The sequence below is a fragment of the Arenibacter sp. ARW7G5Y1 genome, from assembly GCF_003201775.1.
In the GTDB taxonomy this organism is placed as follows: Bacteria; Bacteroidota; Bacteroidia; order Flavobacteriales; family Flavobacteriaceae; genus Arenibacter.
The window spans coordinates 1-57,671 of sequence record NZ_QJJZ01000021.1 but is presented as its reverse complement, the minus strand read 5'-3'; the positions used below and the strand labels follow the sequence as shown (position 1 = coordinate 57,671).

General features: G+C 39.6%; 50 protein-coding genes and 1 other RNA gene (1 of these 51 running past the window's edge). 26 read left to right on the top strand and 25 right to left on the bottom strand.

The window, feature by feature from the left end; translation table 11 throughout:
* Nucleotides 1–781, bottom strand: partial view of a DUF6503 family protein gene (locus C7972_RS21415; protein WP_110358210.1) — the 5' portion only. It extends 23 nt beyond the left edge of the window; the window shows 781 of its 804 coding nt (coding positions 1–781); the start codon lies at nt 779–781; its stop codon lies off the left edge, out of view.
* Between the two features lie 72 nt (nt 782–853).
* On the opposite strand from C7972_RS21415, the gene C7972_RS21410 reads away from it, so the two are divergent.
* From C7972_RS21410 to C7972_RS21350, 13 genes are all read left to right on the top strand, one after another.
* Nucleotides 854–1,663 carry an RNA methyltransferase gene (locus C7972_RS21410; protein ID WP_110358209.1) on the top strand — a complete coding sequence of 270 codons (810 nt, stop codon included), beginning with the start codon at nt 854–856 and terminating at the stop codon, nt 1,661–1,663.
* A gap of 62 nt (nt 1,664–1,725) precedes the next feature.
* Entirely contained in the window at nt 1,726–2,958 is a 1,233-nt protein-coding gene (locus C7972_RS21405; RefSeq protein WP_110358208.1) for a M48 family metallopeptidase, read from the top strand.
* A gap of 44 nt (nt 2,959–3,002) precedes the next feature.
* Nucleotides 3,003–5,207, top strand: a complete 2,205-nt coding sequence (locus C7972_RS21400; protein ID WP_110358222.1) for a bifunctional (p)ppGpp synthetase/guanosine-3',5'-bis(diphosphate) 3'-pyrophosphohydrolase — start codon at nt 3,003–3,005, stop codon at nt 5,205–5,207.
* A gap of 41 nt (nt 5,208–5,248) precedes the next feature.
* A complete protein-coding gene (locus C7972_RS21395) occupies nt 5,249–5,704 on the top strand; it encodes a Fur family transcriptional regulator (RefSeq protein ID WP_110358207.1) in 456 nt (151 codons plus the stop codon).
* Nucleotides 5,705–5,720: 16 nt separating this feature from the next.
* The gene (locus C7972_RS21390; protein ID WP_110358206.1) at nt 5,721–6,992 is read left to right on the top strand and encodes an adenylosuccinate synthase; all 1,272 of its coding nucleotides are present in this window, start codon (nt 5,721–5,723) and stop codon (nt 6,990–6,992) included.
* 112 nt (nt 6,993–7,104) lie between these two features.
* A complete protein-coding gene (locus C7972_RS21385; protein WP_110358205.1) occupies nt 7,105–9,120 on the top strand; it encodes an OstA-like protein in 2,016 nt (671 codons plus the stop codon).
* Nucleotides 9,121–9,125: 5 nt separating this feature from the next.
* Complete coding sequence (locus tag C7972_RS21380) at nt 9,126–10,307, top strand: aspartate aminotransferase family protein (protein WP_110358204.1); 1,182 nt, start codon at nt 9,126–9,128, stop codon at nt 10,305–10,307.
* A 95-nt stretch (nt 10,308–10,402) separates the two neighbouring features.
* Entirely contained in the window at nt 10,403–11,803 is a 1,401-nt protein-coding gene (locus C7972_RS21375; protein WP_110358203.1) for a tetratricopeptide repeat protein, read from the top strand.
* A 28-nt stretch (nt 11,804–11,831) separates the two neighbouring features.
* A complete protein-coding gene (locus C7972_RS21370) occupies nt 11,832–12,749 on the top strand; it encodes a DUF368 domain-containing protein (RefSeq protein ID WP_110358202.1) in 918 nt (305 codons plus the stop codon).
* A gap of 14 nt (nt 12,750–12,763) precedes the next feature.
* On the top strand, nt 12,764–13,777 hold the full coding sequence (locus tag C7972_RS21365) for a DUF368 domain-containing protein (RefSeq protein ID WP_110358201.1): 1,014 nt from the start codon (nt 12,764–12,766) through the stop codon (nt 13,775–13,777).
* The gene (locus C7972_RS21360; RefSeq protein WP_110358200.1) at nt 13,755–14,507 is read left to right on the top strand and encodes a shikimate dehydrogenase; all 753 of its coding nucleotides are present in this window, start codon (nt 13,755–13,757) and stop codon (nt 14,505–14,507) included. Before C7972_RS21365 ends, C7972_RS21360 begins: the two co-directional genes overlap by 23 nt.
* A gap of 152 nt (nt 14,508–14,659) precedes the next feature.
* Complete coding sequence (locus tag C7972_RS21355) at nt 14,660–16,858, top strand: DUF349 domain-containing protein (RefSeq protein ID WP_110358199.1); 2,199 nt, start codon at nt 14,660–14,662, stop codon at nt 16,856–16,858.
* 57 nt (nt 16,859–16,915) lie between these two features.
* Nucleotides 16,916–17,767, top strand: coding sequence for a hypothetical protein (locus tag C7972_RS21350; protein WP_110358198.1), 852 nt, complete (start codon nt 16,916–16,918; stop codon nt 17,765–17,767).
* A 122-nt stretch (nt 17,768–17,889) separates the two neighbouring features.
* Here the strand turns inward: C7972_RS21350 and rny are convergent, their stop codons facing one another.
* The 4 genes from rny to C7972_RS21330 form a co-directional block, all read right to left on the bottom strand.
* Entirely contained in the window at nt 17,890–19,455 is a 1,566-nt protein-coding gene (gene rny / locus C7972_RS21345; RefSeq protein ID WP_110358197.1) for a ribonuclease Y, read from the bottom strand.
* A 54-nt stretch (nt 19,456–19,509) separates the two neighbouring features.
* A non-coding RNA gene (gene ssrS / locus C7972_RS21340) (6S RNA) lies at nt 19,510–19,619 on the bottom strand.
* 54 nt (nt 19,620–19,673) lie between these two features.
* Entirely contained in the window at nt 19,674–19,970 is a 297-nt protein-coding gene (locus C7972_RS21335) for a cell division protein ZapA (protein ID WP_031444722.1), read from the bottom strand.
* A 14-nt stretch (nt 19,971–19,984) separates the two neighbouring features.
* Nucleotides 19,985–20,275, bottom strand: coding sequence for a hypothetical protein (locus tag C7972_RS21330; protein ID WP_110358196.1), 291 nt, complete (start codon nt 20,273–20,275; stop codon nt 19,985–19,987).
* A gap of 195 nt (nt 20,276–20,470) precedes the next feature.
* On the opposite strand from C7972_RS21330, the gene C7972_RS21325 reads away from it, so the two are divergent.
* The 3 genes from C7972_RS21325 (at nt 20,471) to C7972_RS21315 (ending at nt 25,403) form a co-directional block, all read left to right on the top strand.
* Nucleotides 20,471–22,159: a M23 family metallopeptidase gene (locus C7972_RS21325; RefSeq protein WP_110358221.1), complete on the top strand. Its 1,689-nt coding sequence runs from the start codon at nt 20,471–20,473 to the stop codon at nt 22,157–22,159.
* On the top strand, nt 22,113–24,632 hold the full coding sequence (locus tag C7972_RS21320) for a carboxypeptidase-like regulatory domain-containing protein (RefSeq protein ID WP_110358195.1): 2,520 nt from the start codon (nt 22,113–22,115) through the stop codon (nt 24,630–24,632). The genes C7972_RS21325 and C7972_RS21320 overlap by 47 nt, the downstream gene beginning before the upstream one ends.
* 117 nt (nt 24,633–24,749) lie before the next feature.
* Complete coding sequence (locus tag C7972_RS21315; RefSeq protein WP_110358194.1) at nt 24,750–25,403, top strand: hypothetical protein; 654 nt, start codon at nt 24,750–24,752, stop codon at nt 25,401–25,403.
* On the opposite strand, the gene C7972_RS21310 is transcribed toward C7972_RS21315, so the two are convergent.
* Nucleotides 25,400–26,548 (bottom strand): cysteine desulfurase family protein, encoded by a 1,149-nt coding sequence (locus C7972_RS21310; protein WP_110358193.1) that lies wholly within the window; start codon nt 26,546–26,548, stop codon nt 25,400–25,402. The genes C7972_RS21315 and C7972_RS21310 overlap by 4 nt on opposite strands.
* A 134-nt stretch (nt 26,549–26,682) precedes the next feature.
* Between C7972_RS21310 and C7972_RS21305 the strand changes: the two genes are divergently transcribed.
* Entirely contained in the window at nt 26,683–27,192 is a 510-nt protein-coding gene (locus C7972_RS21305) for a hypothetical protein (RefSeq protein ID WP_110358192.1), read from the top strand.
* On the opposite strand, the gene C7972_RS21300 is transcribed toward C7972_RS21305, so the two are convergent.
* Nucleotides 27,193–27,741 carry a Smr/MutS family protein gene (locus C7972_RS21300; RefSeq protein WP_110358191.1) on the bottom strand — a complete coding sequence of 183 codons (549 nt, stop codon included), beginning with the start codon at nt 27,739–27,741 and terminating at the stop codon, nt 27,193–27,195. It abuts the gene before it with no gap.
* The gene (locus C7972_RS21295; protein ID WP_110358190.1) at nt 27,741–27,938 is read right to left on the bottom strand and encodes a hypothetical protein; all 198 of its coding nucleotides are present in this window, start codon (nt 27,936–27,938) and stop codon (nt 27,741–27,743) included. Before C7972_RS21295 ends, C7972_RS21300 begins: the two co-directional genes overlap by 1 nt.
* Before the next feature lie 59 nt (nt 27,939–27,997).
* On the opposite strand from C7972_RS21295, the gene C7972_RS21290 reads away from it, so the two are divergent.
* From C7972_RS21290 to C7972_RS21275, 4 genes are read left to right on the top strand one after another with little or no spacing between them, the layout of a single operon-like run.
* Nucleotides 27,998–28,300 (top strand): DUF2752 domain-containing protein, encoded by a 303-nt coding sequence (locus C7972_RS21290; RefSeq protein WP_258364920.1) that lies wholly within the window; start codon nt 27,998–28,000, stop codon nt 28,298–28,300.
* A 9-nt stretch (nt 28,301–28,309) separates the two neighbouring features.
* Nucleotides 28,310–28,648: a CCC motif membrane protein gene (locus C7972_RS21285; protein WP_110358189.1), complete on the top strand. Its 339-nt coding sequence runs from the start codon at nt 28,310–28,312 to the stop codon at nt 28,646–28,648.
* A gap of 37 nt (nt 28,649–28,685) precedes the next feature.
* On the top strand, nt 28,686–28,970 hold the full coding sequence (locus C7972_RS21280) for a CD225/dispanin family protein (protein ID WP_110358188.1): 285 nt from the start codon (nt 28,686–28,688) through the stop codon (nt 28,968–28,970).
* Nucleotides 28,960–29,373: a DUF2752 domain-containing protein gene (locus C7972_RS21275; RefSeq protein WP_110358187.1), complete on the top strand. Its 414-nt coding sequence runs from the start codon at nt 28,960–28,962 to the stop codon at nt 29,371–29,373. The genes C7972_RS21280 and C7972_RS21275 overlap by 11 nt, the downstream gene beginning before the upstream one ends.
* A 50-nt stretch (nt 29,374–29,423) precedes the next feature.
* Here C7972_RS21275 and rocD read toward each other — a convergent pair whose 3' ends face one another.
* From rocD to C7972_RS21215, 12 genes are all read right to left on the bottom strand, one after another.
* Nucleotides 29,424–30,704 (bottom strand): ornithine--oxo-acid transaminase, encoded by a 1,281-nt coding sequence (gene rocD, locus C7972_RS21270; protein WP_110358219.1) that lies wholly within the window; start codon nt 30,702–30,704, stop codon nt 29,424–29,426.
* A 144-nt stretch (nt 30,705–30,848) separates the two neighbouring features.
* On the bottom strand, nt 30,849–31,754 hold the full coding sequence (locus tag C7972_RS21265) for an endonuclease/exonuclease/phosphatase family protein (protein WP_110358186.1): 906 nt from the start codon (nt 31,752–31,754) through the stop codon (nt 30,849–30,851).
* The gene (locus C7972_RS21260) at nt 31,751–32,314 is read right to left on the bottom strand and encodes a hypothetical protein (RefSeq protein ID WP_110358185.1); all 564 of its coding nucleotides are present in this window, start codon (nt 32,312–32,314) and stop codon (nt 31,751–31,753) included. Before C7972_RS21260 ends, C7972_RS21265 begins: the two co-directional genes overlap by 4 nt.
* A gap of 30 nt (nt 32,315–32,344) precedes the next feature.
* Nucleotides 32,345–32,716, bottom strand: coding sequence for a hypothetical protein (locus C7972_RS21255; RefSeq protein ID WP_110358184.1), 372 nt, complete (start codon nt 32,714–32,716; stop codon nt 32,345–32,347).
* 122 nt (nt 32,717–32,838) lie between these two features.
* Nucleotides 32,839–34,077 carry an enolase C-terminal domain-like protein gene (locus tag C7972_RS21250; RefSeq protein ID WP_110358183.1) on the bottom strand — a complete coding sequence of 413 codons (1,239 nt, stop codon included), beginning with the start codon at nt 34,075–34,077 and terminating at the stop codon, nt 32,839–32,841.
* A gap of 102 nt (nt 34,078–34,179) precedes the next feature.
* Nucleotides 34,180–35,562: an alpha-L-fucosidase gene (locus C7972_RS21245; RefSeq protein ID WP_181422960.1), complete on the bottom strand. Its 1,383-nt coding sequence runs from the start codon at nt 35,560–35,562 to the stop codon at nt 34,180–34,182.
* 273 nt (nt 35,563–35,835) lie between these two features.
* Nucleotides 35,836–37,302 carry a sulfatase gene (locus C7972_RS21240; RefSeq protein ID WP_110358181.1) on the bottom strand — a complete coding sequence of 489 codons (1,467 nt, stop codon included), beginning with the start codon at nt 37,300–37,302 and terminating at the stop codon, nt 35,836–35,838.
* Nucleotides 37,303–37,308: 6 nt separating this feature from the next.
* Nucleotides 37,309–38,385 carry a Gfo/Idh/MocA family protein gene (locus C7972_RS21235; protein WP_110358180.1) on the bottom strand — a complete coding sequence of 359 codons (1,077 nt, stop codon included), beginning with the start codon at nt 38,383–38,385 and terminating at the stop codon, nt 37,309–37,311.
* A 124-nt stretch (nt 38,386–38,509) separates the two neighbouring features.
* Nucleotides 38,510–40,744: a right-handed parallel beta-helix repeat-containing protein gene (locus tag C7972_RS21230; RefSeq protein ID WP_110358179.1), complete on the bottom strand. Its 2,235-nt coding sequence runs from the start codon at nt 40,742–40,744 to the stop codon at nt 38,510–38,512.
* Complete coding sequence (locus tag C7972_RS21225; protein ID WP_110358178.1) at nt 40,741–43,647, bottom strand: DUF5703 domain-containing protein; 2,907 nt, start codon at nt 43,645–43,647, stop codon at nt 40,741–40,743. The genes C7972_RS21230 and C7972_RS21225 overlap by 4 nt, the downstream gene beginning before the upstream one ends.
* Nucleotides 43,648–43,663: 16 nt before the next feature.
* On the bottom strand, nt 43,664–45,262 hold the full coding sequence (locus tag C7972_RS21220; protein WP_110358177.1) for a sodium/solute symporter: 1,599 nt from the start codon (nt 45,260–45,262) through the stop codon (nt 43,664–43,666).
* A gap of 5 nt (nt 45,263–45,267) precedes the next feature.
* A complete protein-coding gene (locus C7972_RS21215) occupies nt 45,268–45,888 on the bottom strand; it encodes a TetR/AcrR family transcriptional regulator (RefSeq protein WP_181422959.1) in 621 nt (206 codons plus the stop codon).
* Nucleotides 45,889–46,033: 145 nt separating this feature from the next.
* Here C7972_RS21215 and rlmD point away from each other — a divergent pair, with 145 nt between their 5' ends.
* The 3 genes from rlmD to C7972_RS21200 are packed head-to-tail and all read left to right on the top strand — an operon-like array spanning nt 46,034 to nt 48,793.
* Nucleotides 46,034–47,449 (top strand): 23S rRNA (uracil(1939)-C(5))-methyltransferase RlmD, encoded by a 1,416-nt coding sequence (rlmD, locus tag C7972_RS21210; RefSeq protein ID WP_110358175.1) that lies wholly within the window; start codon nt 46,034–46,036, stop codon nt 47,447–47,449.
* A gap of 11 nt (nt 47,450–47,460) precedes the next feature.
* Nucleotides 47,461–47,991 carry a DUF6452 family protein gene (locus C7972_RS21205; protein ID WP_110358174.1) on the top strand — a complete coding sequence of 177 codons (531 nt, stop codon included), beginning with the start codon at nt 47,461–47,463 and terminating at the stop codon, nt 47,989–47,991.
* Nucleotides 47,972–48,793 carry a DUF6048 family protein gene (locus C7972_RS21200; protein WP_110358173.1) on the top strand — a complete coding sequence of 274 codons (822 nt, stop codon included), beginning with the start codon at nt 47,972–47,974 and terminating at the stop codon, nt 48,791–48,793. Before C7972_RS21205 ends, C7972_RS21200 begins: the two co-directional genes overlap by 20 nt.
* Here C7972_RS21200 and C7972_RS21195 read toward each other — a convergent pair.
* Nucleotides 48,771–49,001, bottom strand: a complete 231-nt coding sequence (locus C7972_RS21195; protein WP_110358172.1) for a hypothetical protein — start codon at nt 48,999–49,001, stop codon at nt 48,771–48,773. The two genes, C7972_RS21200 and C7972_RS21195, sit on opposite strands and share 23 nt — an antisense overlap.
* Nucleotides 49,002–49,033: 32 nt before the next feature.
* A complete protein-coding gene (locus tag C7972_RS21190) occupies nt 49,034–50,197 on the bottom strand; it encodes a class I SAM-dependent RNA methyltransferase (protein ID WP_110358171.1) in 1,164 nt (387 codons plus the stop codon).
* Nucleotides 50,198–50,287: 90 nt separating this feature from the next.
* Between C7972_RS21190 and C7972_RS21185 the strand changes: the two genes are divergently transcribed.
* Both C7972_RS21185 and C7972_RS21180 read left to right on the top strand, forming a co-directional pair.
* Entirely contained in the window at nt 50,288–50,959 is a 672-nt protein-coding gene (locus tag C7972_RS21185; protein WP_110358170.1) for a ZIP family metal transporter, read from the top strand.
* 101 nt (nt 50,960–51,060) lie between these two features.
* Nucleotides 51,061–51,489, top strand: coding sequence for a DUF4268 domain-containing protein (locus tag C7972_RS21180; protein WP_110358169.1), 429 nt, complete (start codon nt 51,061–51,063; stop codon nt 51,487–51,489).
* Here C7972_RS21180 and C7972_RS21175 read toward each other — a convergent pair.
* The 3 genes from C7972_RS21175 to C7972_RS21165 all read right to left on the bottom strand — a co-directional run bounded on the left by C7972_RS21175 (nt 51,486) and on the right by C7972_RS21165 (nt 56,098).
* Nucleotides 51,486–52,103, bottom strand: a complete 618-nt coding sequence (locus C7972_RS21175; protein WP_110358168.1) for a hemolysin III family protein — start codon at nt 52,101–52,103, stop codon at nt 51,486–51,488. The two genes, C7972_RS21180 and C7972_RS21175, sit on opposite strands and share 4 nt — an antisense overlap.
* Before the next feature lie 118 nt (nt 52,104–52,221).
* Nucleotides 52,222–54,180: a plastocyanin/azurin family copper-binding protein gene (locus C7972_RS21170; protein WP_110358167.1), complete on the bottom strand. Its 1,959-nt coding sequence runs from the start codon at nt 54,178–54,180 to the stop codon at nt 52,222–52,224.
* A 16-nt stretch (nt 54,181–54,196) separates the two neighbouring features.
* Nucleotides 54,197–56,098, bottom strand: coding sequence for a DUF1080 domain-containing protein (locus C7972_RS21165; RefSeq protein ID WP_110358166.1), 1,902 nt, complete (start codon nt 56,096–56,098; stop codon nt 54,197–54,199).
* Nucleotides 56,099–57,671: the final 1,573 nt, after the last annotated feature.

Sequence of the window (57,671 nt, the reverse complement as noted above, 5' to 3'; positions counted from 1 at the left end):
CAAATATTCCGTTTTCAGGTTTTGAGAAGAAACCTACCGGTTTGGCCTGTTCACTATATTCAATTTCTTCATATACCACCGGTTTTTTAGGCTCTTTGATCGTTCGTCCCTCAGAACTGTACCAAGTCAATGCTTTGGGAACCTTAAGGCCATTTACATCCGTCCAATCGTGATAACCAATCCAGCTTACATTATCGGAACGTTCTCCGCTCCTGTAACTGACCGTATAACCAAGCCAAGCCATTTTATACGTTTGGGGGTCATAGTGCAAAAAGTATTCATCTTTGTAGGAGGCCCCGATGCCCGATTTGAAGCTTACGGCAATACCGGGATAATTGACACCTTCATAGACCAAGTCCTCCGTTTCATCGTAAACAATTCCATTATCCCCCAATACAAAAGGCATATTGAAAAAATAAGACCTAAGATTGTGATAAAATACAGGATCCCCCTTAAACGCATTTTCTTCGTTCAACAGCCAAACCTTATCACCATCAAACCCAAGGGAATATTGTGGTGCGTCCACCCTATCCTTTCTGGTCTGAAGATCCATGGTATGCAGCTCCTCCCCTAATTTGAAGGCCAAAGTCCTCTGATTTCTCCAGGCTGCCAGCCCCCCATGGGCCTCAAAGACCTTTATGAGCGATTCTGGATATCTTTCCATGTTAACCTTAACAGCAGTCTTGGGTTCGGCCAATTCCACCTCAACTTCCTTTGTTTTGCTCTCCATCTTACAGGCTAGCGTACTGCCCAATAGCAATAATACAATTACATATCTCATCCTACTTATTTTAGTTGCCCCTTTGGTCGTAAAACCATAATTAAGTTAACATAATATATTATTTTTGCACCAATGAGCTATATAAAAGAGATTAGCAGTATTCACAACCCTTTGGTAAGGAGTACAATATCATTAAAGGAAAAATCCCGTGAACGAAAAAAAAATGGGCTTTTTATTATTGAAGGCATCAAGGAGTTACAGCTGGCAGTGAAGGGACGCTATACCCTAAAAACCATTCTTTTCTATCCAGAGCTCGTTAACCGAAACGCTATTATGGAATTGGTACATGGAATTTCACCTACCCCGGAAATAATTTCCATATCAAAAGATATATTTCAAAAATTGGCTTACAGGGATACTACCGAGGGCATATTGGCCGTAGCAGTAAGCCGGGAGCATACCCTGGAGTCTTTAAAATTTAAAAACGACAATCCCCTTATTTTAGTAGCCGAAGCCCCTGAAAAACCAGGTAATATTGGTGCCCTCTTACGGACAGCCGATGCTGCCGGCCTGGATGCCGTTATTATTGCCAATCCGAAAAGTGACCTGTACAACCCAAATATAATCAGGTCCAGTGTTGGATGTGTATTCACCACCGATATAGCAATGGGATCCACACCCGAAATTATCCAATTCTTAATTGGTCGCAATATTAATATCAACTGTGCAGCCTTAAGTGCCTCCAAGCCATACACGGAAATAGATTTTACCAAGGGCACGGCAATTGTGGTAGGTACAGAGGCTACAGGGCTATCCGAGCAATGGCTGAAGAACGCAACCCAAAATATTATAATTCCCATGCATGGAGAAATAGACTCCATGAACGTCTCCGTATCGGCAGCAATACTTATCTTTGAGGCAATTCGGCAAAGGGGATTTTAAGTAAGAACCTGTATCCGCAATACTGCAACATAAAACAATATAGAAATCCATTAATTTTTTAAATGAACAGTAGCATCCTATTTTATATCATAATAGCCATTTTGTTGATTCAGTTTATCATTGAAACCGTGCTGGAATATTTAAATGCCAAACGCTATACAGATGTTGTCCCTAGCGAATTAAGCGACGTTTTCGACAAGGAGGAATACAGAAAATCTCAAGAGTACAAAAAAACCAACTATCGTTTTGGGATGGTGAGCACTGTCTTCTCACTAAGCCTTACCTTACTATTTTTAATTTTGGGGGGATTTGAATGGATAGACACCATTGCCAGGAGTTACAGTGACAACCCTATTGTGATCGCCCTTATTTTTTTCGGAATAATTATGATAGGCAATGATATTGTTACAACCCCCTTTTCCTATTACCACACATTTGTAATAGAGGAAAAATTCGGTTTCAACAAGAGTACCAAAAAATTATTCTGGACGGATAAATTTAAAGGTTGGATTATGATGATGATTCTTGGAGGTGGAATACTGGCATTGATCATCTGGTTTTTTCAGTGGGCAGGTACCAACTTCTGGGTTTATGCCTGGGCTCTCATAAGCGTTTTTTCGCTTTTCATGAACCTTTTTTACAGTCGACTGATCGTACCCCTTTTCAACAAACAAACGCCTCTGGAAGAAGGCAATTTAAAAAGTAAAATCGAAGCTTACGCCAAAAACGTGGGATTTGAATTAAAAAACATATTTGTGATAGATGGCTCAAAAAGATCGACCAAGGCCAATGCTTATTTTTCTGGATTTGGCAAGGAAAAGAGAATAACCCTATACGATACCTTGATCAACGATCTTGAGGAGGACGAAATTGTAGCGGTGCTGGCACATGAGGTGGGACATTATAAAAGAAAACATATCATTTTTAATTTATCGGCCTCCATTTTGCTAACCGGTCTTACCCTCTTTATTCTATCCATCTTTATAAATAATCCAGAGGTATCTTTGGCTATTGGCGTTTCGCAACCTAGTTTTCACGCAGCGCTTATAGGTTTTGGAATACTATACAGCCCAATATCGGAATTTACAGGATTGATCATGAACGCCATGTCCAGGAAGTTTGAATTTCAGGCAGATGATTTTGCAAAAAAAACCTTCGCCCCCAAACCTCTTATTACCTCCTTGAAAAAATTATCCAAGAACAGCCTAAGTAATCTTACGCCTCATCCCGCTTATGTTTTTGTTCATTATTCACACCCGCCCTTGATGTCTAGAATTCAAAATTTAAAGGCATAATTTTTGTTGTCTACTACCATAGTTTATGCTATTTTTAATTTATGATGACCGAAGCTGCAATAGAGAAAGAAAACAAGGAAATTGCGAAGCAATATAAGGAACTGCTCCGTATAAGCTATCAAAGCCTTACCGATGAGGATAAGAAATTGATACGCTCGGCCTTTGATATTGCCGTAGATGCGCATAAAAATCAAAGAAGAAAATCGGGGGAAGCATACGTTTTCCACCCCATAGCGGTAGCAAAAATCGTGGCTTCCGAAATGGGTCTGGATGCAGTTTCCATTGCATCCGCACTACTTCATGATGTTGTTGAGGACACTGAATACACCCTAGCGGATATTGAACGCTTGTTTGGCGAGACCGTTGCACGGATCGTAGACGGACTCACTAAGATTGCCCACCTGAAAAAGGATATGAACATTTCCCAACAGGCGGAGAATTTTAGAAAAATGCTCCTTACCCTTAATGACGATGTACGGGTTATCATTATAAAGATAGCGGACAGATATCACAATATGCTCACCATGGATTCCATGCCCGAGCACAAACAAGTGAAGATAGCCTCCGAAACCTTGTACATATACGCACCTTTAGCGCATAGAATAGGGCTTTACAATATTAAAACGGAACTGGAAGATCTCAGTCTTAAATATACTGAACCCGATGTTTACGACGACATATTAGGTAAAATTGAAGAGTCCAAAGAGGAACAACAGGCCTATATAGACGCTTTTTCCGGCGTGATAAGCGACTCGTTGGACAAAGAAAATCTCAATTACTACATTAAGGGCCGGATGAAATCCATCTTCTCCATTCGCCGTAAAATGAAGGTACAGAATGTATCCTTCGATGAGATTTATGACAAATTTGCAATTCGGATCATATACAAATCGGACCGGCATAACGAAAAGTTTTTGGCCTGGAAAATTTACTCTATTGTTACAGATCACTTCACCCCCAACCCTGTTCGTTTAAGGGATTGGATTTCATCCCCTAAATCTACAGGTTATGAAGCCCTGCACATCACTGTAATGGGACCAAAGGGCAAATGGGTAGAAGTTCAGATCCGGAGTGAAAGAATGCACGAAATTGCCGAAAAAGGCTATGCCGCGCATTTCAAATACAAGCACGGCAATCAGAAAGAACAGGGCATTGAGGAATGGCTCAACAAACTACAGGAAGCCCTGGAAAATGCAAATACCAATGCGGTCGATTTTGTAGAAGAATTTAAACTAAACCTTTATTCCAAGGAAATTTTTGTATTTACACCCAAAGGAGAACTAAAATCCCTCCCCAAAGGGGCCACGCCTTTAGATTTTGCCTTCAATATACATACTGAAGTGGGTATGCATACCCGTGGGGCCAAAGTAAATGGCAAACTGGTTCCCTTGAATACTACCTTGCAAAGTGGTGACCAGGTAGACATTCTTACCTCCGACACTGCCAGACCCAGTCAAAGTTGGTTGGATTATGCCACAACGGCCAGGGCCAGGTCTAAAATAAAATCCTCCTTAAGGGAAGAAAAGAAATCTACGGCCATGGAGGGCAAGGAAATCCTTAGGCGTAAATTAAAATCCCAGAAAATTAGCCTTAACGAGGATACCATAAACAAGTTGGTGGTATTTTTTAAGCTCAAGACGAGTCTGGACTTGTTCTATAGGGTGGGCATTGGTGCCATTGACAACCAAATGCTAAAAGATTTTGCGGCCTCCTATAGCAATGCTTTTATAACCTTCTTTAAAAATAAGATAAAAAGAACCCCGGTTCCTGAAGATATCCATAAGGAGGAGATTACCTCAAAATATGACACCCTTGTCTTTGGCAAGGAAGAGGACAAGTTGGAGTATAAATTATCCCAATGTTGCAATCCCATACCGGGAGACGAGGTATTCGGATTTATCAGTGTTAACGATGGGATTAAGGTACACAAGAAAAATTGCCCCAATGCCATTTCCCTTCAGTCCAACTACGCCTATAGGATCATATCGGCCAAATGGATCGATTCTTCCCAAGAAGAGTTTACAGTGGAAATAATGCTTACCGGGATAGATAATATAGGGTTGATCAGTGAAATTACCGAGGTAATCTCCGGCAACTTACATGTGAATATGAGGAATATTAATTTCAGTACGGATGGCGGAACGTTCTCGGGAAGAATCACCCTTGTTGTAAAAAACAATGCTATCCTTAAAAAAGTTATAGATAATCTAAAGCGCATTAACGGCATCGATAAAGTATCCAGAATTTAAATTTTAACTGTACATTTGTACCCTAACGCTGGGTAAATGCTATGGGCGAAAACAAGAATCAAGAAATAGTCAAAAATGTCTTCACCACTTTTCTGGAGGAAAATGGTCACAGAAAAACACCTGAGCGCTACGCAATCTTACAGGAGATCTACGATAGTGAAGAACATTTTGATATAGAATCGCTCTATATCACCATGAAAAATAAAAACTATCGGGTAAGTAGGGCCACATTATACAACACAATTGAACTTTTATTGGAGTGTAAGTTGGTCCGTAAGCACCAATTTGGAAAAAATCAGGCCCAATACGAAAAATCTTATTTTGACAGGCAGCACGATCATGTTATCCTTACGGATACGGGTGAGGTTATGGAATTTTGCGATCCACGTATTCAAAGTATAAAAAAGACCATTGAGGAGGTTTTCAACATTAAGATCAATACACACTCGCTCTATTTTTACGGAACACGGAACAAAGAAGAAAACAAGAATAATTAATCCAATTACATATAGAATGGCAGTAGATTTACTACTAGGACTCCAATGGGGAGATGAAGGAAAAGGGAAAATAGTTGATGTTTTAACAAAGAACTATGATATAATTGCACGATTCCAAGGCGGCCCCAATGCAGGCCACACCTTGGAATTTGATGGTATAAAACATGTTTTACATACCATTCCTTCAGGAATATTCCACAAAACCGCGGTGAACATTGTTGGCAACGGGGTGGTTATAGACCCGGTTATCTTTAAAAAAGAATTGGATAATCTTAAAAAGTTCAATCTAGATATTAAATCAAAATTATTTATTTCTAGAAAGGCCCACTTAATTTTGCCCACCCACCGTTTATTGGATGCCGCTTCCGAAACTGCCAAGGGCAAGGCCAAAATTGGATCTACCTTAAAAGGTATTGGACCCACCTATATGGACAAGACCGGAAGGAACGGTATGAGGGTAGGCGATTTGGAATTCTCGGACTGGAAAGAAAAATACAGGATATTGGCCAACAAACATGAGGCCATGATCAGCTTTTACAATGTTGAGATCCAATATGACCTAAAGGAATTGGAGGCAGACTTCTTTCTGGCGGTGGAAGAACTAAAAAAATTAACCTTTATTGATAGTGAAGAGTATATTTTCAACGCTCAACGTGAAGGTAAAAAAATACTGGCGGAAGGAGCACAGGGATCCTTATTGGATATCGATTTCGGAACCTATCCTTTTGTAACCTCGTCCAACACTACAGCAGCGGGGGCATGTACAGGTTTGGGGGTAGCACCCAATAAAATTGGTGCGGTGCTGGGTATTTTCAAAGCGTATACCACCCGTGTGGGCAGTGGCCCGTTCCCTACAGAACTTTTTGATGAGGACGGCGCAACCATGGGTAAGGTTGGCAACGAATTTGGCGCAACCACGGGAAGACCAAGACGTTGCGGATGGTTGGATCTAGTAGCACTCAAATACGCCGTTGAAATCAATGGGGTTACGGAATTGATGATGATGAAAGCAGATGTACTAAGTGGATTTGAAAAACTAAAAGTATGTACTGCCTATAACTATAAAGGGGAACAAATAAAGCACTTACCTTATAGTATAGAACCGGAATACGTGACACCGGTCTACACGGAAATGAAGGGATGGGCAAAGGATTTGACCAAATTGAGCAAGTCCGATGAACTTCCGGACACCTTAATGGATTATATAAAGTTCTTGGAAAAAGAACTGGAAGTCCCCATAAAGATTGTTTCGGTAGGGCCGGATAGGACCCAGACCATATATCGATAAGCAAAAGCCATCTTTTTAAGATGGCTTTTTCGTTATAGGGGTTTTACTAAAACTATCCCAAACTGTATTATCCTCCCCCAAAATATACTATTTTTGACCAAAATTTTAAACATTGCTTAAGTCCGTATTTTTATTATCAACCATTTTAAGTTGTTGGATTGGCTGGGCACAAGAGCCCCAGGAAGAAGTTAAACAAATAAACATTGTTTATGGAGCCAACTTCACCAAAGATGAAGAACAATATCCAGGGGCGGCCATCTTTAGCAAGGATGATCGGCAAGTGCAATTTGAGCACGAAGGAGCAGATCTATGGTGCGATATCGCCATTTATTACCAAAAAGAAAATAGGCTCAAAGCCATTGGGAATATTAAACTGCAGCAAGGGGATTCCGTACAGTTGACCAGTGGCAAAATTGATTATGACGGTAATCTAAACCTTGCCAAGGCATGGGAAAATGTGGTTTTGAACCACACCAGCATGACCCTTACCACTGACACCTTGCGGTTTGATCGTGAAAAACAAGAGGCTTTCTATGAACATAACGGAACCGTGGTTGATTCCTCCAATACCCTTACCAGTAAAATAGGGCGTTATTTTACCCAGCTAAAGAAATCCCAGTTCCTGGAAAGTGTAAACCTTGTAAATCCAGAATTTAAACTGGTTTCCAAACAATTGGATTATTATACCGAGTCTAAAAATGCCTATTTATACGGTCCTTCCACCATCACCGGAGAATCCTATAAAATGTACTGCGAACGTGGATTTTACGATACTAAAATTGAAAACGGATACGGAATTAAAAATACACGTATAGACTACAATAACCGAATTATTACTGGAGACAGCCTATATTTTGACAAAAAGACCGAGTTTGCCTCTGCAACGAACAATATTACTATAAGGGATACCGTAAACGATGGACTGATCAGGGCCCACTATGCAGAAGTATATAAGGCCAAGGATTCCGTTTTTGCCACCAAAAGGGCCGTCTCGATCAATCTAGTAGAACAGGACTCCTTATATATGCACGGCGATACCTTAATGATCACGGGCAAACCGGAACAGCGCATCCTTAGGGCCTTCAGAAATGCAAAATTCTACAAAACCGATTTAAGCGGGAAGTGCGATTCCATCCATTTCAACCAAAAAACCGGTATTACCGAACTAATTACCAATCCTATTATTTGGAACGGGGAGAATCAAATGACCGGAGACAGTATCCACTTGCTATCCAACTTGGAAACCGAAAAATTGGACTCTTTAAAAGTTATAAACAACGCCTTTATAATTTCCTTGGATACAGTGGGCAAAGTAGGCTACAACCAGGCCAAGGGCAAGGACCTATTCGGGAAATTCATAGAAAATAAACTAAGCCTCATTGACCTTGTAAAAAACACCGAGGTTATCTATTATATGTACAATGATGACCAGGAACTTATTGGAATAAACAAGACCATTTGCAGTGCAATTAGAATGACCCTTGCCAATAACGAGATAGAGGATATTACCTTTATTACCAATCCTGATGGCGATATTTTTCCAGAAAAGGAGCTCCCGGAAAACAGTAGGTTGCTGAAAGGGTTTATTTGGCGTGGAAAGGAAAGGATTCTCAGCAAGGACGACATCTTTGACGAGGACGACAACAACATAAAACTGGTTACCATTAAAGGGGTGGACAATCCTATAGATTTGGATGTGGAACCAGAGGAGGCCATAGAGGATCAAAGAAAGCGTGATTCCATAAATTCTTCCAAGCCAATACCTCCCAATCCCTTGTTGAAAATGGAACCGAACAAAAAAATTCAACAGCAAAAAGAGCCCAAACCCAGCGTTCTGGAAGCTAAAACAGATGTGCATTATGAGGAGGGCGCTAAAGAGGACGGTTTGGATTCTGGCTACTATTTAATAGCCAACGTTTTCGAGGCAGCGGAAAATTATGAAACATTCATGAAAAGCCTTACCAAAAAAGGTTTGGAACCCAAACACTTCTTACGAGACTACAATAAATACCACTATGTCTATTTAGAACACTATGATTCCCGGGAAGAAGCTCTCCGATCGCACAATAACAATTTCAATGGGAATTATATAGATGACACCTGGATATTTAGGGTCCTTGACAACTAATACAAATGAAAAAGGATTATTTTAAATACCAGGCACAAACTTCGGCACATCCCTTGGCTTTGGAAATTTCACATGCCAAGGGCAGTTATATTTACGATACCAAAGGTAAGGCACATCTGGATTTTGTTGCTGGAGTTTCCGCTTGTAGTTTGGGACATTGCCATCCAAGAGTGGTGACTGCCATTCAGGAGCAAGCCCAAAAATACATGCACGTTATGGTGTATGGCGAGTACATCCAAGAACCGGCCGTTGCCTATACCAAACTGCTGGCAAACCTACTCCCTGCACCGCTGGAAACCACTTATTTGGTAAATTCCGGAACGGAGGCCATTGAAGGGGCATTAAAATTGGCCAGACGGTTTACAGGAAGAAGTGAAATTTTATCTGCCAAGAATGCTTACCACGGAAATACCATGGGAAGCTTAAGTATTATGGGCTATGAAGAGCGAAAAAGAGCCTTTAGGCCACTTATTCCCGACGTTGGATTCATTCGTTTTAATGTAGAACGTGATGTGTTGTCCATAACCGAAAAAACGGCCGCAGTTGTTTTGGAAACCATCCAGGGAGGAGCTGGTTTTATTCTACCGGAGAATGGGTATTTAAAAAAAGTACGGGAACGCTGCAATGAGGTGGGTGCAATGTTAATATTGGACGAAATCCAGCCTGGATTTGGACGTACCGGAAAATTGTTCGCTTTTGAGCACTATGATTGTGTTCCTGATATTTTGGTACTTGGAAAGGGAATGGCAGGCGGAATGCCGGTAGGTGCATTTGTGGCTTCGCACCATATGATGCAATCGCTCACAGAAAAACCCAAATTGGGCCATATAACGACCTTTGGGGGCAATCCTGTCATTGCTGCGGCCTGCCTAGCCACCTTACAGGAAATAACGGAAAGCAACCTCATTCAGGAAACCTTGGAAAAGGAAGCTCTTTTTAGAAATCTTTTGCAACATACATTGATAAAGGAAATTCGAGGCAAGGGATTAATGTTGGCCCTAATCATGGAAAAACCTGAAACGGCCAATGAGGTTATCCTCAAATGTGCCGAGAAAGGCCTAATATTGTTTTGGCTGCTTTTTGAACCAAATGCCATTCGCATATCACCGCCGTTGACCATTAGCAGTCAAGAAATTAAACTTGGTTGTGGCTTGATTTTAGAGGTGTTGAACGGCCTTAAACAATAAATTGTTAACTAATTTGTTAATATAATAGACCAAATCTGTCGGAAATAAGGGTTTCAAAAGACTACTTTAGTTCCAATGAATAATTAGAAGTTCCTATGGCGTTAGAACCAAACGAGAGACCAGGGCAACCCATTGCTAAGTTTGAATCCATGCTCAAGACAGATGATGTCTACTTCTTTGACGCGGAAGATTTTCAAGATATTATTCACCACTACCTCAATAACGGGAAAATTGCATTGGCCAAAAAAGCGATTAAAATTGGGCTGCAGCAGCATCCTGCCAGTATAGAACTTAAGCTGTTGTCCATAGAAGTCCTTGTTTTTGAAAATAATCTGGAGCTGGCAGAGAAAATGCTGGATGAGCTACAGGTAATAGACAGCAATAATGAGGAAATATACATTCAAAGAGCCAATATTTATTCCAAGAAGGACAATCACGAAGCAGCGGTATCCCTTCTGACCCAGGCCTTAAATTTAACCGATGACAGTTTTGACATCCATTCCTTACTAGGTATGGAATATTTGTTCATGGATAATTTTGAAGATGCCAAACAAAATTTCATGATGTGTGTGTCCTATGATGAGGAGGATTATTCATCACTTTACAATGTTATTTATTGTTTTGAGTTTCTTGAGGATTATGACGGAGCCATCGTATACCTAAATGATTATCTTGAACGAAACCCTTATAGCGAAGTAGCGTGGCACCAATTGGGAAAAATGTATTTTACAAAAAAAATGCACAAGGAGGCCCTGGCCGCTTTCGACTTTGCAATTATTGCCGATGACACTTTTATTGGTGCCTATTTTGAAAAGGGAAAAGTATTGGAAAAAATGGGCAAGTACAATGAGGCCATTGAGAATTATGAGACCACCATTGCCATTGAAGATCCTACCTCGCACGCCTATTTAAGGATAGGCAGATGTCATGAAAAACTCAAGAACTACGAATTGGCCAAATCCTATTATTACAGAACGGTCCATGAAGATCCATTGTTGGATAAAGGGTGGTTGGCAATTACGGAATACTACATTAGACAGGAGGATTATAAAAAAGCCCTATACTACATCAATAAAGCCATAAATATTGATGGGGAAAATTCAAAGTACTGGAAAAAGTGCGGAAAGATACACGCCTCCTTAAAAAATAATGACGAGGCCTATTATGCCTATCAACAGGCAGTAGACTTGGGGAATTATGAATTTGACACTTGGTTTCATTGGGCCGATGTAGCAGTTCAAAACCTAGACGTGCATGCCGCTATAGAAATATTGCTCCAAGGCCATGAATTTTATCCCCAGCGATGTGAAATGCAATATAAAATGGCCGGCTTCTATCTGCTAATAAGCGATTTCCCCAGAGCTCAGTACAGGTTGCTCAACGCCCTTAAAATAGACCTTGACCAGCTACATTTATTTGAAGATGAATTTCCCCAATTCTTCAATACGGATTGGGCCCAAAACTTAATTGAGGATGTGAAAAAAGCTTCCAGATAAATAAACTATTTTTGTTTTTTTATCTTATATGGAAAATCGCAATCTCTTATCTTACATCATTATCTTATTAAAAGGAATGGCCATGGGCGCAGCAGATGTTGTACCCGGTGTTTCTGGAGGCACCATAGCCTTTATTTCCGGAATATACGAAGAGCTCATCACCAGCATTAACAACGTTAATGTAGCCCTGTTGAATACGTTAAGGAAGGAAGGAATAAAAGCCTTTTGGATTAAACTTAACGGCAACTTTCTACTTGCCCTGTTGCTAGGCATCGGTATTAGTGTCCTCTCCTTGGCCAAACTCATTAGTTGGTTAATGGAGAACGAACCCATTCCCCTTTGGTCCTTTTTCTTTGGCTTGGTTGTGGCCAGTATTATGTTGGTAGGCAGGGAAATAAAAAAATGGAATGTGGCTGCAATACTATTATTGATCATGGGAGCCGCCATAGCTTTTTACATAACAAAGTTACCCCCTTCCGACAATTCGGGATCTCTCCCCTACTTGTTCTTGTCCGGGGCACTGGCCATATGTGCAATGATTCTACCAGGTATATCCGGAGCTTTTATCCTAGTACTATTGGGTTCATACAAAACAGTATTGGATGCAGTACATGAACGCGATCTTAAAATTATTGTTACTGTGGGCTTAGGGGCCATTTTTGGACTATTGAGCTTTGCCAAACTTCTAAAATGGATGTTTACCCACTACAAAAATCTTACACTTGCATTGCTTACCGGGTTTATATTGGGTTCCTTGAATAAAATTTGGCCGTGGAAAGAAGTCCTGGAAACCAAAATGTTCGGGGATAAGATAATTACGATTTCAGATAGAAACATTTTGCCCTTCTCCTTTGACGGGGACCCACAATTAATATCTGCGATTATTCTAGCTATCCTTGGTTTTTCCCTTATTTTTATACTGGAAAAATTGGCCGCAAAAAGATAAACCCCCTACCCCAAATGAGAAACCCCAGAACATTCACGGATAAATTTTTCCTTGTAATCAAAGGATTATTTATGGGTGCAGCCAACAAAGTTCCCGGTGTATCCGGGGGTATTGTGGCTTTTGTGGGCGGATTTTATGAAGAGTTTATCTATTCCCTACAAAAGGTGAACGGAAAAGCCATTAAACTCTTGGTCAGTGGAAGGTTAAAAAGCTTTTATCGCTACACCAACGGCCAGTTTTTGGTCCTTCTTATTTTTGGCATGTTGGTGAGTTATTTCAGTGTCTCCAAAATTTTGGATTATTTTTTGGAAAGAAATGAGCTCTATGTGTGGTCTGCATTTTTTGGAATGATATTGGGCTCTATTTACTACATAGGAAAGGACTTTGGGCATTGGGGGAAAAAGACCGTCCCGGCGGGAATAATCGGTTTATTCATAGGCATATCCATAAGCTTCCTCAATCCCGCTACACAAAACGACAATTTAGTCTTTATATTTTTTTGCGGTATCATAAGTGTCTCCGGCATGACCTTACCTGGACTGTCCGGTTCCTTTATTCTGATCCTTTTGGGCAATTATGTACTGCTCCTGGTAGATTCCGTAAATGCACTTTACGATACCTTTTCCGAAATATTAATGGGCGACTTCAGTTTTATTAAAAATCCAACACGGCTCAATACCTTAAAAATATTGGCGGTTTTCACTACGGGATCTGCTGCCGGATTGGTGACACTCTCCCATCTGCTAACGTACGTTCTAAAACATTATAGACATATAACCACTGCTGTTATAATAGGTTTCATTACAGGCTCTTTGGGAGTGGTATGGCCTTGGAAACGCACTTTATTTAAAACGGATACCAATGGCAATTTGCTCTTGGACACCAACAGTAACCCGATAATAAAGAATTATGAAAGATTCCTGCCAAATGTGGGATCTTCCGAGACCTGGTGGGCCATTTTTTTTATATTTTTTGGGATATTAATTTTATTAGGATTAGACTGGTATGGAAAAAACAGAAAGAAATAAAATTAGATTTGGATTAATTGGAAAAAATATCTCCTACTCATTCTCTAGGGGATATTTTACCAAGAAATTTACCAAACTGGGACTGGAAAATCATTCTTATGAAAATTTTGATTTGGAGCGTATTGACGAGTTCAGAAGGGTATTGGAACAAAACAGCAATATTAAAGGTTTTAACGTCACCATCCCCTACAAAGAACAGATTATACCCTTTTTATCCAAAATAGATCCAGAGGCCCAGGCCATTGGAGCGGTGAACACTATTAAGATCAATGGGGCACAAACAATTGGCTTCAATACAGACGCTTATGGCTTTCAAAAATCAATAGAACCGCATCTTGAGGAACATCATCAAAAAGCACTTATCCTAGGCACAGGTGGTGCTTCCAAAGCAGTGGCATTTGTACTTGATAAATTAGGAATATCCTTTAAATTTGTGTCTAGAAATCCCAAGGACCAACAACTCAATTACACAGACCTTAACAAGGAAGTGTTATATAACCATACGGTCATTGTTAATTGCACACCTTTAGGAACCTACCCCAACATAAACGACAAGCCAGACCTACCTTACAACTTCATCACCGATCAACATTTGCTCTTCGATCTAATTTACAACCCGGAAAAAACTGCATTTTTATTGGCAGGTGAGCTGCAAGGCGGTAAAATAAGCAATGGCTCCAACATGCTCCAATTTCAGGCAGAAAAATCCTGGCAGATATGGAATTCCTAGAATAAGAAACAATTGCCCCAATCAAAACCTCAAAATACAGGAGCAGCCTCTTAAAAAAAACCTTAAAAAGAAGTTTCATTACCTTTGATATATAGACAGATGTAATTATATTTCCGTACATTACATTTAGAAAGCTATAAACATTCATAAAAATGTTAGAAGATAAAGAAGACAACCTACAGAATAATGTAGGTACAGAGGAAACCTCAGAAAATACCGAAGCAATAAATAATTCGGAGGCCGAGACTGAAACAAAAAAAACTCCCGGTCCCGAGACCGGTGAAACAGATTCTGAAAACAACACCAAGGAAATGATGGAAGACCAAAGTGCTTCTATTGGCTCCGAAACCAAGGACGAAGAAATACTGGAAGAAACGTCAACCCAAAAAGCTCCGGAAAAGGTACCGTCCATTAAAGAGAACGAGACTTCTGAAATAATTGTTGATGATTCCACCAACAATGAAGAGTCTGGCCAAGAGGCTGTGGAGAAAGAGGAAGATGTTCTGGAAGAAATAGATGAATCCAATGCAGAGGATGCCGAAGACACCGACAACCATCAGCGGCACCATATTCCCATGCCAGATTACCACGCAATGTCCATGGAGAACTTGGTTGGTGAACTTCAACGATTGGTAAGGAATGAAAAAGTACAGGCCATAAAAAAGCATGTTGATGGCATAAAATATGAGTTCGATCAAAAATTTCAGGAGTTCATAGATGAAAAGAAGGAAGACTTTATAAATAGTGGGGGAAATGAAATAGATTTCCGTTACAATTCCGTCACCAAAAGACAGTTTAACGAGGTATATGCAGATTACCGTGAAAAAAGAAATAGCTATTACAAAAACCTGGAGCAGGGACTTAAATCCAATCTTTCCCAAAGGCTGGAGATCATCAATGAACTAAAAGCCCTTGTAAATGTTGAAGAGGATATAAACACAACCTATAAAAACTTTAAGGATCTGCAGGAGCGCTGGAAAAATGCAGGTCCAATTCCACGTGCCAATTACAATGATGTTTGGCGAACATACCATCACCATATTGAAATATTTTATGACTTCCTACACTTAAATAGGGAACTTAGGGACCTTGATTTTAAGCACAACTATGAGGAAAAACTAAAGATAGTGGTGCGGGCCGAAGAGTTGGTCCAAATGGAGGATTTAAACAAAGCCTTTCAAGAACTTCAGACCCTGCACAAAATCTGGAAGGAAGATATTGGCCCTGTTGGCAAAGAACACAGGGAAGAGATTTGGGAACGTTTTAGCAATGCCACCAAATTGCTTCACCAAAGACGACAGGATTATTTTAAGGACTTGGAAAAAGTCTATGAACAAAACTTGGAAAGGAAAAATGAAATTATCCAATCCATAAGCTCCATAGCCACCCATATTGCCTCTAGTCACAAAGAATTGCAACAACAAATAAAGGAGGTTGAAAAATTGCGGGATTCCTTCTTTAAAGCTGGGAAAGTACCCCAAAAAGTAAATGAGAAGACTTGGGCAAGTTTTAAGGATGCGGTCCGTGAGTTCAATAGAAACAAGAATAACTACTATAAGAATTTAAAGAAAGACCAACAGATCAATCTCGATAAAAAAAAGGCATTGTTGGAGCTTGCCGTTTCCTTAAAGGATAGTGAGGATTGGGACACTACTACCCAGGAAATGAAGAGAATTCAGAACGAATGGAAAAAAATCGGGCATGTTCCCAGAAAATATTCGGACAAAATATGGAAGGAGTTCAAAACTGCGTGCAACCATTATTTTGATCGTTTACATGCCTTGAAAAATGAAGCCCACAAGGAAGAGGCCGAGAATTTTGACAGGAAAAATGCCTGTCTGGAAAAATTAAAGAGCTTCCAACTTAGTGGTGATAAGAGCAAGGATTTGGCTACCATCAAAGGGTTTATTGCAGAATGGAAAGAAGCTGGCAGGGTCCCCTTCAACAAAAAGAGCATAAATGCCAAGTTTAACAAAATTCTTGATGCACTATTCAAAAAATTGGATATCAACAGACAGGAAGCGGAACTCATGAAATACGGTAATAAGATTCAGCAGCTGGCCAATAATGACAACGACTACGCCATCTCCAATGAACGTACCTTTATAAGAAGAAAAATAGACGAAAGCAAGAGTGAAATTAGACAGTTGGAAAACAATCTCCAATTCTTTTCCAATGCTTCCGAGGACAATCCTGTGGTAAAAGAAGTGATCAAAAATATAAACAACCACAAAGACTCCCTGGCCACATGGAAGGCTAAATTAAAAAAATTGAACATTCTGGAGAATAATTTGATCAAAGAGGCGGAAGAAGCGGAAAATGAAGAAGACCCCTCCGCAGACGAAGAATAGACCCCGATATAAAAATTTAAACAAGAGCATATTAGTAAGACAGAGGTCAGTGCATTGATGGTTTTATGGTTTGTTATTTTCCTAACAAGCTGTGGAACTTCTGGAATAATTGTAAAAGAATCGACCAAGCCCCTTGCCCACCGATTGCCGCAACCCAGTTCAATATTCATTTTTACCAAAGAAGAACCGAACCTCAGCGATTCCCTTTTAATCGGCACTATAGTAACCAGACACAAGGGCCTTAACGGGGATTGCGATTTTATACAAGTTAAACGCGCCGCGGAAAAACAGGCCAAAGAAATTGGCGGTAATTTAATTTACATAACAAAACATAGCCCCCCTAGCGCGCTCTTAAATCCTTGCCATAGAATTAGGGGGAGTATCTATTCCGTTCCCAATCCCGAAGCCTTTGAAAAAGAAATTCTTTGGAACCCCGATAGAAAACTTAAAGTGAGCGATTTTAAGGGATCAACCAATGACAAACCCTTTGTTGCCGCCACAAATGCCTATTTTGGTTATAACACCCGCATAAAACCAAAAGAAAACATAGTTATCGTTGAAGTGGACACCTATTTCAATTGCGAACTGTCCTATTTTAAAAATAATAAGAACCAATCCCTAGTATTGAATCACGAACAGTTACATTTTGATATTACCGAACTCTATGCCCGGAAATTTACGCAAAGATTACAGCTCGAGGTAAAGAGTTTTAAGGACCTTGTAAAGAACGTGGAAAGAATAGGGAATGAAGTCCATAAAGAACTCCAGTTAAAACAGGACGCTTATGATACGGACGTATATAGTGACCTATCACAACAATCCAGTTGGGACGAATGGACCAAAATGGGATTGAAGGAACTGGACATATACAAAAACAAGATTATCAGCAGACCTTATAGGCTGGATTAAGGAATTCCTACCAACAAAACAATGTAACGATACCGAATTAATTTCCAGGGTAGGATACAAAAAAGCCTATCCAAAAACGTATGGAACACTTTCTGGGTAGGCTTTTATAATATCAGTATATTTTACTTGGCCACATTTACGGCTCTAGTTTCCCTAATAACGGTAACTTTCACTTGACCGGGATAGGTCATATCTGTTTGGATTTTTTGGGATATCTCAAATGAAAGTTCGGCGGCTTTATCATCGCTTACCTTTTCACTTTCCACAATAACCCTCAATTCCCTTCCAGCCTGAATTGCGTATGCCTTTTGCACTCCACCAAATCCGAAAGCGATATCTTCCAAATCCTTTAATCGCTGAATGTACGAATCCAACACCTGTCTTCTTGCCCCGGGTCTTGCACCGCTAATGGCATCACACACTTGCACTATTGGCGCTATAAGTGTTTTCATTTCTATCTCGTCATGGTGGGCTCCAATGGCATTGCACACATCGGGTTTCTCTCCAAATTTTTCGGCCCATTGCATCCCAAGAATAGCATGTGGCGTTTCAACCTCGGCCTCGGTGTTTGGAACCTTTCCAATATCGTGCAATAGACCGGCACGTTTGGCCAGTTTTGGATTTATTCCCAACTCGGCCGCCATAACCCCACAAAGTTTGGCAACTTCCCTAGAGTGTTGCAAGAGGTTCTGGCCATATGAGGAACGATATTTCATTCTACCCACTGCCTTGATCAATTCTGGATGCAGGCCGTGTATCCCTAAGTCGATTACCGTACGTTTACCAATTTCAACGATTTCCTCCTCTATCTGTTTTTCTGTCTTTTTAACAATCTCCTCAATTCTTGCAGGATGTATCCTACCATCTGTCACCAATTTGTGCAATGACAAACGCGCAACCTCCCTACGTACGGAATCGAAGCAGGACAGGATAATGGCCTCTGGGGTATCGTCTACTATAATTTCAACCCCTGTGGCCGCTTCCAAAGCCCTAATATTTCGTCCTTCGCGACCTATAATCCTTCCTTTTACATCATCGGATTCCAAATTAAAGACGGAAACACAATTTTCCACTGCCTCCTCGGTACCAATACGCTGAATGGTATTGATAATAATTTTCTTGGCCTCCTGTTGGGCCGTAAGCTTAGCTTCTTCCACGGTAGTCTGAATATAGGCCATGGCATCGGATTTTGCCGTATCCTTAAGGGACTCCAACAGTTGTGATTTGGCCTCCTCGGCAGATAGCCCTGAAATTACCTCCAATTGTTGTACTTGGCTTTTATGTAGTCTATCAAGCTCGGATTGTTTCTTTTCCAGGAATTCACTCTTATAATCCACCTCTTTCAGCTTATGTTCCAGCTGCTCTCCCAATTTTTTACCTTTTGCAAGTTCACTACTCACCTGGGATTCCTTATCCCTTGTACGTTTTTCCGCCTCCGATATTTTCTTGTCCTTATTGATAATAACCTTCTCGTGCTCAGCTTTTAGTTCCAAGAACTTTTCCTTGGCTTGGAATATTTTATCCTTCTTAATATTTTCCCCTTCAATATTGGCTTCCTTAATTATATTGGCCGCCTCTTTTTTTGCGTTGGCAATGGTCTTGGAGGCCTTGCCCTTTTCCATAAACTTTGCAATGGCAAATCCAATTCCCAATCCAACCAATCCTATTATTATTGCTATACTATCCATATTTATTTTGAAAATTATTTATAAAAAAAGCCCACATTGATGGAAGTTTTGTACAAACCCCGATAAACAGGTTTAGGGCTACCAGACTGCTCAAGGATCCTTATACGGGTAAGGCCTGCTTTTACAATCTAAACTCACCCTTTTCAAACAAATTAGTGTTGAGTTTGTCAAAAATTAATTACCAATGTGGGCAGTAACTTTATTTATTTTAAAGAACGTTATTTCATCCCTAGCTTGGAACTGACCAACATATTCAGTGCTTTTAATCGCTCTGCAGCTTCTTTTACACCTTCTGAATGGTCTATTCCCTTTTGCTCAATCTTGGAGGCAAACTGAAGTGCGCACATGGCCAGCACATCTTGTTTATCCCTTACGGCATAGTTTTGCTCAAATTTCTTTGCCAGCTGTTCTATATTCTTAGCGGCCTTTCTTAAGCCCTCTTCCTGTAGAGGATCAATTGTTAAGGGATATACCCTATCTGCTATAGAAAGCTTAATTTTGAGCTTCTCTGCCATAATGTTTATTTACACTATTCTGAAAGTTGGGCAATACAATGGTCCAACTCCCTAATCAATGTGTTTATTTTAAGCTTCGCTTCGGTCTTATTCGTATCACTACCCAGCATAGAACTCGCCAATTTTAGTGAATTGTATTTTTCCTGCCATTCATTCACTGAAACCCTTGTAGCCTCATGATCATTTTTTACAGCAACCAATTCTTCTTCCAATTTTAAATTGGTATGGTGCAAGAGCTCCAGCTTATGCAACAACTTACTAATTTTATTTTCTAAAGAATCAACAATATCTACCAATTCACTCATTTGCAAATATCAATGCATTTTACACAAAGTTAACACACCTCTTTATACTTAGCAATTCTTTTTTCATTTATTCTTAAAGTAAAATTTCCAACCTCAATTTAATAAAAATAATTGACCCTTTTTATATATTATATAACACAGACTTTTTTTTGAATTAGAATGGTATTAATTACTTTCGTACCAATTATCACCAATATGAAAGGCTTTTTTTTAGGATTTTTTCTATTTACCTCAATGATTTATGGGCAAGCACCCTATCCAAAGGATTTTTTTCGATCCCCTTTGGATATTCCAATTGTTCTTTCTGGAACTTTCGGAGAACTGCGTTCCAATCATTTTCACGCAGGTATCGATATAAAAACCCAACAACGTCAGGGGTTACCGGTCTACGCCATAGGTGAGGGTACGGTTACCAGAATAAAAGTTTCGGAATGGGGATATGGAAAAGCACTTTATATTGCCCATCCCAATGGCTATACGTCTGTTTATGGACATCTTCAAAAATTTTCGCCCCAAATAGAAGCATACGTAAAGAAGGTCCAATACCAGAAAAAATCTTTTGAAGTGGAAATTTTTCCCGAATTTTCTGAGCTTAAGGTTCAGAAAGGTGATCTTATGGCCTTCACGGGAAATACTGGTGGATCTGCCGGACCCCACCTGCATTTTGAAATTAGAAATAGCGCCTCTGAAATGCCGACAAATCCACTTCTATATGGAATGCAGGTTAGGGACGCTACAGACCCCACTCTGTTAAATGTTTATGGCTACCCACTTTCTGAGAACGCTCAAGTAAATCAGAGTCAGGAAAAAATTAAAATAAAATACCATAGACAAAGTGATGGCACCTATCTAGCGGACAAGGTTACTGCCCTTGGCACCATTGGATTTGGAATTAATGCCTTTGATCGTCAAGACCTTGCCGCCAACAAAAACGGAGTTTATTCAGTGAAACAGATAGTGAATGGAAAATTATACACCGAATTCAGTTTTGAGGCATTCTCATTTACCGAAAGCAGATACATAAACACCTTAATAGACTACGACCATTACAGCACCTATAGGGAAAGGATACAAAAGTGTTTTAAGGACGAAAGCAACCTTTTGGGCATCTACAAGACCATTTACAACAATGGCAAAATAGAAGTAAGTGAAGGCTTATCGTATAATGTGGAAATTCACATTTATGATCTTGCCGGTAATCTTACCAAATTGATCATACCGGTGGAAGGAAAACTTGAAGAAATTAAAATTCCAAAAATTGAAGAGAAAACGGACAACTATATTATTGCCAAAAAACCTAACAATTTTGATTTGGGTGCCGCAAAGGTGTATTTCCCGGCCAATACGTTTTATGACAATTTTTATATCGATTTAAAAAGTGGACAGGATACTATTACAATTCACAATAGCAAGGTACCGGTACACAGAAACTTCACAATAACCTTTGATGCTTCAAAATATTCGGAAGAGGAAAGGAAACAACTGTTCATTGGTAGATTGGACAATAATAGGGATGCAAATTACACCTCCACCTATAAACGGGGCACTACCTTTACAACAAGAACCAGGAATCTGGGAACCTATACCTTGGCGAAAGATACTGTTGCTCCACAGATTGGACCGAAAAATTTTAAGGACAAACAATGGCTTACCAACTACAGTTATTTGAGCTTAAAAATTACGGACGACCTAAGTGGTATCAATAGTTACAATGCAACCCTTAATGGCGAATGGATTCTTTTGGAATATGAGCCAAAGACAAATACCATTACCTATAATTTTGATGATCTTATATTGGATAAAAAACAATGTGATTTGAGAGTAGTGGTTACCGATAATGTTGGTAATAGCAGTACTTTCACAAGTACTTTTTACAGAAAATGAAACATTGAGACTTCTAAAACTATTCTTTCTTGTCGTTCTAACCTCTTCGGCAACCACTCTAAAGGCACAAACGGCTACCATAACCGGTGTGGTTTTCGACGAAAACCAAACTCCTTTGCCCAATGTTAATATTGCGTCCAAAAACCAAGGAACCTTTTCCGATGTAAACGGGTTTTATATATTGGAAATTATAGCGGACCAGGAAACAACAATAACTTTTTCACATCTGGGCAACGAAAAACTAATTCTTAAAGATCTCATTCTGAATACCAATGAAAATTATGAATTTAACCCCGTTCTAAAAAATAAGGCGATACTTATTGCCGAGGTTGTGGTAACCCCTGTAGGCAGTAGGTACGCCAAGGGAATTACCACTATTTCATCAGATATGGTGCGAAATATTCCGGGACCTAATGCAGGCGCTGAGAATATCTTAAAGCTTTTGCCCGGGGTGTCCTCCAACAATGAGCTCAGTACCCAGTACATGGTTAGGGGGGGCAATTTTGATGAGAATTTGGTGTACGTCAATGACATCGAAATCTACAGGCCCTTTCTTATACGCTCGGGACAACAGGAAGGTCTAAGTTTTATAAATAGTGATATGATAGGAAACCTGCAATTTTCCGCAGGGGGCTTTCAAGCCAAATACGGCGATAAACTTTCTTCCGTCCTAGATATCAGCTATAAGACAGCTGTAGATTTCGGACTTAAAGTTACCGCGACCCGTCTAGGAACTTCCACTACATTGGAAAGCGTTTCCAAAAACAAGAAACTATCCTCCTTAACCAGCGTCAGATCCAGGGACAACAGCCTTTTTGTGAATAGTCAGAATTCCAATGGCAACTATGATCCATCTTTTTTCGATATCCAACAATATACAACCTATATATTTTCCAACAAATTACGACTTAGTTACCTAGGAAATATTTCGATCAACAATTACCGAAACCAACCATTTACCAGACAGACGAATTTTGGAACATTGAATGATATAAAGACTTTGACGGTCCATTATGCCGGAAGTGAAAAAAACCAGTATAGGACCCATCTAAATGCCCTTAAAGCGGAATACCAATTAAATGAAAGAACTACCCTAAAACTTATATCCTCCCTGTACTTTAATAGGGAGCAAGAATATTCCGATGTAATATCCCAATACCGGCTAAGCGAGGTAAATGATGGTCTTGAGGTGGAATCCCCCGGGGAACCTACCCCTATAAATGGATTGGCCACACAATACAATCGGGCCAGAAATGATCTGGATGCCAAAATCTTCAATTTAGAGCATAAGGGCAGCCATTCCAAGGGAGGGAAGGTCATTTCATGGGGCCTGAAACTGGAGCACACCGATATTAGAGATCAAATTAGGGAATCAGAATTCATAGACTCTCTGGGGTATATGGTACGACCTCCTAATTCCGGTTATAATCGAAATGAACCAGAGATACCTTTTGAAGCACCCTTAGTGCCTTATGAGGGTATTATTGCCAGGAATTCGGTAAACACCAATAAACTCTCCGGATTTGTGCAGTACAGCCAAAGAACAGAATGGCACGAACATAATATTTACTATAACCTTGGGGCCAGGGTCAGCCATTGGACAGTGAATGCTAAAAACCTTAGAAGCGACTCCCATACCATATTTAGTCCCAGGGCCCAGTTTTCCATTAAGCCAAACTGGACAAAGGATATGCTGTTCAGGCTCTCTGGCGGAGTCTACCAACAGCCGCCATTATACAGGGAATTAAGAGATTACAATGGCACTGTTCATCCTGAAGTGGAGGCCCAAAAATCCTATCATTTAGTATATGGAAACCAATACAGCTTTAAATTGTGGCAAAGACCATTTACGCTGAACGCTGAGGCCTATTGGAAAAAAATGACGCATGTAAACCCCTATACCTTAGAAGATGTCCGTATACGATATGCAGCACAAAACAATGCAAAGGCGTATGCATACGGGGCAGAATTAAGGCTAAATGGTGCCTTTGTTCCAGGTACGGAGTCATGGTTTAGCTTAGGCTACCTTAAAACAGAGGAAAACATTAATGAAAGGGGGTATATTTCGAGGCCCACAGATCAGCGGTTAAAAGTAGGCATACTCTTTCAGGACTATATGCCAGAGGTACCGGACCTTAAAATGTACTTAAACCTGGTTTATAATACAGGGCTGCCTGGAGGTTCACCAAGTTATACGGATCCATACCTTTATCAAAATAGATTAAAGGATTATAAACGTGCAGATTTAGGAATTTCCTATATTTTTGTAGGAGCTAATAAATCCAATGACAAAAATTCCTTTTTAAGGGTTTTCAAGGATCTAAGTGGTGGCTTTGAAATATTTAATTTGTTCAACAACCAAAATTCCATAACCAACACCTGGGTCCGGGATTTGATAAATGAACAACAATTTGCCGTACCCAATTTTATGACCGGACGTGTCTTGAATATTAAAATCGAGATGCGTTTTTAGTACAGAATATAAATTTTAATGACAACATCGACAAGCACATTGGGTGTTAAGCCTGTTAAGGCCCGCCCATAGATAAATCATAATTGTGTGCAGTCCAAAAAGAACAAATTGCTATAGATGAAAAATATTGCTATAATAATATTCACCCTACTTAGCCTAGGTGTGTCCGCCCAAAAGAACATTTATACAAGTGAAAAATTTGACGAATTGAGCCAAGATCATAATAATTTGGCCATTATCCCATTCCTGACCAACCTGGAATTGAAGGATGAAATATCAAGTAAGGAGTTAAAAGATTTGGAACAAAAGGAGGGCTACGCGGTACAGGATGCCTTGGAAACCTATTTTTCCAAAAGAAAAAAGAAAAAGAAATTTTCCGTAGAGTTCCAGAATATTAAAAACACCAATGCCATCTTAAAACAAAATGGTATTTCATATGACAATATCGATGTTTACAGCGTAAAGGAACTAGCACAAATTTTAGGGGTGAATGGTATCATAAGCGGCACATTGGACCTAAATGTACTTCTATCCAAAGGTGTCCCTACAGAATTTAGCCTTCTTGATTATATTAACGGTGATTCCAATTATGGGCGAATAGGCGTAAAAATAAGTGACGGTATAACCGGCAAATTGCTTTGGAAATACGAAAAGCAAATCAATAAGAAATCTGGAAAAAACACTACAGACCTCATCGATCTCATGATGAAATTGGCTTCCAGAAAATTCCCTTATGACAGGGAACGCCCTAGAGATCGCAAAAAGAGCTAATTGGAACCGTATTCCTTTAACACCTCAACAACGTAATCCAACTCCTCTTTGGTATTGTATTTTGAGAACGAAAAACGCAAGGAAGGTTTTTCCAAGTCCTCAGGAGAAAGAATTTCCGCAAGCACGTGCGAACCCAAGTCACTACCGGACTGGCATGCACTGCCCTTGGAACAGGCAATTCCCTTAAGATCCAAATGAAACAATAACAGCAATGCCTTTTCAGAATCAAAAGGTAGGCGCACGTTCACCAAGGTATAGGTACCGCCCTCCAGATCCCCGGAAAGTCCATTAAAGGCTACATCGGGAATGGCTTTGGTTAATTTTTCTATAAAATATCTTTTTAGCTCCAACACATAATCACTTTCCTCTTCCAAGTGGTCGTAAGCCGCTATAAAGGCTTCTTCCAAGCCTACTATATTATGATATGGTTCGGTTCCCGCCCTAAAACCGCGTTCTTGAGATCCTCCAAAAATCAAGGGTTGCAGACCAGTGTTTCTTTTAATATAAGCGAATCCGACCCCCTTGGGGCCATGAAATTTATGGGCTGCAGCAGTTAAAAAGTGGGCATTGGTTTTCTGCACATCCCATGGGAAATGTCCTATGGACTGCACCGTATCCGAATGAAATAAGGCATTGTGTTCCAGACATAGTTTTCCAACGGCCAATATATCCAATATGTTTCCTATTTCATTGTTCACGTGCATTAGGCTAACCATTTTCTTACTGTCATCCCTTTTCAGCAGCGACTCCAAATGGGCAAGATCTGGATTACCATTTCCATCCAAATCCACAAACAATAGTTCAATACCATATTCCCTAGCGAGCGCCTCGGCCGTATGCAATACCGCATGATGTTCTATCTTGGAAGTAATCAAGGTTTCTATTCCAAGATCCCGAACACTGCACCTAAGTATCATATTGTCCGCCTCGGTACCGCCCGAAGTAAAGATTATCTCCGATGGGTGTGCGTTTAAATACTTAGCGATGGTTTTTCTTGCTTTTTCAATAGCCGTTTTAGCTGTTCTCCCAAAACCATGGGAAGAAGATGGATTACCATAGCAACTTGCCAGGGCATCTTGCATTTTAGAGATGACTTCCGGTCTAACCTGAGTGGTAGCGGCACTATCCAAATAAACCTTTTTCATTAAAAAAATAAATCAAATTAAAAACTTTCCAACTCTGGAAAAGTTTGCCAAAATTACTTGAAATAAAGTTAATTTCCTGTAAAATGCTCATAAACCTATAGGATTATAACCTATATTTCGATTAAATTTGAGGCATGAAAAATTATTTGACTTTCCTCCTGTGTTTGGCCCTTTGTTCATGCGATGATGGGGATTTAACCATAGAGACCATAGACTTTGACGATATTGCCATTGACTACTGTGACACAACAGTATCGACCAATACCACATTATTCTTTAAAATTAACGGTAACGAAGCTTTAATACTCACTTTAGCAAGTGGAACACTTAAAAATGTAGCATCGGACGGCGAAGTTGAATATCCTATTTCTTCTAGTACCACCCTCACCTACCGTGATTTTTCCGACGATGTTACCAGTACCTATTTTTGCAATCTCATCCCTGCAACGGAACCTACGGTGGTAGAAGAAATTGAAGCCGAGAGCGGTTCGGTACTTATAACCACCACAGCTGTAGTTGATGGTGATACCACTACTTATGAACATACCATAAGACTAAGTGGGATTACTTTTATCAATGCTTCCAACAATCAGCGGATAACGGATTTAAGCATCAACGATTTTGGAACTGTAACAACCAATTGATTATGGGGTATTCTGGAAAAAATATACTTCCGTAGCCCCCATACCGTATTTCTGGTAATCCGCATCATAAAACTTTGCATTTTCGTACCGCTTAAAAAGGAAATATAGCTCTTCCTTTAAAATACCTTCCCCTACCCCGTGTATAAATACTACCTTTTGAATCTTTTTGCGAATAGCAAAATCCAATTGGCGTTTGGCCGTATCAAGTTGTATATTAAGCATTTCAAAATTGGTCATTCCCTTTGTGGAAGGTGTTAGCTTATCTATATGCAGATCCACCTCCATCTGCGGAGAAAATCGCTCCTTGGCCTTTAACTTCTTACTATGTCGGTTCTTTGGCACTTCCTTCTCTGCCTTTATTTTAGCCACCTCAAAATTTGACACTTTAATAGCATTGGAACTGGAAACTTTCAATAATTCAGCTGCTGTATATGTTAACAAGAACCCATCGTTACTTTCTACCGTAATTTGCCCACCATTTACTTTTACCACAACTCCTTGAACAATATCATCGATGGCCTCAACTTGATCTCCTACCTTAAAATCCATTAGTCCTTTTCTTTATCTTTATCCTCATCCTTATTTTGATCTATACTCCACAACTGCGTGGTCCTATACAGACCAAACATTAACAGGACAATTCCAATGCTCAACGCATATTCCCCTTCCATATACTGGTCTCCCAACCCGGAAATTACAGCTCCAACCAGTATCAGCACCAAATAAAAAGTCCGTTTTGTTTTCATTGCCCAAAAATAATAGTATTTTTCGGTAAAGAATTATATTAGCACTTTAAATAACCCTGATGGCAATTCTCTTGGAACTGGAAAATTATATGCTCCCTTGCATGAACAAGCAGATATTCGGCATTGAGTGTCCCGGTTGCGGAATTCAACGGTCTATTTCCTATCTTTTGGATGGTAACTTTATTGAGGCCTTAAAGATATATCCCGCTATATATACCCTCATATTTCTAGTGGGTTTTGTTGGTGCCTCTCTACTGTTCGACATAAAAAATTCCTTCAAGATCAAAATCTATCTTTTATACCTAAACGCTGGAATCGTCATTGTAAATTACATTTACAAAATGGTTCATCTAATACATTAAAAAAGAATTATGGAACAACAAAAACTACCCAACGCCACACTAATATTAGTTTTCGGGATTATCTCAATAGTTACCTGCTGCTGCTATGGTATTATTGGTTTGATCTTCGGTATCGTAGGCCTTATTCTAGCTAAAAAGGCCACTATCCTCTATGCGGTAAACCCTAGTATGTATGAAGGATACAACAATGTTAAGTTAGGAAAAACCTTATCGATCATAGGTATCGTTCTTAATATTCTAGTAATCTTCTTCTTCCTTTGGATCATCTCTGTTATTGGTTGGGATGCATTACAGAACGAAGAACTTATGAGGGAAAGAATGGAAGATTATTTTCAAAACCTTCAATAAATTTTATTATCAGCCAACAATTTAATTGATCATCTTTATGGAAAACAACCAAACCCATCCCAAACCGAGCAACTATTTGGTTTTAGCTATTATCAGTACGGTATTCTGTTGCCTGATACCAGGTATAGTGAGTATTGTGAATGCTGCCAAAGTAAATGAAGCCTATGCACTAGGCAATTATGAACAGGCCGAAAGAGCTTCCAAAAATGCTAAAACATGGGCCATTGTAGGTATTGCAATAGCGGGCCTATTTTGGCTTATATATATTGCATTTTTTGGCTTGGCAATCTTTGGTGCATTTATGGGCGCAGGTGATTTCTAGAAGAAATAAAATAGCAGTAGCCATTATAATGGGAGTGGTTTTCTTTGGAATACTACTCCTTTATTTTTTCAACAACCCAAGTAATTCCAACCACTTTCCCCAATGTCCATTTTTTACTGCCACAGGCTATTACTGTACAGGATGTGGGAGTCAGAGGGCGTTACACGATTTACTCCACTTGGATATCATTGGTGTAGCCAAACACAACCTACTTTTTATCCCTGCTTTTTTATTGATTGCCTACCATTGGGTGCGTAATTATGTCCCCATACACGGAAAAGAAAGCTTACCAGATTTAATCTATCACCCCAAAACGCCTATAGTGTTGATAATAATAATTGCCCTGTTTACCATTTTAAGGAATATCAATCTTTATCCTTTTACCCTTTTGGCACCAGAATAAAAAACCGCTATGAAATAAATAACGGGTCATCCCGTTCATCGAGAGGAAAATTATTTCTCAAACTGCATTAGTGTCTTCGTTATAATCCCAACACAGTCCAATAGCTGTTCCTTATTCATTACCAAAGGCGGGGCGAACCTGATAATATTTCCGTGAGTTGGTTTGGCCAGGAGACCATTATCCCTTAATGCCAAGCAAATATCCCAAGCCGTTGAGCTGTCTTCGGAGTCGTTTATCAATATGGCATTTAATAAGCCTTTCCCCCTTACGGCCTTTACAATATTACAAGTGGGTATAAACTTATTGAGTTCTTCCCTGAACAGCACTCCCAATTGATAAGCGTTTTCAGCAAGCCTTTCTTCTTGGACTACCTCTAAAGCGGCTATACCCACTGCTGCAGCCACTGGGTTACCGCCAAAAGTACTCCCATGGCTACCGGGCTTTATTACCTCCATGATTTCGTCATTGGCCAGCACTCCAGAGATTGGATAGGCCCCTCCTGACAGTGCCTTCCCCAAAATTAATATATCCGGTTTTACCTCAGGCGTCCCACTGCAGTGCCTATCAGGACAATTGCAATTGCCACAGCTAGCCAATAGTTTCCCCGTGCGGGCTATTCCCGTCTGCACCTCATCGGCAATAAAAAGGACATTGTGCTTTGTGCACAGCTCACGCGCCTTGACCAAATAGTCTTCAGAAGGCACATATACCCCAGCCTCTCCCTGTATGGGCTCCACTAGGAATCCCGCAATATTCCTATCGCTCTCCAAAACTTCCTTTAGAGCCCTTATATTATCGTATTCTATCTTAATAAAGCCTTCTGTATAGGGACCATAATTTTTGCGGGCAATAGGATCATTGGAAAATGAAATGATAGTAGTTGTTCGTCCGTGAAAATTATTCTCGCAAACAATTATTTGAGCCTGGTTTTCTGGAACTCCCTTTTTCTCGTAGGCCCATTTCCTACAAATTTTAAGAGCTGTCTCCACTGCCTCGGCCCCTGTGTTCATGGGCAGTAATTTATGGTAGCCAAATGTTTGGGCGGCCAACTTCTCAAATTTCCCGAGCATATCATTGTAAAAGGCCCTGGAAGTCAATGTCAGCGTTTTGGCCTGATTTATCATAGCATTGACAATTTTAGGGTGACAATGCCCCTGGTTTACTGCTGAATATGCTGATAAAAAGTCGTAATATCTTTTTCCTTCAACATCCCAAACAAAAACTCCCTCTCCCCTGGTTAAAACCACAGGTAGTGGATGATAGTTGTGCGCTCCGAATTTTTCCTCCAGTGCAATGGCATCTTTAGAAGATAATTTTTCCAAAACCGACATGATTAAATAACTTTTAAATAAAACTTTAGCAATTCCTTCTTGGGGAGAGAAATCATCCAACTTTTGTAGAGATTGCAAATTACGAATTGTAAATTGCATCCTAAAATTTTTAGGCATTGATTTTTGCTCAGAAAAACCTACCAATCAATCTTTTAGACGAAATTTGGCACTTACAGGATAATGATCGGACAAAAACCAGTTTTCCGGTCCATTGTGGACTTTAGCATCCAAAAGTTTCTGGGATATTTCGGGTGAAACCAAAATATAGTCTATACGTTGCAAACGTGAAGTCAATTCTTCCTTGGTTTCCCCATTTATATCTCCCAAAACCTGTCCGGGAAAACTGCCCCTCCCATTGATTCCTTTTGTAAATTTTTGTACCACGTCAAACAGAGGGATCGACAGGAACTTGGACATTACGGCATAATCAAAACTGCCATTTTCAATATTCCCCTTCAAGCCTTTTCCAGCATTGGATTCTCGTAATCCCTGTAATAAATTACCATTGGGATCGTACAGATCGGCATCAAAGGGAGAATGGGCGTTAAAATCACCCAAAACGATAAATTTAGAATTGGATTTATTAATTTCTTCCAATTTCCTTGATAGTATAGTGGCCTCCTCCCGTCTTCTCTCAATGCTGCCGGGATGGAGATGAATTACCAAAAAATCGATTCCATTTATATGGCAGTGCAATGCCCCATGGTGCATACCATCCATTATTTTTTCCTTAATAGCAATTGGATATTTGGAGGTTAAACCAACCGAATAACCGGTAGTTTTTAACAATATGGAATAGTCATGACCCCATGCCTTGGCATCATCCATTAACTTTTCCGGAGTGTAGGCACACAATTCCTGTAGGGCAACAACATCTGGAGATTGTACTCCTATCCACTGCTGCACCTTCTCCCTTCTATCCTGATCCTTGCCCCAATCATAGCCATTCCAAATATTATAGGTTATTATTTTAAAATCGCTCTTTTTATCTTGTGATACGAGTGATAATGGCAGTATTATAATTATCAATAAAATATTTCGAAAATTCATTGGTCTAAATTTATTTTAAGAACATGCCCTATAGTGCGTTGACCGCCATAAATATTCCAACCCGAAGGGGCGTACAAATATGCCGGTTTATTATTTATCATCAAAATTTTTGGGCGTTCCAGCTTCGGATCTGGGCTATATATCTTTACTACCTTTTGGGGATCGTATTCCCAATAATAGGTGGACAATAGATTATAACCTATAGTAGCATTCCCCAAATTGAATGTAAGTCCGTCCTTAGATTTCCAAAGTGTTCCACCACCAACTATACCCATATTTTGACCATGATTGTCCGTGGTCAATAAATAGATATTATCTTGATAGGTAAAAACGGTTCCCTCCTCCAATGTCCCCTTGTTAGAAGTAACGGGCTTGTCCTGAATAGTATATGGGCCCTTTAATTTATTGGCAATAGCCAGGCCATACTTTAGTATACCTTCTGTGGTTTTGGTTTTAAAATATAAGTAGTACTTCCCATTTACTTCCAAAAAGGTCGGATTTGCCACTCCCATATTGGATTTATAATTCCATTTATTAGGGTTGTCTGCATTTAATACCATTCCGTCCTTCCCAACTTTTTTCCATAGACCTTAAGGAGATTTTGCAATGGCCATTCCAATACGTTGATTTCCGCCATGAAGAGGTTGATGATAATCCGTATTGGCAATATATAACAGCACGTATTGCTTTCCCACTTTTTTTATTTCCGGGTTATGTGGCGCATATTTATCCCAGGTATCCTTTCGCGTACCTTTGAGGGCAATATCAGAAAAAACAAAGGGCCCTTCTGGTGAATCGGAAACATAGTGCGCTATTTCGGAAGATTTTCGCCAAGCAGGATTAACATTCATTTCTTGCCATCTTGCCACGAATAAATGAGTTCTTCCATCCTCACCATGGATGGGTGCACAGCCCCAAATAGTATAATTATCATCTTGAACGGCCACGCCCTTGTATTCCAAGTTCTGGGCGATAAAGGATTAGGGCACCTGAAGAAACTTTTCTTGGGCACTACCAGCTTCGACAAACTAGAGAATGGCAATAATAAACAGTTTTAAAACGTACCTCATTTTATTTACAATAATCAATATACTTTTAAATCAGCACTAATTCCAGGTTGATGCGGTGTCTTGTACCGTCCATCCACTATGGATACAGGAAATTTGAAATAGTCTTGCAAATGCGGGATATGTTCCAATAAAAGTGCCGGATGACCTATAGAAATATGATTAAATAGTACCAAATGCTGATGAATCTGCCCCATATCCCCAACATGTGGGACAACAGGAATATTGTATTTTCTGGACAAAAGGCTTATTAGTATAAATTCAGAAATTCCCCCTACCCTAACGGCATCTACCTGATTGAAGGCCATACTACCCGAACGGATAAAATTTTTAAAGGTAATTTTATTGGGTACATGCTCGCCTAACGCCAGTTTTACATCTACCGCCTTGGCCAAATCAACATGTGCCTGCACATCATCAGGGTGTGTTGGCTCTTCTATCCAATACGGATTTAATTCCTTTAGCTTTTTACAAATGGAAATGGCTTGAGGTAAATTCCATTGTTGATTGGCATCGAACATGATCGTAGCATTATCCCCTGCAATTTTTCGCACCAAAGAAGCTCTACGGACATCCCTTTCACATTCTTTAGAGCCTACTTTTAGCTTCATAGCCGAAAATCCATTATCCAAAGCTTTTTTAATATTGGTTTCTACTTGCTCATCCGAATAATTAAACCAACCTATAGAGGTATCATACCCAGGATATCCCAAATCCACAATCATTTTCCGGTTTTCCTTACCGTGCTCTTGCGCCACCAGAATGGATATTGCCTCTTCTTTTGTTAAAGCATCCTCATAATAAGAGAAATCCAAAGTATTAACCAGTTCCTCGGGAGAAAGATCGATCAATAATTTCCACAAGGGAATCTCTTTGGATTTTGCCCAAAGATCGTAACAGGCATTGACCACGGATGCCAAGGCCAAATGAACCACCCCCTTATGGGGACCCAACCATCTAAAATTAGGATCGTCTGCCATTGCTTTGTAAGTTTCCCCAAAATTGGCCATTAATGCATGGATTTCCTTACCTTCTATGTGTTTTACCAAATAGCTAATGGCATCGCAGACCAATTTATTACCTGTCCCCAAGGTAAAAGCAAGCCCCACTCCTTCCAACTCACAATCTGTTTGCAATTTGCAAACGGCATAGGCATAGATAGGCGTTGTATGGATCGCATCCGAACCTGCACCATTCTTAAGAGGGTATTGAATATCATTGGAATAGCCTTTTTTAATTACTATTGTTTTATTCATAAATTATTATAGTTATAGTTATTTCCAATGACACTTTAAAACCATATTGAAAACAACTTTAATCATGATTTTGTAATATTTTAGAAGATCATCATTGCTGGATCAATAGTTCATGCGTTCTATCGGCGGAATTGCCATTGCCGGTTTATTCAATTCCAGGACTATTACCGAGGCTACCTCATCGGGTAAATTGTCTGGCAGATTAATGGTAATCGCTGTTTTACTTTTATCAATTGTCACCTCTTGACTATCATGAAGAAAATAGGCCTTATTAATTTTCACATCTTTCGGAAATGGCAATTTTATTTTTGTTTTTTTTGTGTTTAGCAAGTGTAGGAATATTTTGCTGTCCTTTCGGGTACTAACCATGTAATCTGTAGGTAAATAAGGGCCACCTCGGGTACCATAGACGGAATCCCCATTCAGATTTAACCAGTCCCCTATTTCCTTCAAACGATCTATCTGTCTTTTTTCTATTCTACCGTCTGCCATTGGTCCCACATTAAAAAGTAAGTTACCATCCCCGCCAACAGTTTTTAGCAGTGTTTGAATACATTCCTCTTTAGACTTTATCTTATCGTTCGCCTTCCATGCCCATTGTGTTGCTATGGTCATACAGGTTTCCCAGGGTGTCTCCATATTAAATGCGCCCACTTGTTGTTCAGGGGTGGCATAATCTCCAGCGTATTGGATACTCTTCATAGTTTCTTCCATTCCAACACGTCCTTTATCTACCCTATTGTTGATTAATAAATCTTCTTTCAATCCTCTTAGGTAAGCATATAAGTCCATTCCCATCTGGTGGGACCATGCCCATTCCCATTCACCATCGAACCAAATAAATGCAGGGTCATAATCTTCGATCAATTCTTTCAACTGATTTTTCATAAATAGGACATAGCGTTCCATTCGAGCTTTCGTTTGGGCGTCTTCAAAATCCTTCTCTACATGAAATTGATAATCATCGGCAGGATATATCACGGGATTATCAGGATGATACCAGTCTGCAATGGAATAATAGGTTCCGAACACCATGCCTTGTTTTTTGCACTCCTCCACCAAATCTTTTAGAATGCCCTTGCCATAAGGCGTACTACCCATATCGTAATCTGTATATTTACTGTCCCAGAGGGAAAACCCATCATGATGTTTTGAGGTCAGTACAATATATTTCATCCCAGCCCCCTTAGCAGTTTTTACCCATTCAGCGGCATTGAACAAAACGGGATCAAACTCCTTATACAGCTGGTCGTAATCCTCTTTGGACACTTGTTTACCCCTGGACCAGCCTATCTCAGTCCCTCTTAAACTAACAGGTCCCCAATGAATAAACATCCCAAAACGCATGTCCTGAAATGATTTTAATGCCTCCTTGTTTGTTAATAGGTCTGGATTGGCTTCTCCGCCACCTAAAGACTGAGCACTTAAATTGTGGACAAAAATCAGGCCTAGGAGTGCAACCACATTTTTTAAATAAATTTTCATTTCGTATCTCATTTAATTATTAATTTTAATACTATTCAATAACAATTTCCAATGGAATCTGTACATTAAAAGAACTGCCATCGTTTTCAGTACTAATTTCCCCTGGGATAAGCTTTATACTTTGTGCATTACAAAAAATAGCAGTGTTATTACATAACACGACAGATTCCAATTTGCTATAAGTAAGGATCCTATTCATTTTAATAAAGCCCATATTTTGTAGAATTGAAACACTTTGTCCTTTGTCTTTTCCAGAATTGATTGATAACCCCCCTAATTCGATCCATATTGGATGCCCAAATCATTCGTTCTAATATCCATTAATTTCTCCCGCAATGTTTTTTGCATTTCAATCACTATTTCCGCATATTTGGGATTGTGCGCCAAATTATTATACTGTTTGGCATCGTGCTCCATATCAAAAAGTTCCATTCCGGCCCCGGCATCTTCGTCATACTGTATATATGCCCATTTATGGTTACGCAACAAAAAGGACTTACCCCCCTGACTCACCGAAAATGCATAATCCCTCACTTTGATCTTGGGATTATCCAGAGTTTTAACTAAGCTTTTTCCCTGTAAATGACCGGAAGTTTTTATGCCCGCCAATTCCGCGAGGGTAGGATATAAATCCAAAAGTTCCGAAAAGGAATTACAGACTGCAGGTGACTTTCCAGGCACTTTGATGATTAAGGGGACCCTAACCGATTCCTCGTGAAGACTCACCTTCATCCAGAAGCGGTGTTCCCCCAAGTGAAATCCATGATCTGAGGTAAAAACAACGATGGTATTATCTTCCAATCCTTCTTCCTTTAAAGACTTTAAAATCTTCCCCACTTGTGCATCCATATAGGCCACTGATGCGTAATACCCAGCAACTGCCTTTTTTTCTTGTTCTTCGGACATTTCACCATTAACACTGGTGACGTAATTGATTCCACGGGCGGGAATATCATCCCAATCGTTTTCCACCTTAGGAGGCAATACCATTTGCTCATGTGGATAAGGTTCAAAGTACTTTCTAGGTGCCACAAAGGGTACGTGTGGCCTAACTAGACCCACTGCTAAAAAGAAGGGGTTATTTTTGTGCTGTTTAATAAGTTCAATAGCTTTTTCAGCGGTTTTTCCATCAGAATGCACCAAATCATCCCCGTCTGCCTTTACAATGGTCATAACATTCCCCCCTTTTCTAGGTTTCAGTCCATAAGGGTTATTTTGCACCAGTTCTGCCTCTCCTTCCGCAGTCCATTCTGGTCCTTGACTGTTAAAGCGTTCGGTCCAGGATGCCTCATCATCCTGTCCGTTGGATCCTGTTTCAATATCTATTGGTACCCCCATATGATAGATTTTACTCACTCTGGCAGTATAATACCCATTATCCTTAAATAGTTGGGAAAGTGATTTTCTTGTTGGACCAACATTTTCCCTACCGCTAACATATCCATACGTGTTAGTGGCATTGGGATAGTAGCCGAACATAAGGGAGGCCCTAGATGGACCACAGACTGGGTATTGGGAATAGGCCTTTGTATATCTAGTACCTTCGGCTGCCAATTGATCAATATTAGGGGTGTTGGAAGCCATGTTTTCATAGGATGAAATCGCCGTAGCCGTTAGGTCATCCGCAATTATAAACAAGACATTCGGTTTTTTGGTGCCACTCTTTTTTTTGACTTTGTTGTGCTGGGCTTCACCTGAAAAAAAACATAAAATGGAGAGGCAAAAAAGTAATTTTCTCATTTTTAATTATTCTATTAAATTAAAATTCATTCCTCCTTCATTACTTGAAGTGTACATTAATTCTACCAATTGCATTGTTACATATGCATCTTCGGTTGAATTTAACAATGGTTGGCTAGGATTTATATAGTGATTTTGCAAACTGGCCATTGTTCCCATAAAGGCATGGGGAAACCATCCGCCCTTTAGTGGTAATTCCTTCCATTTAGTTGATTCTTGGCCTAAAATAAAGTATTCAAAGGTGGGGGGTACTCCTTTTGGGTAATCTATTGAAACTCCTATTTTTATTTTGATAGCCCCTTTTGTCCCTTCAAACTTTACATAAGACTGCTGTTTTTCCTTTCCATATTCATGTCCGTGATTGGTCATTATCCTCGCTTGGATATACTCGTTGTAATCCAATATCATAGAGGTACGGGTTGAAGCCAGTTCAGGCATTTTAGGATGCTTTACAGTACTTGCGTATACCTTTTTTGGATTTCCCAGAAAGCTGCGCACTAAATCCAAATAATGAATACTGTGATACAATATTTCTACTCGTGGCAGGTAATACAAAAAATCCCATAAATGCCATGGTGTAAAGACATTTACAAAAACCTCCATGTCATATACTTCCCCAATCAATCCCTGATCTATCATGTCCTTGGCCGCAATCATATAGGGGGCATACCGCAATTGAAAATTTACAGCCGAAACCAGGCCTTTTCTTCTACATAACTCCACAATTAGTTTGGACTCCTCCAAGGTTTCCCCCAGAGGCTTCTGAATAAGAACGGGAGATTTATTTGGCAACTGTTCCAAAATCCTTTTGTGTTCACTTGCCGGCAACGCCAGGTCATAAAGTGCGTCATTCTTCTTGGCATCAACGATTAAATCAACTAAAGAGCTATATACTTTCTCTACAATATTAAATCGCTTTTTTAAAGTTTTCGCTTTGGTTTCGTCCAGATCATATATACCTAACACCCTATATCCTGCAATTTCATAAGCTGGCAAATGGGCATCTTTAACAATGCTACCTGCACCGATAAGAACTATGGGGCGTGGTTTTTCTGGTTTTATAATCTCTTGTCTAAATTTCAAATTCCATCTATTAATATAGCCAATATTAGTTTAGCTGCCGAACCCTTGTTCCGCGAATTTATTTAATCGGCCTGGTGATTCTAGTCCCCAATTGCCAAAATATCCAATGCTTTCATATCATACCCTAATCAATACTTTTTCTGTATTCATCAATATAAAGTCCCATTTTATCGAATGGAAGGGCTTCAAATCCCGGGATTTTATTAAACACCTCAGAATCTGTACGAAGATTAAAGTTTTCGTTTTTGAAATCAACAAATCCTGGGTCATGATCTGTTCTGTAATTTTTTATGTCCTCGCATTGGGCGTGCACTCCACCAACTAAATGTAGCGGATTTTCAGGTCCACCTATAATAAGGTTTCCCGATAATTCATTTCGTCTTGCCCTCATTCCTTCCCATTCTTTTCCATCAACAATGGGATTTAGGTAATTAAGTAACTCGGGGTATTTTTCAGCATATGGAGCTTCAGTGATTTTTACATTATTCAAAAGACGTCTTCTTAAAAGTCCGTCTTCACCAAACATTGGAGGTCCCCCTCCACTATACCATGTATAATAATGTGCTGATATTTCTGCCGTATAAGAAATTGGCTCAATAACAATATTGTTCTTCATTTTTAAATCCCAGCCACTATTAGTGAATAATATGCCATGTTTGGTGTTCATCTTATAAAAAACATTGCCAAATACCAATACATCTGTACTTGAATCATCGCAATAAATCCCCATATTCATACGATTTGGATTACCACAATGATGAAAATAATTATAACGAATAATATTACCTCTATCACTGGGATCGCGACCAATATACCAAGGCGAAGTGTCATCCGAATTTAAGGTTACATGGTGAATGTCGTTATATTCAAAAAGGTGCTCATTGCCATGTACATATATTCCCTGCCACTCGGAATTGAAGATTTCACAATGTGAGATCCTATTCCCACAGCCATCAATATTAATTCCCGACCAAAGAAATTTGTTGCGTCTGTTATAATCATGTACTTTGCTATTTTCTACATAGTTATTTCCCGGAATCAATTTTCGTTTACTCCCACCGCTCAGGAAAATGCCACCGCTACCTGTATTGTATACGTCACAACTCAATATACCATGATTGGAACCAGCATTGCGATCCCAAGCAGTATATTTGTAGATATGGCCCTGCAAATTCCCTATCCTCCTAGAAACAGGCACTCCCTCATAATCATCATGGGTAACAAGCGGAAAGGTTTGTTCTGCTCCCTGTCCCATAAAAATACCGTTAGTACCAACATTCCTAACCGTACAACCCGCTATCAAATTATTGGTGCCCCGTTCCATATAGACACCAATACCCCTACCTACTTCTATTGTTAAATCACGAATAGTAACAAAGCTAGCTCCTTCCAAACTAATTATTGGATCTTCTAATATTGAAACTATCATAGAACTTTCTTCAATCGCAGTAGGAGGCCAGAAATAAAGCATTCCCGATTTTTTATCCACATACCACTCTCCAGGGCTATCCAGTTCGTCAAGTATATTATACGCCACGTAGTGCTGAAAATCGCGTCCATGGGCAACGCCGTACAAAGATGGCATGGCTAGTTTAATCTGTTTCTTTTGAGTATCGATTGTTTCAACCAAAATATTGTCATCTGCATAACCATAATTGAAAGACCCTTGAAACCACACATCTTTTTGTCCTGCCCATAATGCGTGTCTAGGATCGGTGTATTCAAATATTCCCCCGCGATTACTATAATCTCTATTTCTGGGAACCGATCCAGGATCAAGAACTTTTCCTATTTTAATATATCCTTCGTTTGGATATCGTGCCAGATCCATGGCCTCGTTATTAAAGAACACCTCCATTGGCGCAGGAACTACGGACATGGCATGTCCGTACTGTTTTATCTGCCCAAAATCATTAATACCTAGTTCCTTGAGATTGACTTGCAACACATTTTTGGCAGCATTTTTAGACAGTCTCTTAAGTATAGTGCTATTGGTGACCTTTTCAAACTTTTCAACTGGAATGCTTTTACCTCCTGTGACACTTACAGGCTCGTTTGGCAATGTCCGCCAAACAATTGGAGCATCTGGACTACCCGAATCATTCTCATTAAGAATGAATGGTTCAGTCTGATCATATTGTCCCTTTCCTATCCACACGGTAATTCCTCCCTTTGGCAAATCATTTATGGCCTTGTATTGTCGGACTAAATTACGCGCCGCTTCCAGTGTGGCAACGGGTTTGGTTTTCGTGCCCATATTATTATCGTTACCGCTAGGACCAACATAAACATCCTGGGGAAATACTTTTATAAATAGAAATAATGTGCACATGGCAGTTGCCATCAAATTTAGTTTCATTCAGCCTTTTTTAAGGTATTGATCAAATCGTTTTCCCTTATGTCGGGAGTCACTTCCAATCGTGTAATTTCCCCGTTTTTTATGGTTGCTTCGATGGTTGTATTTTTCGGGGCAAAAATTTTAAAATCCACATTCCAATTTTTGGGCCATGCAGGAAAAAGGTAAATTTTATTACCATCGTATTGAACCAACATCCTTTGCAGTGCAGTCATGGCAACAGTGCCATGACATTGGTCTGGCGTCCAATCATAATTTGGACCCCACATTGTGGGAAAACGATAATGGGTTGTACTTGCATTAAAATTTTGGGAAGTTAATTCTGCCGCTTCATCAATTAGTCCAAGATAGGCTGCTTTAATCGCATTTTGTTGCCATCCACCGGTTTGTTTTATTGCCCGCTGATGAAAAGTTCTCCTTGCCAATTCAATATTTTCTTTACCTATTCCAAATGCTCTATAAGGAAAGATGGCATATAACTCGGGATTTTCAATATTCTGCTTACCACTGTACCCATAAGCCGGAGCCAATAATTTTTCCCCTTCAACTACGCGGGTCGGAATTTCCGGTAATTCTGAAATCAATCTCTTAAATTGTTTTCTTTGGGATTTACTTATCAAATTATCCGGTAATCTTAATAATTCTTTACAAACCTTATTTATTCCAACAATTTCTGGCAATGGGTTTACCGCAGTTTTGTAGGTTTCCAACGCCATTGCCGGGTCGAATAGAATTTTTCCATTTTTATCGCGTCCCCAATGCTCATCGTAAAAGTTTACTATCTCGGTTACCACTGGAAGTATGGTTTCCTTAAATAATTTTTCATCTTGGGTAAAGGAAAAATAGTCAAGAGCCATTAATGAAATTTCCAGACCGCTTTGCCAGTAATGTCTGATAAACCTATTTTCAGTTGTACCCAATGGCAACTCACCCCTGTCTCTGCCGTAATTGACGTCGGTATATGTTCCCCAGAAATACATGGTTTCCGGAAAGAATGCCCCTTTGTGACCATAATATACTTTGGTGGCCTCTTTGCGTACTGCCAATGCATCCCTGTACATTTTAAAAAGGGGCAGCATCAAATCGAAATCACCGGCTTCCAACATCGACCAATAGGGCAAACGAGTATTTTGCCACCAGTAAGGACCACCCCACTGTCGGTAATCGGCATCAAAACCTCCAAATCTATCATCAAGGTTTTTAGTGTCAACGGTAAATATTGATCCGTTAAACTTAATGGGCGAGTTTCCTCGACCTGAGCAGGCGTTCATATAACGTTGCAGGGCATAGCCCCTGGATACATTGTACACTTTCTCCTTTTCATTTGCATCATCTGTGGATACGTGAATATAACTGCGACTCCAAAAAGAATGCCACCAATTTTTATGGTCTATGAATCTCTCAGAGCGGGATAACAGTTCAATAATTTTTGCACTGTGCATGATTTGTTGTGTCCAGTCGTTTTGGGTTTCGGTCTGGGAACTTAAAGCATGAACAGAAATTGAGAACTGTTTCAAAGTATTGTCCATTTTTAACTTCCCATGGCCCGCCTTTACCATTTCCTTTGAACGGATCAATCCACCAAAGGTTCGATGAAGTAAAGGATCATTATTTTGTTTCGAATACTTCTCTAGCCCCTGTAATTTCAAATTATCCTTCCAAATGGATCTGTTGTTCCTGTGCGTCCAGATTATACCATCGTTGTTTGCCAGCACAGAATCTTTCTCCACAAAAACCTCAGGTCCCCCGTTTACTCCATAAGCAGAGTGTATTTCGTTTTTATCGGTAATTTGCCTGCGTTCTATACGCCATGGTTCTATTGAAGCTATTGCAGAAATTGGAATTTCACTTTTAACATCCAACTCTACCACAGGATGATTGGCATCGATCCAAACATCAATGGAGACCAATTCTTCTTTTGACCCCGCTTCTATATGCACTAAACCATCCTTAAGTATCAATTCCTGCATAAACGGCAAACCAGTTCTAAAAGGATTTGGCGACAATGAAAGTCTTACTTTTCCTAATTTCAACAATCTGGCATTTTCACTCCAGGCATCGGTTTTGGAAATATAGAACAGTAAGTCCCCGCTTTCCTCCACCCATAGGCTAATTCCTATATCCCCATTTCCTAGTGGCATTGATCCCAAAGAATTAACAGAAGGACTGTGCCAAACAACATTGTAATCAGAAAGCGTTGGTAATGCAGATGATTCATTTAATCCTCTTTTGATAAACCCAGTACTTTGATTTGCCATCAACCCATAACCGTCTTCAAGCCAATGAAATCGATCGAGCTTTGCCAAAAACAACTTGTTTGAAACCAAACCATACAAATCGTTTATGACGATATTATGTTTTTTTATTACATCGATTGCCCATTCATTACGTTGGGTTATGGTAGGATTTATTTCCATATTCAGTTCCGCCCTGTCCTGTTCGGTAACGGGCGTAGTACTTGCCCATATCAGCTTTGCTCCCTTCGCGTTTTCTATTAAGGTTTGTACATATTTTTCAAGTAGTGGGATATATTCATCATCTTTAATACGTCCTTTTGGCCAACCATGTAGTCCAATATTAAATTGGATTACATCATATTGGTTGGAAGTAAGAACTATTTTAAGGTCAGAAAAAAGATACTCGCTATTTAAATGTTTTGGAGTGAGCCAGTAATCTACATTAGCGTTTTCCCTTAGACTATCGATAACAATTTGATGAAAACCATTCATGACCGAATCACCAATGAGCAAAACATTTTTTAGACTGTCGTTTTTTTCCTTGGAAGGATAAAATTTCCATGGGCCACCTTCTGAATGTAATCCAAGCTGTGCATCCGTTTGTGCATTAACCACACCACAGAGTATAACCGATATGGAAAGTAGAATAATAAACTGAAATTTTTTCATGCCTTGTTTTTACACCTTAATAGAAAATTAAATATAATATCAGCATGAGCAACACCAACAAAAGACTTAAATAATTAATAAGTTTTGTTGACTTGCTTACCTTAATATAAAATTCCTCTGGAATACATTGTTTACTTTTATCAAAGTAGGATATAAGGAAGTATATAGCAGTGGATATTAAAAAAAATAAATAGGTTTGTCGGAGCCAATTAATGCCCAAACCCTGTGGACTGGAAATATAGTTTTCCAAACCCTTTACAACCACGTACTTTTCTATATAAAAGATGGTAGCCGCAAATAAACTCCCCCCCAACAGGGTGTAAAATGAGGCATTGGAGGTTCCTTTTTTGGTTAGAATTCCCCAAACAAAAACCGTTACTATTGAAGGTGCAAATATGGAGAACATCTGATTGATCAACTCGAAAATCCCTCCCAAATCACCTAGAAAAGGCGACCAGGCAACCGCCAAAAACAAAACTATAACACCCGTAATTCTGCCAATCCTAATTTTGGAACCATCGGATAGATCTGTCTTTAATTTATCAAAAACATCATAAACAATTAAGGTGGAGCAACTGTTCAGGGCCGCCGCCACACTGCTCATTACTGCCGCTAACAAAGCCGCTACCATAAGTCCTTTTAATCCAATGGGCATTAGGTTAACAATCATGACCGGAAGTACACTTTTGGTATCGCTTCCAATTTGATCCTGAAAAAGGGCGACCGCCAAAATACCTGGGACCACCATTATAAAAACTGGTAAAATCTTAAGGAAACCTGCGAATAGAGCGCCCAGTTTAGCCTGCTTCTCGGACCTAGCCCCTAAAACCCTTTGTACAATAGTTTGGTCTGTACACCAATACCAAATGCCCAGCACCAAATGACCGAAAAGCATATCCAAAAAAGTAAATCCCTTTTTTCCCGAATCGAAATTAACGGCCCTTAATCTATCTGGATCTACCGCCTCCCTTAGAGCACCATAGGAATCAACTCCGACCTCCGGCAATTGCCAAATTGCCAACACGGTTATGGTAAGGGACCCCAATATCAACACCACTGTTTGTACCGCTTCCGTCACTACCACAGATGTCAACCCCCCTATAATGGTATAAACACCTGTTGCTATAGCTATTACCACTATAGATGTCCAGATATTTAGCCCAAAAATACTTTCAAAAACTACGGCACCCGCATAAAAACTAACGCCAATATGCATAAATAGAGCGGCCATGATACTAAAAATAGCCAAAATTACCCTTGATCGGGAATCGTAGCGTTTTTCCAAGAATTCCGGCAAGGTGGTTATTTTGGTACGCAGATAAAAAGGTATAAAAACAAAGGCTAAAATAATAAGTTCAAAAGCAGAAAACCACTCAAAATTTCCCCATACAATGCCATCCTTAAAACCTGACTCCGCCAGGCCCACTAAATGGACAGTGGAAATATTGGAGGCAAAAAGCGAAGCACCGATAACTGACCAAGTCAGGGATTTTCCGGCCAAAAAATAACCATCGCTGGTATCTTTCTTTTTCCTTCCATACCACAAACCTACAGCGACTATAGCTATAATGTATAATACTACAACCAATGAATCAATAGTAGAGATTGTTTTCATTATTTTTAGTTTGAAAGGGGATTAAGTTTCCTATAGGCAGATAAACCCTTGGAAGTCATATGTGGCAATAACAGGTCCCATATATAAGTTGTCAAGGTACTATTTGCAGTAAAAGCGGAATAAGGCAGAACCACTTTCTGTGACTTCCAGAAGGTTATAATAATTCTAATGGTATGCTGCAATCGCATATAAATTCCTTCCTTTATTTCCGACTTAAAATATCCATAATCCATAAATCGTCTAAAAAACAGGGCCATCTGCTCCCTCCTGATTTGGAAAGTCTTCTTCAACAAATTATCTACCTTCTTGAAATTTCTAGAGATTTCCAGAACATCAAGGTTAAAAAACGAGTATTTATCATGAAAGGATTCCAAATTCATCAATAGATCGTTGAAGTGCATAAACGGATCTCCGTCCAAGACCTTTTCCTCATAAACCTCTGAAATATCCTTCCTCATTTGCTTATAAATTGCCATTAGCAACTCTTCTTTGTTCTTAAAATGGTATTCCAGATTTCCGTGGCTAATACCCAAGGAATCGGCCAGGTCCCTACTTGTCACATTGGTAACTCCATGGGCGTTATATGCCGCTATTGCCCGAAGAATAATTTTCTGTTTAGTTTTCAAAGCCAGAAGATTTATTTCCAAATATAATTAAACTAGGGCATTTGCCCTAATTATTTTTTTGATAAAAATATAGAATTGTAAAATAGACTACAAGACTCTGTTAAAAAGCTACATAAATCCTAAAAAATTCTCCTATTTTTGCGCCATGCGCAGAAAGAATACAAGACAAGTTTTTGAAAACGTGGAAGTAGTAGATGCCGGTGCCAAAGGCAAGACCACAGGAAAGGCACCCGATGGCCGGGTAATCTTCTTGACCAACACTGTCCCTGGAGATGTTGTGGACGTTATGACCACAAAAAAAAGGAAGGCCTATTTTGAGGGCGTTGCCACCAAGTTCCATACTTTTTCGAGTAAAAGAACTACCCCTGTCTGTGAACATTTTGGAGTATGTGGGGGCTGTAAATGGCAAGATATGGGCTATGAACACCAGCTATTTTACAAACAAAAAGAAGTTGAGAACAACCTACGAAGAATTGGTCATTTGGAATTGCCAGAAACGAGTCGCATTTTAGGATCCAAAAAGCAATACTTCTACAGGAACAAGATGGAATTTTCTTTTTCTGATAGTAGATGGTTGACCTTGGAGGAAATAAACTCAGGCAAGGAAATTGATGATAAAAACGCATTGGGATTTCATATTCCTGGAATGTGGGACAAAATCTTGGACATTAAAAAATGTCATTTGCAAGAAGATCCTTCCAATGCGATTAGGTTGGAAATAAAGGATTTCGCCATTAAGAACAATTTGTCTTTCTTTAACCCCAGGAATCAATGGGGCATGTTGCGCACAGTAATGATTCGCACCTCCTCTACTGGTGAAATCATGGTTATGGTCCAATTCTATGAGGACGATTTGGAGAAGAGGGAATTATTGATGAACCACTTGGCAGTAACCTTTCCTGCAATAACTTCCTTGTTATATGTCATCAATCAAAAACAAAATGATACCATATATGATCAGGAAATCATATGCTATTCTGGACGGGATCATATATTTGAGGAAATGGAAGGTCTTCAATTTAAAATAAATGCCAAATCATTTTATCAAACCAATTCGGACCAGGCATATGAACTATACAAGATAACCCGGGATTTTGCCGAACTTACTGGAAATGAATTGGTTTACGACCTTTACACCGGTACGGGCACCATTGCCCAATTTGTGGCCAAAAAGGCCAAAAAAGTAATAGGAATAGAAGCCGTTCCCGAAGCTATCACCGATGCCAAGGCCAATGCAAAAAGAAACAAAATAGACAATGTAGATTTTTATGTAGGGGATATGAAGAATGTCTTTAATCCTAGTTTTATTGAGGAACACGGCAGTCCCGACCTTATTATTACCGATCCTCCCAGGGATGGTATGCATGCGGCCGTTGTACAACAAATATTATCCATTGCACCGGAAAGGGTTGTTTATGTTAGCTGTAATAGCGCCACACAGGCCAGGGATTTGGAGATGATGAAGGAAGATTATGAAATTATGAAGGTGCAACCAGTGGACATGTTTCCACAGACCCATCATGTTGAAAATGTTGTACTTTTGAAAAAACGGACCAAATAGTCCAACCGAGCATGAAAAAATTCTACATTCCAATATTAGTTTTAATTATATTAATCTGCTTTGGAGCCTGTGAAAAGGATGATATCTGTATAGATGGGGACACCCCTTTATTAGTGATAAGATTTTATAATGTGGACAACCCCACTGTATTAAAAAAGGTCACCAAACTTAGAATTGTGGGAGTTGGCCAGAATACCACGGTCACAACAGTATCCGATAGAACGGATTTGGATTCAATTGCCATTCCTTTGAAGGTCACAGAGAACAGCACAGGTTTTTATTTTATTAGGAACTCTGCAGATGTTGAAACTACAGATTCGGGAGGAGAGACTATTACGGTTGAAGGGGGAGACTTGGATACCTTGTACCTAAATTACACCAAAATAGATAAGTTTGTTTCCAGGGCCTGTGGATATATTGCCAATTATGAAGAATTGAATAGCGATCTAAAAATGGAAACCGATAATTGGATAAAGGATATAGAAATTGTAACCCCCTTGGTAGAAAATTCAACAGCAGCGCATGTTAAGATATTTCATTAGTAGCTTTTTATTTCTAGCCTTTCTTTTGGGGAGTTCCCAAAGCAAGCCTATCGATTTGCAACCAAAAGACACTGTGGTACACACCGACCCCTATGGTATTAGGGTGGGGATAGACCTAAGTCGCCCTTTAATTTCATTCTTAAATGATGATTATCAAGGATTTGAAATAGTTGGGGACTATAGGATAACAAATAAACTATATGTGGCTGCAGAACTTGGTAATGAAAAAAATACCAAACAAGAGGACTTATACAATTTCACCACCTCGGGAAGCTACTTAAAACTGGGTGTGGATTACAACACCTATGGAAATTGGTATGGCATGAACAATTCCATACACGTAGGGGGGCGTTATGCCTACAGTACTTTTAGCCAAACTTTGAATAATTATCAAATTTTTGACACCAACCGTTATTGGACCGATCCCGAATATCAAATTAATCCGGACCCCAATGCTGTTAATGATTTTCCCTTGGGTTCAGATGTCGCCCAAGAATTTAGCGGATTAAATGCCAGCTGGTTGGAAGCCGTGCTGGGTATAAAAGCCGAACTCTTTGCCAATATCTTTTTGGGGGCCAGTGTTCGCATTGGTTTCTTGGTCAGTAACAAGGAACCCGACAACTTTAGGAATTTATGGGTTCCTGGATTCAATAAGGTTACCGATGGCAGTAAATTTGGCGTTGGTTACAATTATTCCATCACCTATTTTATTCCACTCTACAAAAAAGCCAAAAAAATTAAGGAAAAGGAAGAAAAGAAGGCTCCAATCCAAGAACAACCTAAAGCTCCCGAAAACCCTTAATAAAAATCCATTTCATCATCAGTTTCTCTCCGGACTTTGTTTTTACAGCACTAAACTTAGGTGCCAATATACTGGCGGCCACAGCTGCTATAAATGCAAGGGCAAGTGTATTTAAGGACAATAACATGCCAATTAACAATCTGCCCCCAACAAATAGAATTGAGAAGCCTAGAAAGTTAAAGATAAGGGCTTTGTATTTTGTTTTCAAAATTCCTATACTTTTAAATCATTAAAAACGGATTATTCCGCTTTGTTATATTTGGCTTTCTTGCTCCCCTCGTACATAACGTATTTTACCAAGCGCGACTCCAAATGGCTATTAAACACCTTGATCTTTCTGGAAGGGCGCAGTCCCACATACTTTAAGGCTTCCAAATTAGAGGTAATGAACCAGGCATCGGTCCCTGGATAATTTCGTTTTAAAGTGTTACCTATATCGGTATAAAAATCCTCCATTTCTATATCCAAACGCTCACCGTAAGGAGGATTGAACACCATATGCAAATGTTTGTCCGTAAATTTCTCCGTATCAAAAAAATTCTTCCTTTCCACGGTTATATAATCGGATAAATTGGCATTGACAATATTATCCTGGGCCTTTCTTACTGCCGAAGGCGCCTTGTCATACCCAATAATCCTATGATTGAACTCCCTTGCTCTCTTAAGGCTGCTATCCACAATTTTTTCAAAAAGATCGGCATCAAAATCGTGCCATTTCTCAAAGGCAAATTCCTTTCTATTAATGTTGGCAGGAATATTACAGGCAATCATAGCTGCTTCTGTCAATAGAGTACCACTGCCACACATAGGATCCAAAAAATCACATTGTCCGTCCCAACCACTTAACAACAAAAGACCGGCCGCCAATACCTCATTTATGGGCGCAATATTGGTCGCTGTCCTATACCCTCGCTGGTGTAAAGACCTCCCGGACGAATCCAGGGCTACATTGCAATGATCATTCTGTATGTGGATGTTGATCCTAACATCAGGAAATTTTATATCCACATCCGGCCTACTACCATCCGTATCCCTAAACTTATCCACAATAGCATCCTTGGTCTTTTGGGATACATATAGGGAATGGGTGAAATTTTCGCTATTTACTGTAGCATCAATGGCAAAAGTGGTAGAGGTGGACAGATAATCGAACCAGTCCATGGCATAGATTTTTTTGTAAAGATCGTTCTCATCCCTTACACGAAAAGAATGGATAGGTTTGACAATTTTGATTGCCGTTCGCAAACAAAGATTTGCCTTGTACATAAAACCGGTATCTCCTTCAAAAAAAACACTCCTAACTCCCTCTTCAACATTTCCGGCACCAAGATTACGCAGTTCCTTGGCCAAAATTTCCTCAAAACCAAACATGGTCTTGGCCACCATTTTAAAATTTTTGTTCATATCTACCTTTAAGATTACCGCAAAAATACGTTAATTTTAGCCCTTATTAGCCAATATGGTAATTTTGTACAATATCAGAATTAATCCTTAATGAAATATTTATTACCTATTCTTGGCGTATTGCTGAGTTTTATATTTGTATACTTCACAAAACCAAAAAACAAGGAAGTCTTTAAACTTCTCCTAGCTTTCAGTGGAGCTTTTTTGCTGGCGCTTACTGTTTTTGAATTATTCCCTGAAGTTTATGGTAGCGCAGAACCAAAAACGGTAGGGGTATTTGTTATGTTGGGGATCCTACTCCAGATTTTTCTGGAATTTTTTTCCAAAGGGGCCGAACACGGACATGTTCATTTAGATCCCGAAAAATCCGATTTTCCTTGGATGCTTTTTATAAGCCTATGCATCCATTCCCTGTTAGAAGGATTGCCTATAGAAAATCACGGTACTATCCTTTACGGAATTTTAATCCACAAAATACCCATTGCGATTATCTTAAGCATATTCTTATTAAGCTCCAAGATAAAGTTGCGGTCTGCCATATTCTTTATTGTACTTTTTTCCTTGATGACTCCCATAGGCACCTACATTGCAGCCAATTATGATTTTACCCATAGGTATGCCGTTTTTCTTAACGCCTTGGTAATTGGTGTCTTCCTTCATATTTCGACTGTTATTCTATTCGAAAGTTCGGAAGCGCATAAATTTAACTTGCGTAAATTGGTCGTCATAATATTGGGAATTGCAATTGCTTATATGCTATAAAGCCAAACCAAGTCCCCAATTACAAGAAAAATTGGTACAACGGGGCAATTACTCTAGATTAGTAACCACTATAAGAATTAACAGCACACCCAGGTCTATAAATGTTCAGCAAGGAAGAAGCAAAAAAGTTACGTCAGGATTTTTGGATTTCCTTTGGTAAATCCTTTCCCAGAAAATGGATTCTGTATAACACTGGCATTAAGGATTGCTCTTTTAAATTTCATTTTGATTTAAAGAGTGCTATGATATCTATGGACATAGAAAGTCAAGATTTGGAAAAGCGGTTGGGGGTATGGGAAAAAATGATTTCACTTAGGCCTATTTTATTGGAAGAATACCTGCCAAAAGCCCTATTTGAGGATACGGTTATCCTTAAAAATGGAAAGGAGATTTCAAGGGTGTCCGTTAGTTTAGAAAATGTTTCCATTCACAACAAAAACACTTGGCAGGAAACCATGGTATTTTTGAAGGAAAACATGGCCGTATTTGAAGATTTCTTCAAAGAATATGAAGATATTATTCGTCCCTAAACCACATCGATCAAAATAAAAAACCAATGACTGATGGCACCTCCCAGCACAAACAAATGCCAGATAAAGTGGTTATAACGGATCCTCTCCAAAGCGTAAAAAAGAATTCCCAAGGTATAAAAGGCTCCCCCCAGAAAAAGGGTCCCCAACCCAATGGTGGTAGTATTACTTAGTAAGTTGTCCAGATCCAAAACAATCAACCAGCCCATTATTAAATATAGCGATACTGAAATAAACTCATATTTCCCCGTATAAAACAACTTCATAATAGTACCCGCAGCAGCTATTCCCCATACGGTATAAAATAGTAACCAGCCATTTCCTTGTTCCAACATGATTAAGGCTACTGGCGTATAGGTGCCAGCAATTAAAAAATAAATGCTGATGTGATCCAATATCCTCAATTTGTTTTTCAAATTTGACGGCTTAACACAATGATATAAAGTTGATGCCGTAAACAAGAAGACAAAAGTAAAACTGTAAACAATAATTGAGAACGTGGCATAGGAAGTTAACTGTCGGCTATTTTGCAATAACACTACAAAACCTATTAGCCCAAATAATATTCCAAGGGCATGGGACAGGGTATTTAGTTTTTCCTCTTTAATAGGCATACCTCAAAAGTATACAAATGTTTCAAATTGAAATCCCATTCGTTAAAGCCCTTTAAAAATAGTATTCAACCAGTAATACTGATTAAGACCCAAGGCACAATGTCAATTAATTCGCATCTTATTGAACAATAAGCTTCGCCCTCATCACCGATGAATGCCCTGGAAAAGTACATACTATCCAATATTCACCTGGTTCCTCCGGCATTTTTACATAGATTGTTTCTGCCGTTTCAGGCTGCATAATAGCAGTATGGTACAACACTAAATCGGTATCCGGCACATAGTTATAGTCCGGTCCGTCCAATCCTAACATCAAGGCCATTTGCCCTACCTTATCAACCGATTCCTTGCCTTTCTGGGTAATTACCAGGTTGTGCATCATATCGTCGTTGTTATTAAAGGTAAGCTCTACCTTAGCCCCTCTCTGAACCTTAACTTGTTCTACATCGTACTTCAATCCCGGCTTGGTAGCTATCATCAACTTCTGATCGGATTTATTGTTCCAATCAGCTGGCATTTTTGTTATTCTTTTAGGCTGAACGATACTTTTACCGGATTTGACAATACCTGTCATCTGTGGGGATTTCAAAACTCCACCCGGAACTTCATTTAAGGTATAATAACCCGTGTTATGTAGTAGTTTCTTACCATTCCCAGAGGTGAGGTCCGGGATTTTTATTTCGTGGATAAAGCCCAATCGCATCCCGTGTAAAGTTAATTTAACGGAAAGTCCATCTGGTGAAACCTCTGCTTTATGTACCATTACTGGTTGTTCTTCCACTATGGGACTACCGTAGGTATTGTGATATTGGTAAGTAAAACTTTTCATTTGATAGCTGGCAACATCCCCGGCCAATTTTTTATTGACAGGTTGTGTGAATTCCAATTGAAATCCATCATCCAAGGCTTTCATTGTTTTTATTTCGAAAGGTACTTTCCCTGTCCACTCCAATCTTTGCAGACCATACGGAGCTTTTCCGGTAGAAGCCCACCCTCTACTTGTCATGCCAACAAACATACTGGAATCACTACCCCAGATCATACGCAATATTCCTGAGGAAAAACCCTCTCTAAATAAAAAGGAAGCACCTTGGTACACCCCATTGACCTTCTCCATATAAACTCGCATTATCTTACTATGCCCCTGATCGCCGATAAACATCTGGCCTTCAAAAGGTCCAAATTTTCCATGGGTAGTATCATAAAGGATATCCGAAGTTGAAATCCCCTGAATGGTATGCGGGAACCAGATGGCTGGAGCCTTAAGGGCAGGTATTTTTTTTGCATATTCATACAGACTTAAGCCCGATTGCTTTTCTATTTCATCCTGTTTCAATTTTAGAGGCGATTGCGGGTCATCTGTCCAACGTAGGCCTTCCGGATTACCTGCAAAATCGCCTACTTCCAAATGGGTCATCCTTCCAGAACCTACCCAATCCCCTTGATTTTCGGTATAAAAGTAATCACCCTCAGAATTCACATTAAATCCCGCAGGAGACCTTAAACCGGTTGCAATTGGGGTCATTTCCCCTTCAGGTGTTATTTTCAGCATCCATCCCCTCCATTTTACCAAACTGGCCCCGTGGCCGATCCAAGATAAATTTAAGGTGACCAACATATCCCCATTGGGCAAAATTAACGGACCATAGGAATAATCGTGGTAATTACCGGACAAAGGCCATGTATAAATAGTCTTATAGCTATCTGCCTTTCCATCCCCGTTCCTGTCATCCAATCTAGTAAGTTCGCCTCGTTGGGAAAGATAGAAGCCATTGTCCTTATAGGCCAAGCCCAAGGTCTCGTGCATCCCGTGTGCATATCTCTTATAAACAGGGTTTGGACCATACGGCTTATCTATTAACCAAACCTCACCCCTTCTCGTAGAAACCCCCAATTTATCGTCATCCGTAAACGCCAACCCTCCAACTTCCAATACAATATCATTTGGAATTGGAACATCCACTATTTTATAATATTCCGCTTCCTTTTTGGCCATTTCCGAACTTTCCTGTCCAAATGTACCATATACTGTTCCTAATAGGAATACAAAGAAAACTGCCTGTCTTAAAATCTGCATAATTGGTTGTTTTGGGTTACCAAATAATATTGTATGTAATGTTCCCACTGTTCGTGGGTATTTTTAGTATTAATTCATCCTTTCCGTTGGAATGACGGATTACAGGATCTAAGCCACTATTACCAGAGAAATCGATTAAATAACTTTCATTGTTGACAATGAATGTACCATCCTCCAACTGTTCAATGGATTCCCCTTCGGCAATTTTATGCCAGATATCACCATTGCCCTTAATGCTGATGGTACGTTCAAGTCCCCGTCCGTCCTTGGAAGATTTAAATGAATTGCTAATAGTAGTCCCTTCTTCTTGATGTAAAAAAACCGGTAATCCATTATCCTGCATTTCATAACCTAATGGCTTAAACCTTATGTTGGATGGAATGCTGTCTGGCCAAACCATATCTTTATTCTCCAAAGTCATAAAATCTGGATCGCCGTGAAAGGATACTGAAAATCCCTTTGGTTCCGCCAACTGGTTAGTACCTCTTAGATGCCACATCTGGGTAACATCAAGAAAATCGCCTTGCCATACCTGTAATATAGCCCCTCTACTTAAATCATATGAATAATTTATACGATCAGGACTCCCAACCGCAATACAGTGTGTCCTTTTTTCATCTCCATGCATCATATACCCACGTTGGGTTACAGTCTCTTCTCCAACCGTAATGAGTATATCATTATCCGAATTCTTTTTAGCTGAACTTAAAGAGTTCTTTGCATGTAGGGCCATTTTCTGCATTTCAGGGCCCTCTGCCGTAATACTGAAACCTGTATACCACGGATAATTCTTGTTATAAATGAAGGTAAAAGGTATTTTCCCCTTTTCCAACTCAATTTCACCTATCCCTGGTGTATCCAAATCGAACTTTCCATTTAGATTAACCACAGTATCATTACCGATCAACAGCAAGGCACCGCCATGATTTAATCCAATATTGAAGAGGTAGGTACCAGAATTCGGAACATCCATTTGCCCCTTATAACTTAGAATTCTTGTAACCCTATTTCCAGTTACCATATTGGCGGAAATACTATCTACATTTTTCTCTCCAATAACTGTAAGCGTATCCAAACCGGCAATTGTATCAGAATTACTTTCGTATTCTGTCATATGCATATCGGACAAGGTCAACTTTTTATTTTCGTACTTTTTATACTTGATATTTTTTAAAGCTACGGGACCGTGATCTCCTTGAATCATTAATGGTCCTCTAGCTTTTTCATCATTAAAGGCAGAAGCCCTTGTAGGGCCAGTTACCTCCACATTTTCCTGAATCAACTCACCATTTAACCACACCTCTTGAAATAGGGCATTTTTTATTTTGTTGCCCGAGGTGTCAAATTTGGGAGAGTGAAATATAATTTTAAAATGTTGCCAAAGTCCGGGCGACTTTGAAGCGTTGGTTCTTGGGGAATGTCCCTCATAACCTTTTTGATCGCCTTCCCTACTGTCATCCCACCGCTGATAGATACCACCTATATCTCCATATGTTGGTTCCTTTACACCCCAACTATCCAATAGTTGCACTTCATACCTCCCTTGAAAATAAAGTCCGGAATTGGAGTTGACCGGCATCATCACATCCAATTCAATTTCTATATCCCCATGTTCAAAATTTGTAAAAATATGATCATTTTTTGACTGATCATCGGGTATGTTGGCCAGAATTCCTTTCCCCGGAGAAGATGTCAAAATCCTGTCCTTTGATCTATCCACATACACATCCCCTACAATTTTCCAGTTGGGAGTCTCTACCTTAAACATAGATAGATCATCCAATGGCAGTTCGGAGAAGGGCAAATAATCCTTTATACTTGGGAATTCTTCGGTGGTCGTTGCAGTATCCTTTGATGGACGATCGCCGCATGAAATAAAAAACAGCAATAATCCACTTAAAAACAATGGAATTTTCATAAAATTGAAGCTTAGGTTACTCGGAACAGTAGTTCCAAAGCCTAAAGATATAAATATAAGTTACAAAACTCCAACATTTGCCTGGTCCATCTTCAATTCCCTTTTGTTTTGTCCCCTAGTCATGGCCATCTCACTTACGAAAAGGTTTTCGTAACTTTACGAAGTCATTTACAAAAGTTAAGTGCAAGTATAAATCCTTAAAGGCAAAAGATCTTATTGAAGTGTGTTTCAAACACTGTATACTGTCTGTTGAAGGTTGGAAGGAAACAATGTACCAATGATTCAATGTAGCAATTGGTTGATCTGAAAAATTGATGGCACTCTGCAAAGTCGCTGTGCAAAGTCGCTGTGCAAAGTCTCCCGACTTTGGACTTTCCAACTAGACTTGAAAATTCGTTGATGGGCCGATTTGAAAGTGGAACAATGTAGTAATGAAACAATGTAACAATGCACCAATGATTCAATGTAACAATTGTGTGATTTGAAAATTTGCTGATGTTCCGATTTGAAAGTAAAACAATGTAGTAATGAAATAATGTACCAATGATTCAATGTAGCAATTGGTTGATCTGAAAAATGGATGGCACTCTGCAAAGTCGTTGTGCAAAGTTGCTGTGCAAAGTCTCCCGACTTTGAACTTTCACACTTTACAAAGTCTCCCGACTTTGGTTTTTCCGTAGAACAATCCTAAAAGTTGTGTGTGAATTACAAAAAGATATAGTTTACTATCTCAAGTTTGTGTCCTGTTCATTTTTTGCATCGCCCAAAAAACGAACCAAAAAACGCTAGGCTGATTTTAAATTTCTTTAAATCTACGCACTTTCCACGGCCCCGGCGTCCAGGCCGCTTTCACTTGGGTGAAATGCTCTATGGACGCCTTCCTCCTTCCAATGTGGAAACCACTTGATTTAAGACGAAATTGAAAATAGGCCGGTCCTTTATTATGTCGACTCTAACATAGTGTCGATAAATCATTACGTCGCTGTGCAAAGTCTCCCGACTTTGGACTTTCACACTAGACTTGAAAATTCGTTGATGGACCGATTTGAAAGTGGAACAGTGTAGCAATGAAATAATGTACCAATGATTCAATGTAACAATTGTGTGATTTGAAAATTTGCTGATGGACCGATTTGAAAGTGGAACAATGTAGCAATGAAACAATGTAGTAATGATTCAATGTAGCAATTGGCTGATCTTAAAAATTGATGGCACTCTGCAAAGTCGTTGTGCAAAGTTCCTGTGCAAAGTCTCCCGACTTTGGACTTTCACACTTTACAAAGTCTCCCGACCTTGGACTTTCCGTTTGGCGATCGGATACTGGAATCAATCACGCCAGCGGCGTGCCCACAACAGATCCTGTCCAAAAAAAAAGCACCTGCCATATACATGGCAAGTGCTTTCAAAAAAAGGCGGCGGCCTATTCAATGACAGCCCGTTACTGCAAGCGTAGCGAAGCAGGAACGGATGCTGGAACTAATCACGCCCAAGGCGTGCCCTTTTATTAAAGTTCGGACAAAAAAAAGCACCTACCGTAAAAACGGCAAGTGCTTTCAAAAAAAGGCGGCGGCCT

Excerpts from the sequence above, each read along its gene's own strand:
- C7972_RS21225 (WP_110358178.1), bottom strand. The coding sequence starts at position 43,647 with ATGAAAAAATTTCAGTTTATTATTCTACTTTCCATATCGGTTATACTC.
- C7972_RS21320 (WP_110358195.1), top strand. The coding sequence starts at position 22,113 with ATGTTGGTAATAGCAGTACTTTCACAAGTACTTTTTACAGAAAATGAA.
- C7972_RS21230 (WP_110358179.1), bottom strand. The coding sequence starts at position 40,744 with ATGAAACTAAATTTGATGGCAACTGCCATGTGCACATTATTTCTATTT.
- C7972_RS21300 (WP_110358191.1), bottom strand. The coding sequence starts at position 27,741 with ATGGATTTTAAGGTAGGAGATCAAGTTGAGGCCATCGATGATATTGTT.
- C7972_RS21355 (WP_110358199.1), top strand. The coding sequence starts at position 14,660 with ATGTTAGAAGATAAAGAAGACAACCTACAGAATAATGTAGGTACAGAG.
- rny (WP_110358197.1), bottom strand. The coding sequence starts at position 19,455 with ATGGATAGTATAGCAATAATAATAGGATTGGTTGGATTGGGAATTGGA.
- rocD (WP_110358219.1), bottom strand. The coding sequence starts at position 30,704 with ATGTCGGTTTTGGAAAAATTATCTTCTAAAGATGCCATTGCACTGGAG.
- C7972_RS21180 (WP_110358169.1), top strand. The coding sequence starts at position 51,061 with ATGTTCAGCAAGGAAGAAGCAAAAAAGTTACGTCAGGATTTTTGGATT.
- C7972_RS21220 (WP_110358177.1), bottom strand. The coding sequence starts at position 45,262 with ATGAAAACAATCTCTACTATTGATTCATTGGTTGTAGTATTATACATT.
- C7972_RS21390 (WP_110358206.1), top strand. The coding sequence starts at position 5,721 with ATGGCAGTAGATTTACTACTAGGACTCCAATGGGGAGATGAAGGAAAA.
- C7972_RS21200 (WP_110358173.1), top strand. The coding sequence starts at position 47,972 with ATGTTAAGATATTTCATTAGTAGCTTTTTATTTCTAGCCTTTCTTTTG.
- C7972_RS21370 (WP_110358202.1), top strand. The coding sequence starts at position 11,832 with ATGGAAAATCGCAATCTCTTATCTTACATCATTATCTTATTAAAAGGA.
- C7972_RS21240 (WP_110358181.1), bottom strand. The coding sequence starts at position 37,302 with ATGAGAAAATTACTTTTTTGCCTCTCCATTTTATGTTTTTTTTCAGGT.
- C7972_RS21165 (WP_110358166.1), bottom strand. The coding sequence starts at position 56,098 with ATGAAAATTCCATTGTTTTTAAGTGGATTATTGCTGTTTTTTATTTCA.
- C7972_RS21290 (WP_258364920.1), top strand. The coding sequence starts at position 27,998 with ATGGCAATTCTCTTGGAACTGGAAAATTATATGCTCCCTTGCATGAAC.
- C7972_RS21245 (WP_181422960.1), bottom strand. The coding sequence starts at position 35,562 with ATGAAAATTTATTTAAAAAATGTGGTTGCACTCCTAGGCCTGATTTTT.
- C7972_RS21260 (WP_110358185.1), bottom strand. The coding sequence starts at position 32,314 with ATGGTATTAAATGCAGACAACCCTAATAAATGGAATTATAAATCCAAT.
- C7972_RS21400 (WP_110358222.1), top strand. The coding sequence starts at position 3,003 with ATGACCGAAGCTGCAATAGAGAAAGAAAACAAGGAAATTGCGAAGCAA.
- C7972_RS21375 (WP_110358203.1), top strand. The coding sequence starts at position 10,403 with ATGGCGTTAGAACCAAACGAGAGACCAGGGCAACCCATTGCTAAGTTT.
- C7972_RS21170 (WP_110358167.1), bottom strand. The coding sequence starts at position 54,180 with ATGCAGATTTTAAGACAGGCAGTTTTCTTTGTATTCCTATTAGGAACA.
- C7972_RS21350 (WP_110358198.1), top strand. The coding sequence starts at position 16,916 with ATGGTTTTATGGTTTGTTATTTTCCTAACAAGCTGTGGAACTTCTGGA.
- C7972_RS21305 (WP_110358192.1), top strand. The coding sequence starts at position 26,683 with ATGAAAAATTATTTGACTTTCCTCCTGTGTTTGGCCCTTTGTTCATGC.
- C7972_RS21285 (WP_110358189.1), top strand. The coding sequence starts at position 28,310 with ATGGAACAACAAAAACTACCCAACGCCACACTAATATTAGTTTTCGGG.
- C7972_RS21395 (WP_110358207.1), top strand. The coding sequence starts at position 5,249 with ATGGGCGAAAACAAGAATCAAGAAATAGTCAAAAATGTCTTCACCACT.
- C7972_RS21330 (WP_110358196.1), bottom strand. The coding sequence starts at position 20,275 with ATGAGTGAATTGGTAGATATTGTTGATTCTTTAGAAAATAAAATTAGT.
- C7972_RS21365 (WP_110358201.1), top strand. The coding sequence starts at position 12,764 with ATGAGAAACCCCAGAACATTCACGGATAAATTTTTCCTTGTAATCAAA.
- C7972_RS21205 (WP_110358174.1), top strand. The coding sequence starts at position 47,461 with ATGAAAAAATTCTACATTCCAATATTAGTTTTAATTATATTAATCTGC.
- C7972_RS21190 (WP_110358171.1), bottom strand. The coding sequence starts at position 50,197 with ATGAACAAAAATTTTAAAATGGTGGCCAAGACCATGTTTGGTTTTGAG.
- C7972_RS21310 (WP_110358193.1), bottom strand. The coding sequence starts at position 26,548 with ATGAAAAAGGTTTATTTGGATAGTGCCGCTACCACTCAGGTTAGACCG.
- C7972_RS21295 (WP_110358190.1), bottom strand. The coding sequence starts at position 27,938 with ATGAAAACAAAACGGACTTTTTATTTGGTGCTGATACTGGTTGGAGCT.
- C7972_RS21360 (WP_110358200.1), top strand. The coding sequence starts at position 13,755 with ATGGAAAAAACAGAAAGAAATAAAATTAGATTTGGATTAATTGGAAAA.
- C7972_RS21335 (WP_031444722.1), bottom strand. The coding sequence starts at position 19,970 with ATGGCAGAGAAGCTCAAAATTAAGCTTTCTATAGCAGATAGGGTATAT.
- C7972_RS21380 (WP_110358204.1), top strand. The coding sequence starts at position 9,126 with ATGAAAAAGGATTATTTTAAATACCAGGCACAAACTTCGGCACATCCC.
- C7972_RS21405 (WP_110358208.1), top strand. The coding sequence starts at position 1,726 with ATGAACAGTAGCATCCTATTTTATATCATAATAGCCATTTTGTTGATT.
- C7972_RS21410 (WP_110358209.1), top strand. The coding sequence starts at position 854 with ATGAGCTATATAAAAGAGATTAGCAGTATTCACAACCCTTTGGTAAGG.
- C7972_RS21250 (WP_110358183.1), bottom strand. The coding sequence starts at position 34,077 with ATGAATAAAACAATAGTAATTAAAAAAGGCTATTCCAATGATATTCAA.
- C7972_RS21325 (WP_110358221.1), top strand. The coding sequence starts at position 20,471 with ATGAAAGGCTTTTTTTTAGGATTTTTTCTATTTACCTCAATGATTTAT.
- C7972_RS21315 (WP_110358194.1), top strand. The coding sequence starts at position 24,750 with ATGAAAAATATTGCTATAATAATATTCACCCTACTTAGCCTAGGTGTG.
- C7972_RS21185 (WP_110358170.1), top strand. The coding sequence starts at position 50,288 with ATGAAATATTTATTACCTATTCTTGGCGTATTGCTGAGTTTTATATTT.
- C7972_RS21175 (WP_110358168.1), bottom strand. The coding sequence starts at position 52,103 with ATGCCTATTAAAGAGGAAAAACTAAATACCCTGTCCCATGCCCTTGGA.
- C7972_RS21265 (WP_110358186.1), bottom strand. The coding sequence starts at position 31,754 with ATGAATTTTCGAAATATTTTATTGATAATTATAATACTGCCATTATCA.
- C7972_RS21280 (WP_110358188.1), top strand. The coding sequence starts at position 28,686 with ATGGAAAACAACCAAACCCATCCCAAACCGAGCAACTATTTGGTTTTA.
- rlmD (WP_110358175.1), top strand. The coding sequence starts at position 46,034 with ATGCGCAGAAAGAATACAAGACAAGTTTTTGAAAACGTGGAAGTAGTA.